Source organism: Pseudomonas sp. S2_E01 (genome assembly GCF_054668365.1).
This window is the reverse complement of sequence record NZ_CP162762.1, coordinates 5,769,167-5,825,429: the sequence shown is the minus strand read 5'-3', so window position 1 is coordinate 5,825,429 and position 56,263 is coordinate 5,769,167. Positions and strand designations below refer to the sequence as shown.

The following is a 56,263-nucleotide window of genomic DNA, read 5'->3' as shown; positions in this document are numbered from 1 at the left end:
AGGTGGCACTGAACTCCTCTACGGCACCGGCCATGCTGGTGATCTCGCCCGACTGCTGCTCCATCCCTTCATAAGCACCGCCGGACAGGCCGGACAACGCCTGGGCACGGCTGTTGACCTCTTGCGAGGACTTGCGAATGTGCTCGACCATGGTCGACAGCGCCTGGCTCATCTGGTTGAACGCACGGGCCAGTTGACCTATTTCGTCATTGCTCGACACATTCAGACGAACGCTCAGGTCACCGGCACCCAGGGCTTCAGCCTGACGTACCAGATCGCTCAGTGGCGCAAGTTTGCTGCGCAGCAGCCAGACTGCCGAACCCACGGCAATCAGCATCGCCAGCAAGCTACCAATGGCCAGCTGAATACCGACGCTCCAGGTCACCGCGCTGATTTCCTCCTGCGGCATGCTGGCGACAACCGACCATGGACCATCCTCGAAGGGCACCGCGACGCTGTAGAAGTCTTCCGAGGTGTCGCTCCAGAAACCGCCATCACTTGGCGTCTTCGCCAGATTTACGATGGCCGGGGCGGCTTTGTCCAGGGCTTGCACACCGGCAATCGGCACCAGCCAATTGTTTTTCTCGTCGAGCAGCGCCAGCGATCCGGTCTGGCCAATACGGAAACGCTTGAGGTTGGCAAACTGGGCGTTCTGCGCGTCGGTGTAGTCAAAACCTACGTACAGCACGGCGATCACCTTCCCGGCGCTGTCGCGCACCGGGGTGTATTGCGACATGTAGTAACGCTCAAACAACAGGGAGCGGCCAACAAAGCTCTGCCCCGACATCAAGCGAGCGTAAGCCGGGTTGGCATGATCGAGGATGGTGCCGATGGCACGGGTACCGTCCTGCTTCGTGACGTTGGTGCTGACGCGAATGAAATCCTCACCGTTGCGCACGAAGACCGTGGCCACGCCGGCGGTCATCTGCTTGAACTCGTCCACTTCCTTGAAGTTGTTGTTGAGCACTTCGTTACCCAGGTGCAGGCCAGGCGTCTGAGTGCCTGCCACGTTGAACTGTTCATCCGGGTGGACGCTCAGGCCGCCCGCGAAGCGCTTCTCGAACAGACCCGCCAGGCGCTGGGTACTTTCACGCAACGTGCTGTGGAAAGTAGTCAACTGATCGGCCAGCAAACGGGCTTCGCTGGCCAGGTGTTCCTCGCGTGTGGCGAGGTTGGCAGTGTCCAGCGAACGCAGGGCGAACAAGGTACTACCGGTGATAACGATTGCCAGGATCACAGCTAGCGCAAGGCCAAGCTGTGAGGCAATTCGAGCACGAGGTTGAGACATGACTGCTCCTGGCCGGGCGCCCTCCTCCTTGATTGGCTGCCCAGCAATTTTTCTAATAATGGGAATTGCGTGAAACCTGCACGAGGGTTCCACAATGATACTTTCGGCCTAAAAACCTAATACTTGAGTGGTTATCTCGGATACCGCGCAAGGCCGTGGTAGAGCAGGCTCTAACGATTCAGCGCAAGCGCTCTACGGCGGGCATTTTCATGGCTCGGACCTCGTTTTGCAGAAAATCGCCGAGCCTGCGCAAACGTTCACCTCCCGGTCGGGTTTTCGGCCAAACGAGGTAATAATTCTCACCACTGGCGACGGCAGTGGGCCACGGCAAACTCAGTCGCCCCTGCGCCACATCCTCAGCCACCATCAGCAGGTCGCCCATCGACACGCCGTAACCCCGGGCAGCGGCAATCATGCCCAGCTCCAACGTATCGAATACCTGGCCGCCCTTGAGCGACACCTGATCGGACAGCCCCATACGGTCCAGCCAACTGCGCCAGTCACGCCGGTCCGGCGTCGGGTGCAGCAGTTCAGCCTGAGCCAGGCGCTCGACATCCCACGGCTGGTCGTTGAGAAGATTCGGCGCGCCCACGGGGATCAGTTCTTCGGCAAACAACAGCCTGGCTTCCCAATCGGGTGGAAATTGCCCGTTACCCAGTATCACCGCGCAGTCGAAGGGCTCATGGTTGAAGTCCACCGAATCGATGTCCATCCACGCGCTGGTCAGTTGCACCTCGTTGCCCGGTTGCAGGTGGCGGAAGCGGCTGAGCCGCGCCAGCAACCAGCGCATGGTCAGGGTGGAAGGGGCTTTCATGCGCAGGATGTCATCTTCGGCCTGCAAGGTCTGACAGGCCCGCTCCAGCGCGGTAAAACCTTCGCGGATACCCGGCAGGATCAACCGCGCCGACTCGGTCAGTTGCAGGTGGCGACCGCTACGATGAAACAACCGGCAGGCAAAATGCTCTTCCAGAGTACGAATGTGTCGGCTGACCGCACTTTGCGTGATCGACAGTTCTTCAGCGGCGCGGGTAAACGAACTGTGACGCGCCGCCGCTTCGAATGCACGAAGGGCATACAACGGGGGAAGGCGACGAGACATGCGTAAAGCTCCTACAACGTAATCCCATAAACTTATCAGAAAGATCCCAAGATGAGTTTAAGTCATGCTACTCATCCTATTTATCCCTTTGTGCAAACCTCGCAAAGCGCCGAAAATCGACCCTTTCCTCTACTACCTGACTGTCGGGCGTGATAACAATGAAACATCCAGTGCGTTCAGAACTCTGGGCCATCCTGCGGCTGGCGGGGCCGTTGATTGCCTCGCAGCTGGCGCACATGCTGATGGTGCTCACCGACACCCTGATGATGGCGCGTATCAGTCCCGAGGCGTTGGCGGGTGGCGGACTCGGTGCGGCCACCTATTCATTTGTTTCGATTTTTTGCATCGGCGTGATTGCAGCGGTGGGCACACTGGTGTCGATCCGTCACGGCGCTGGCGATATCGTCGGCGCGGCGCGGCTGACCCAGGCCGGTTTGTGGCTGGCCTGGCTGATGGCGCTGGTGGCTGGGTTACTGCTATGGAACCTCAAACCCGTTCTGATCCTGTTCGGCCAGACCGAGACCAACGTGCAACTGGCCGGGCAGTTTCTGTTGATCCTGCCTTTCGCCCTGCCCGGCTACCTCAGCTTCATGGCCCTTCGCGGCTTCACCAGCGCCATTGGCCGCGCGACACCGGTGATGGTCATCAGCCTTGCCGGCACCGTTGCCAACTTCGTGCTCAACTACGCGTTGATCACCGGGATGTTTGGTCTGCCGAAAATGGGCCTGGTGGGTATTGGCCTGGTCACGGCGATTGTTGCCAACCTGATGGCTTTGGCGTTGGCGTGGCATATCCGGCGGCACCCGGCCTACGACGCCTATCCATTGCGCCAGGGACTGTCGCGACCCAACCGTCAGTACCTCAAAGAGATGTGGCGCCTGGGTCTGCCGATTGGCGGCACTTACGCGGTGGAGGTCGGGCTGTTTGCGTTCGCGGCGTTGTGCATGGGAACCATGGGCAGCACGCAACTGGCTGCGCACCAGATTGCGTTGCAGATCGTTTCGGTAGCATTCATGGTCCCGGCGGGCATGTCCTACGCCATCACCATGCGCATCGGCCAGCACTACGGGGCCGGGCAATTGCAGCATGCCCGGATGTCCGGACGGGTCGGCATCGCTTTCGGTGCGGTGGCAATGCTGTGCTTTGCCATGGTGTTCTGGCTGTTGCCCAATCCGTTGATCGGTCTGTTCCTGGACCACAACGATCCGGCCTTCCGCCCGGTCATCGAACTGGCCGTCAGCCTGCTGGCTGTGGCGGCCTGGTTCGAGCTGTTCGACGGCACGCAAACCATCGCGATGGGATGCATTCGCGGGCTTAAAGACGCCAAAACCACCTTCCTGGTCGGGCTCGGTTGCTACTGGCTGATCGGCGCGCCTGCCGCGTGGTGGATGGCGTTCCATCTGAACTGGGGCCCGACGGGCGTCTGGTGGGGCTTGGCACTGGGCTTGGCCTGTGCGGCAGTGACGTTGACGCTGGCGTTCGAGTGGAAGATGGAGCGGATGATTCGACGGGAGTCGGCGTCCACAGACGGCTTTGCGAACGCTCAGACTGAGTGAGATTTACTGTTGGATAATATCCCCTGTGGGAGCGAGCAAGCCCGCTCCCACATTCGGTCAGTGTTTAACCCACAATCTCCAACGCCGGCTGCTGACTGCTGCCAAAGCTCAGATAATCCACCAACTCAGCCAACGGGAGCGGCTTGCTGATCAGATATCCCTGCACCTGATCGCAACCAAAGCCACGCAACAATTCCAGTTGCTCCGGCGTTTCCACCCCTTCGGCGACGACTTCCAGATTGAGGTTGTGCGCCAGGTTGATCATCGCGTGGACCAGCTTGCGGTTTTCCTCGCGCTCCTCCATGCCGCCGACAAAGCTCTTGTCGACCTTGAGCAGCGCAATTGGCAGGCTGTTGAGGTGCACGAAGGACGAGAATCCGGTCCCGAAATCGTCGAGCGAAAAACGCACGCCCAGGCGACCCAGGGCATCCATGGTCTGTTGAACAAGGTCGCTGCGACGCATGACCGCTGTTTCAGTCAACTCGAACTCCAGCCACTGCGCTTCGACGCCACGCTCGGCAATCAACCGGCTCAGGGTCGACAGCAACTGACTGTCCTGGAACTGTCGGAACGACAGGTTGATGGCCATGTGCAGGGCTGGCAAGCCACGCTCGCGCAGCACTTGCATGTCACGCAAGGCACGGGAAATCACCCAGTAACCCAGCGGCACGATCAAGCCGCTTTGCTCGGCCAGCGGCACGAACTCACTCGGTGGAAGCAAGCCGCGCTCGGCGTGACGCCAGCGCACGAGGGCTTCGAGGCCGACGATCTGGCCGTCCTCAAGGTTCATGCGTGGCTGGTAATGCAGCTCCAGCTCATCGCGACGCAAGGCCCGGCGCAGCTCGCTTTCAAGGTCGGCCATGCTGCGGGCATTGCGATTGATGCGCTCGTTGAAGATGTGAAAGGTGCAGCCCTGGGTGCTTTTGGCCTGCTGCATGGCGATGTGCGCGTGCCACATCAGCGGGTCCGCGCCAGCCTGGGCGCGAGCGTGGGCAATGCCCAGGCTGGAGCCGATCAACAGGCTTTCGCCGTCGACCCAGTAAGGTTCAGCCAAGGCTTCGGTGATGCGCTCGGCCATCCACTCGGCACGTTGGGGTGCACGGCGGGTGTCGATCAGCAAGGCGAACTCGTCACTGCCCAGGCGTGCCAGTTGATCGCCGGCTTCGAGCTGGCTTTTCAGGCGCGCGACCACTTGCAGGATCAGCCGGTCGCCGGCCTGATGACCCAGCGCGTCGTTGGCATGACGGAAGTTGTCGAGGTCGAGATGCCCCAAGGCCACGCCGCGGCCTTCGTTTTCCGCCAGTCGCGCGGCCAGCAGGGTCTGGAAGCCCTGGCGGTTGGCGATGCCGGTCAAAGGGTCCTGTTCGGCCAGGCGTTGCAGGGTGTTTTCCAGCAAGCCGCGCTCGCGCACATGCCGCAGGCAGCGGCGCAGCATGCCCGAGTCAAGATGGTCGCGCACCAACCAGTCGCTCACGCCATCGGGCGGCAGTTGCGGCTCCTGTTCGAGCAGCAACACCGTCGGCAAATTGCACCGCCCCGGCGCCGGTTGAAGGGCCGGTACCGTCAACAACACCGCACTGCGGTTGTCATCGAACAGCGTGCTGACCGATTCCCAGCTCGGAGCGCTGATGAGCACGGCCGAGCTCCCCATCGGAGCCAGGCACTCGCGCAACAACGCTGCCCACGCTGGCTCTTCGGCCAGTAGCAGCAAACGCAAGGGTTCGACAGGCGTAGACAAGCTTGCTCCCTAGACTCTGCAATGATGTAGGCGGCTGGCATTATGCCGTGCTGACAACCAATGACCAAACGACATCAGTTATCAAACGAGCGCCTTGTATCCGGAATTACGTACATTAGACGCAAATTCTTCGCGCATCCTGCGTGAAAGTATCAAAACCGGCAAATATGAATCGCGTGTTACGTCACAAGTCGGACAGAGCAGCACAATTCTGTGAGCCTGTTAAAATGCCGGCCCATTTTCTGACTGACCCCTGACAGACCTATGTCCCGACTCAATCCCCGGCAGCAAGAAGCCGTGAACTACGTCGGCGGCCCTCTTTTGGTGCTCGCCGGTGCAGGCTCCGGCAAGACCAGTGTAATCACGCGCAAGATCGCCCACCTGATCCAGAACTGCGGCATTCGCGCGCAGTACATCGTCGCCATGACGTTCACCAACAAGGCCGCGCGCGAGATGAAGGAGCGGGTCGGCACCCTGCTACGTGCGGGTGAGGGCCGGGGCCTGACGGTGTGCACGTTCCACAACCTGGGCCTGAACATCATTCGCAAGGAACACGTGCGACTGGGCTACAAGCCCGGGTTTTCGATCTTTGACGAGACTGACGTCAAGGCTCTGATGACCGACATCATGCAGAAGGAATACTCGGGCGACGACGGCGTGGACGAGATCAAGAATATGATCGGCGCCTGGAAAAACGACCTGATCCTGCCGGCCGTGGCCCTGGAAAACGCGCGCAACCCCAAGGAGCAGACCGCTGCGATCGTCTACACCCACTATCAACGCACGCTCAAGGCGTTCAACGCGGTGGACTTCGACGACCTGATCCTGCTGCCGGTGAAGCTGTTCGAAGAGCACGCCGACATTCTGGAAAAGTGGCAGAACAAGGTGCGCTACTTGCTGGTGGACGAATACCAGGACACTAACGCCAGCCAATACCTGCTGGTGAAAATGCTGATTGGCAAGCGCAACCAGTTCACCGTGGTAGGCGACGACGACCAGTCGATCTATGCCTGGCGCGGCGCACGCCCGGAAAACCTGATGTTGCTCAAGGAAGACTACCCGTCCTTGAAAGTGGTGATGCTGGAGCAGAACTACCGCTCCACCAGCCGCATTTTGCGCTGCGCCAACGTGCTGATTTCGAACAACCCGCACGAATTCGAAAAGCAGTTGTGGAGTGAGATGGGCCACGGCGACGAAATCCGCGTGATCCGGTGCCGCAACGAAGACGCCGAAGCCGAGCGCGTGGCCATGGAAATCCTCAGCCTGCACTTGCGCACCGACCGGCCATACAGCGATTTCGCCATTCTGTATCGCGGTAACTATCAGGCCAAGCTGATCGAGTTGAAGTTGCAACATCACCAGGTGCCCTACCGTCTCTCGGGTGGCAACAGCTTCTTCGGCCGTCAGGAAGTCAAAGATCTGATGGCCTATTTCCGCCTGATCGTGAACCCGGACGACGACAACGCCTTCCTGCGGGTCATCAACGTCCCGCGCCGGGAAATCGGTTCGACCACCCTGGAAAAACTCGGCAACTACGCCACCGAACGCAAGATTTCGATGTACGCCGCCACCGATGAAATCGGCCTGGGCGAGCATCTGGACAGCCGCTTCACTGATCGCCTGTCGCGCTTCAAGCGCTTCATGGACAAAGTCCGCGAGCAATGCGCGGGCGAAGACCCGATTTCTGCGCTGCGCAGCATGGTCATGGACATCGACTACGAGAACTGGCTGCGCACCAACAGTTCCAGTGACAAGGCGGCGGACTACCGGATGAGCAACGTCTGGTTTCTGATCGAGGCCTTGAAGAACACCCTGGAAAAAGACGAAGACGGCGAAATGACCGTCGAAGACGCCATCGGCAAGCTCGTCCTGCGTGACATGCTGGAACGCCAGCAGGAAGAGGAAGACGGCGCCGAAGGCGTGCAGATGATGACCTTGCATGCGTCCAAGGGCCTGGAATTCCCCTACGTGTTCATCATGGGCATGGAAGAGGAAATCCTCCCGCACCGCTCCAGCATCGAAGCCGACACCATCGAAGAAGAACGGCGCCTGGCTTACGTGGGGATTACCCGCGCTCGCCAGACACTGGCGTTCACCTTCGCCGCCAAGCGCAAGCAATACGGCGAGATCATCGATTGCGCACCGAGTCGCTTCCTCGATGAGCTGCCGCCGGACGACCTGGCTTGGGAAGGCAACGACGACACCCCGACCGAAGTCAAAGCCGTTCGGGGCAATTCCGCATTGGCAGATATACGCGCGATGTTAAAGCGCTAGAATTGACCATTTTCACTAGACCTTCGGCGCCAATGGCGTCAAATGAGGACAGCTTCATGGAAGCCCTGCACAAGAAAATCCGCGAAGAAGGCATCGTGCTTTCCGACCAGGTCCTGAAAGTCGATGCCTTTCTGAACCACCAGATCGACCCGGCCCTGATGAAGCTGATCGGTGACGAATTCGCCGCATTGTTCAAGGATTCGGGCATCACCAAGATCGTCACCATCGAAGCCTCGGGCATTGCCCCCGCGATCATGACCGGCCTGAACCTTGGCGTTCCGGTGATTTTTGCACGCAAGCACCAGTCCCTGACCCTGACTGAAAACCTGCTGTCGGCGACCGTGTACTCGTTCACCAAGCAGGTCGAGAGCACCGTGGCCATCTCCCCACGCCACCTGACCAGCAGCGACCGCGTGCTGATCATCGACGACTTCCTGGCCAACGGTAAGGCGTCCCAGGCGCTGATCTCGATCATCAAGCAGGCCGGCGCCACCGTGGCAGGCCTGGGGATCGTGATCGAGAAGTCGTTCCAGGGTGGCCGTGCCGAGCTGGATGCCCAGGGTTATCGCGTTGAGTCGCTGGCGCGGGTGAAGTCGCTGGCGGATGGGGTTGTGACCTTCATCGAGTGATGACGGAACCTGTGGGAGCGGGCTTGCTCGCTCCCACAGTTGTTTTGTATTGACCGTTACTGCGCGGTGGCCTTGAGGCCCGTGAGCAACAGCCGCTGAAACAGTTCCTCCTTCAACCCCTCCGGCTGCGTCAGCCCCATGCGCTCCAGATGCTCTGGAAAAGCCCCGGCCTCAGGTGCATCCAGCGCCGCCTTGCCCAACTCCAGAATTTCGGTGAGCTTGAACTTGCTCTTCAGCCAGTTCAGCGCCCGCAGCAGATCGCGCTCCTGCGCAGTGAAATCACAGCCCAGCGGATACTCCGGAAACAGCTGCGGATGCCGCGCAGCAATGGCCTGCAAGCGCTCGGGAGTGTTGTCGGCAAAGCGAGGATCGATGCGGAAAGACTTTGGCAACTTGCCGGCTTTCTGAGCCTGCTCGATAAGCCCGGGCTGGAAGCGGGAATCGCTGATGTTCAGCAAGGCCTCAATCACCGCTGAATCGGTCTGGCCGCGCAGATCGGCGATGCCGTACTCGGTGACCACGATGTCCCGCAAGTGCCTTGGGATGGTGCAATGCCCGTACTCCCAGACGATGTTGGAACTGACGTCACCGCCCGCCTCGCGCCAGCTGCGCAACAGCAGGATCGAGCGCGCGCCTTCCAATGCGTGGCCCTGGGCAACGAAGTTGTATTGCCCGCCCACGCCGCTGAGCACCCGACCGTCCTCGAGCTGATCGGCCACTCCGGCGCCGAGCAGGGTCATGGTGAATACCGTATTGATAAAGCGCGCATCGAGGCGCTGTAAACGCTTGAGTTCTTCCTGACCATAGAGCTCGTTGATGTAACTGATGCGGGTCATGTTGAATTCGCGACGCTTGCTCTGGGGTAACTCACGCAAACGCTCGTAGAAACTGCGCGGGCCGAGGAAGAAACCGCCATGCACCGAGATCCCATCGGGTTGCGCCGCTTCATCGAGGGTGCCGGCATTCGCCCGGAGCTGGGTCGGCACATCAGGGTAGACCTTGCGCCGCACGATACCGGCCTCGGCCAGCACCAGCAGGCCGTTGACGAACATTTCGCTGCAGCCGTAGAGGCCCTTGGCGAAGGGCTCGAGCCCGCCTTCTCGTTTGATCAACTGCGCCCACTGGCTGAGGTTCACATCGTCCAGTAACGCCTTGTAACCCTGGTTATCCGCCTGCCGCGCCAACAATGCGGCCGTCAACGCGTCACCCATGGCGCCGATGCCTATCTGCAACGTCCCGCCGTCACGCACCAGCGTACTGGCGTGCAGGCCAATCAAATGATCCTGGAAACCCACCGGCATGTTGGGCGTAGAGAACAGTGTGGTGTTGTCCTTCTCGTCGATCAGCAGGTCAAATGCATCGATGCCGACTTCCGCGTCACCGGGCATGTAGGGCAAGTCGCCATGCACCTGGCCCACCAGCAGAACGGTCTCCCCGGACGCCCGGCGCTTGTCGATCATCGGCATCAGGTCGAGGGTGATGTCCGGGTTGCAGCTCAGGCTCAGGCGATCCGGGTGGTCAGCATCACTGGCGACCATTTGCGCCACCAGGTTCAAACCGGCGGCATTGATGTCCCGCGCGGCATGGCTGTAGTTGCTGCTGACGTAATCCTGCTGCGCAGTGACGCTGTGCAACAGGCTGCCAGGCTGCATGAAGAATTGCTGGATGTGGATGTTGGACGGCAAATCGTCCTTGCGCAGGCCCACCAGGAAATCCAGCTCCGGGTAGTCACCAAACACACGCTCAATAAAGGGCTCAAGAAAGCGCTTCTGCAACCCATCGCCCAACGCCGGCCGGCCCAGGCAAAGCGCGGTATAGATCGTCAGCCGCCGCTCGGGCAACTGCGCTATCCGCTGGTACAGCGCGTTGACGAATGGATTGGGCTTGCCCAGCCCCAGCGGCAGGCCCATGTGGATATGCGCCGGCAACCGGGCCAACACCTCATCAACCGCTTGCTCGATAGAACACAGCTGCACCATCTGATCCTCCCTTGGCATTTGGGTTGGACCGAGATTGACGGGTCTTTGCTGCATTGAACAGTGTTGAATGGGCAATCACATACCATGGACACCGCCGCCCCTGTGGGAGCGGGCCTGCCCGCGAAAGCGGTGTGCCAGATATGTTGTTGCCGGATGTGCCGACGTCTTCGCGGGCAAGCCCGCTCCCACAGGAACATGAAGGCGGATGGTGAAATTTCGGGCCCAAAAAAGCCGCTCGAAAGCGGCTTTTTGTGCAAGAGACGGGCGTATTACAGGCCGGACATCTCTTTGATTGCGCCCTTGAGCTCATCGTCGGAGCAGTCGGCGCAGGTGCCTTTAGGCGGCATGGCGTTGATGCCTGTGATGGCCTTTGCCAGGATGCCGTCGAGGCCGCCCTGGTGGTCGGCGCGCTCTTTCCAGGCAGCCTTGTCGCCGATTTTCGGCGCGCCCAGCAGGCCGGTACCGTGGCAAGCGTTGCAGTGTTTGGCAATGACGTCTTTGGGTGCCTTGGCACCACCACCGCCAGTCGCCGCAGCGACTTCCATGCCCTTGCATTCCTGACCGGTCACGCAGACCTTGCCGACAGGCTCGATGCGTTTGACGATTTCGTCGTTGGTCGCAGCTTGAGCGCTGGCAGCCCATAGGGCCAATACGGTTGCTGGTACAGCCAGCATTTTCATAATTAGGTTCACGCGTTCACCCTCATGGTGGCTAGTCACGCCTACGGCCACGGTTCGCAGGCGGGCGCAAGTATAACGGTTAGCCCGTCGCACTGAAACAACCCCAAAGTCGAAGGGGTCTTGTTGCACCACGGAAAAACCCTTCGGGTGCCGCTGCCATGCTGGCAGGACGCCTCTTCTGTTAGAAATTCGCCGGTGTAGCTGCGCTGATTAGTCGCGCCGGCGCGTCGAACGGATTGCGGAAACGATGCGGCTTGGTACTCTCAAAGTAGTAGCTATCGCCGGCCTCAAGCACAAAAGTTTCCAGCCCGACCACCAGCTCCAGCCGCCCTTCCACCAGAATTCCGGTTTCCTCGCCCTCATGGGTGAGCATTTCTTCGCCAGTATCAGCGCCCGGTGGGTACACCTCGGTAAGGAATGCGATGGCCCGGCTCGGATGAGCGCGGCCGACCAGTTTCATGGTCACGGCGCCATCGGAGATGTCGATCAGCTCGTTGGCTTTGTAGACGATCTGGGTCGGGACTTCCTGCAGGATCTCTTCGGAAAAGAACTCGACCATGGACATGGGTATCCCGCCCAGGACCTTGCGCAGCGAACTGATCGAGGGGCTCACGCTGTTTTTCTCGATCATCGAAATGGTGCTATTGGTGACGCCCGCGCGTTTGGCGAGTTCACGCTGCGAAAGGCCTTTGAGCTTACGGATGGATTGCAGTCGTTCACCGACGTCCAAGGCAGGAGCCTCCAGGAATCATGTTGTAGGAATATTGAGCGTCATCATGGCGACAGCGTTCAGTATTTACAACACTTGGGGGCCGATCCCGCCCTGGCGGATCGAGAGACGATGTTTCAATCCCCGGAATAGAGCACTGGCACCCGGCGCAGGTTGCAGAAGATCTGGTAGGGAATCGTCTCGGCCGCGGCAGCAACGTCGCTAGCCAGGATGTTCTTGCCCCACAACTCTACGGTCGATCCCAGGCCCGACTGCGCAACATCGGTCAAGTCGATGCACAGCATGTCCATCGACACCCGGCCAATCAACCGGCTGCGCTGCCCCGCCACCAAAACCGGCGTGCCCGTCGGTGCCTGGCGCGGATAACCATCGGCGTAGCCCATGGCAACCACGCCAACGCGCATTGGCTTGTCGGTGATGAATCGGGCGCCGTAACCGATCGGCTCGCCGGCCGGCAGTTCACGCACGCAGATCACTTTCGATTCCAGGGTCATCACCGGCTGCAGGCGCGATGCCACGGCGTTGGATTCCTCGAACGGCGTGGTGCCGTAGAGCATGATCCCCGGACGGACCCAATCGCTGGGGATCTGCGGCCAACCGAGAACCGCCGGTGAGTTGCGCAGGCTGATTTCGGCTGACAAGCCCTGCCGCGCCGCTTCGAACACCGCCACTTGCTCAATGCTGGCCTGGCTGTGGAGTTCATCGGCGCGAGCGAAATGGCTCATCAATACGATCTTTGCCACCTTGCCGCTGGCCAGCAAACGCTGGTATCCGGCCTGATAGTCCCTGGGATGCAGGCCAACCCGGTGCATACCCGAATCGAGCTTGAGCCAGACAGTGATTGGCTTGCTCAGGGTGGCTTTTTCAATGGCTTCGAGCTGCCACAGCGAATGCACCACACACCAGAAATCGTGCTCGACGATCAACGGCAGTTCGTCGGCTTCGAAAAAACCTTCCAGCAACAACACCGGCGCCCGGATGCCCGCGGCTCGAAGCTCCAGCGCTTCTTCGATGCACGCCACGGCAAAACCGTCCGCTTCGGCTTCCAGCGCCTGGGCGCAGCGCACCGCACCATGGCCGTAGGCGTCGGCCTTGATCACCGCGAGCGCGCGGGCGCCAGTGGTTTCACGGGCAATGCGGTAGTTGTGACGCAGGGCTTGGAGGTCGATCAGGGCACGGGCTGGGCGCATGGCGGCAGGCTTCTGGGCGGTCGTGGAAATAAAAACCGGCGCTGGCTGATGGCGTTAGACCACCAACAGCACCGGGAGAGGGATCGTTGTATTGGCGCGAACGTTTACGGCAGCGCGGCGACCACCGACAGTTCCACCAGGATCTGCGGCTCACACAATTTCGCTTCAACGGTGGCACGGGCCGGGGCTACGCCTTTTGGCAGCCAGGTGTCCCACACCGAGTTCATGCCGGCGAAGTGCGCGTCGATGTCCTTCAGGTAAATCGTTACCGACAGCAATCGGCTTTTGTCGGTCCCGGCCAGATCCAGCATGCGCTCGATGTTGGCCAGGGTCTCCCGGGTTTGCTGCTCAATCCCGGCGTTCATGTCGTCGCCTACTTGCCCCGCCAGGTAAACGGTGCCCCCATGGACAACGATCTGGCTCATGCGCTCATTGGTGAGCTGGCGCTGGATTGACATGCTTTGCGGTCTCCTGAATTTTGCTGCCATAACGGGAAATATCGAGGCCTTCGGCACTGATCTGCGGAGTTTTCTTCGCCATCAGATCGGCCAGCAAGCGACCGGAACCGCAAGCCATGGTCCAGCCAAGCGTACCGTGTCCGGTGTTCAGGAACAGGTTACCAAACGGGGTCGCACCCACGATTGGCGTGCCATCCGGCGTGGTCGGACGCAGGCCGGTCCAGAAACTGGCCTCGGCCAGATTGCCGCCCTGAGGATAAAGGTCGTTGACGATCATCTCCAGGGTTTCGCGTCGACGCGGGTTCAGCGACAGGTCAAAACCGGCGATTTCCGCCATGCCGCCCACGCGGATGCGGTTGTCGAAGCGGGTGATCGCGACCTTGTAGGTCTCGTCCAGGATGGTCGAAGTCGGGGCCATCGCCGGATTGGTGATTGGCACGGTCAACGAGTAACCCTTGAGCGGGTACACCGGCGCGCGGATGCCCAATGGCTTGAGCAGTTGCGGCGAGTAGCTGCCGAGCGCCAACACGTAACGATCGGCAGTTTCCAGCTTGCCGTCGATCCAGACGCCGTTGATGCGATCACCGGCGTAATCGAGACGCTGGATGTCCTGGTCGAAACGGAATTCCACGCCGAGTTTCACGGCCATTTCGGCGAGGCGCGTGGTGAACATCTGGCAGTCGCCGGTCTGGTCGTTCGGCAGGCGCAAGGCACCGGCGAGGATGTCCGTGACGTTGGCCAGGGCCGGTTCTACACGGGCAATGCCTTCACGGTCGAGCAATTCGAATGGCACACCCGACTCTTTCAAAACGGCGATGTCTTTTGCGGCGCCATCGAGTTGAGCCTGGGTACGGAACAGTTGGGTAGTCCCCAGGCTGCGGCCTTCGTAGGCAATACCGGTTTCCGCCCGCAATTCGTCCAGGCAGTCGCGGCTGTACTCGGACAGACGGACCATGCGCTCCTTGTTCACCGCATAACGGCTGGCGGTGCAGTTACGCAGCATCTGCGCCATCCACAGGTACTGGTCGATGTCGGCGGTAGCCTTGATGGCCAGCGGGGCGTGGCGCTGCAACAGCCACTTGATGGCCTTGAGCGGCACGCCTGGGGCGGCCCACGGTGAGGCATAACCCGGCGATACCTGGCCGGCGTTGGCAAAACTGGTCTCCATGGCGGCAGCCGGCTGACGATCCACCACCACCACTTCAAACCCGGCACGCGCCAGATAATAAGCACTGGTGGTACCGATGACGCCGCTACCCAAGACCATAACGCGCATGTTGTATCCCTCATCGCGGCACGCCGCTGACGTTTGTTGTTCAGACCGTAGATGTGGGCAGTGTAAAAAAGTTTAGCCAGTGCATTTCACTATATAAGCGCCTATATTTGGCGACAATTCTCGGCAAAAACGCTTTTCACGGAGGCGCATCCCCTATGCGTACCAACACACAGACAAAACGTGAGCTGGACAAGATCGACCGCAACATCCTGCGGATCCTGCAAGCGGACGGACGTATTTCCTTCACTGAGCTTGGGGAAAAGGTCGGGCTGTCCACCACGCCCTGTACCGAGCGGGTTCGGCGCCTGGAGCGCGAAGGAATCATCATGGGCTACAACGCCCGGCTCAACCCGCAGCACCTCAAGGGCAGTCTGCTGGTGTTCGTTGAGATCAGTCTCGACTACAAGTCTGGCGATACTTTCGAAGAATTCCGGCGCGCCGTGCTGAAACTACCTCACGTGCTGGAATGCCATCTGGTGTCAGGGGACTTCGACTACCTGGTGAAGGCGCGGATTTCCGAGATGGCCTCGTACCGCAAATTGCTGGGCGACATCCTGCTCAAGCTGCCGCATGTACGCGAGTCCAAGAGCTATATCGTGATGGAAGAGGTGAAGGAGAGCTTGAGCTTGCCGATTCCGGATTGAGTTTTTGCGGGGCCTGTCAGGACCTCATCGCGGCGGTTCGACGCCTCGACAAGCCCGCTCCCACAGGGTTTGCTGTGAACACAGATCCTGTGACCGACGCAAAATACTGTGGGAGCGGGCTTGCTCCGGGCGGCGTTCCGACGATGCAGGCGACTCGGTCCAAAGGCTAGACCAACACCTGCCGATTCCCCGCCATGTACTCGAACACCTGCGTCTCCACCCGAGGATGAATCAACTCCGCCGGCCGCCGCCCATTCGGGCATGGCAGCGTTTTGGTCGTGCCGAACAACCGACAGATCAGCGGGCGCTCCTCATACACCGTGCAGCCATTTGGCCCCAGGTGCACACAGTTGAGCTCCTCCATCGCCGCGTCCTGCTCGGCGCGGGTCTTGCGCGGCAGGCGGGACATTTCTTCGGGCGAAGTCGTCACCGGTCCGCAACAGTCATGGCAGCCGGGTACGCACTCGAACGAGGGAATTTGCTGACGCAGCTCGCGGATCTTCTGACTGTTGCAACTCATCCAGGTACGGACCCCAAAAACTGTATAGAACCAGGATTTTGCCGCAAACACCCCCACCCCGTCTGCCTTAACCGACCCATGTTGCCCGTATTGGAAGGCGCGGCTTATGCTCCGCCAAATTGATCAGGACCCGAATCAGGATGAAGCCCATGAACGCCGGTGCCCAGCACGCCGCCTCCTATTACGCCGCCAGCAGCGTGTCTCAGCCCGACTATCCAGCGCTGACGGGTGAGGTGGTGGCGGATGTGTGCGTGGTCGGTGGTGGGTTTTCCGGCCTGAACACCGCGCTGGAACTGGCCGAGCGCGGCCTCGATGTGGTGCTGCTCGAGGCCCGCAAGGTGGGCTGGGGCGCCAGCGGGCGCAATGGCGGGCAATTGATCCGCGGCGTCGGCCATGGCCTCGATCAGTTCGCCAACGTGATCGGCTCGGAGGGCGTGCGTGAGATGAAACTCATGGGCCTGGAGGCAGTGGAAATCGTGAGGCAGCGCGTCGAGCGATTTCAGATCCCTTGCGACTTGACCTGGGGTTACTGCGACCTCGCCAACAAACCCCGCGACCTGGAAGGCTTTGCCGAAGACGCCGAAGAACTGCGCAGCCTGGGTTACAGGTATGAAACCCGACTGCTGCAAGCGGGTGAAATGCACACGGTGGTGGGTTCAGATCGTTATGTTGGCGGCCTCATCGACATGGGCTCGGGGCATTTGCATCCGTTGAACCTGGCGCTGGGTGAAGCGGCCGCCGCACAGCAACGGGGCGTGAAGCTGTTCGAGCAGTCAGCCGTGACCGGCATCGATTACGGCCCCGAAGTCAAAGTACGCACCGCCCAGGGCTCGGTACGCGCCAAGACCCTGGTGCTGGGCTGCAACGCCTACCTCAACCAGCTCAACCCTCAACTGAGCGGCAAAGTGCTGCCCGCCGGCAGCTACATCATCGCCACCGAACCCTTGAGCGAGGAGCAGGCTCACGCGCTGCTGCCGCAGAACATGGCGGTCTGTGACCAGCGGGTGGCGCTGGATTACTACCGACTCTCGGCGGATCGGCGCTTGCTGTTCGGGGGCGCCTGCCATTATTCAGGGCGAGATCCGAAGGATATCGCAGCGTACATGCGCCCGAAGATGCTTGAGGTGTTCCCGCAACTGGATGGGGCGAGGATCGACTATCAATGGGGCGGGATGATTGGCATCGGCGCCAATCGCCTGCCACAGATCGGCCGGCTCAAGGATCAACCCAATGTCTATTACGCCCAGGCGTATTCCGGCCATGGGGTGAACGCCACACACCTGGCGGGCAAGTTGCTGGCCGAGGCCATCAGCGGCCACCACAGTGGAGGGTTCGATCTGTTTGCCAAGGTGCCACACATGACGTTTCCTGGTGGCCGGCATTTACGCTCGCCGTTGTTGGCGCTGGGGATGTTGTGGCATCGGCTAAAGGAGTTGGTCTGACAGATTTTTGGTGACTGTATCGGCCCCATCGCGGGCAAGCCCGCTCCCACAATGGTCCGGTGTATACAGATCCACTGTGGGAGCGGGCTTGCCCGCGATGGGGCCGGTACAAACAACATCAAAATCAGATCCGCCAAAAAGGCTTCAACCCCTCCTCCAACGCCTGTTCCCGGCTCAAGCCAATGTCCTTGAGCTGCGCCGGCGTCAGGTCGAGCAATGCCTTGCGCGTGTGCAGACGTTGCCGGAACAGGGCCCAGCGGCTGAGGCCCGACGCGGCGTTGCGCATGGGCACCTCGCGCGCATCGTTTTTCTGCCCTGCCTCCAGTTCCTGACTGCGTAACGTCAGCCGCACATCGCTCAAGCCGTTCATGTTGATTGCTCCTGTTTACTTGGGTAGCCAGAGGTTTCATGATGCGTGGGTGAGCAAAAGCATTACAGATCCAATACACAGGTATTAATTCCATACAGATTTGCCGGTTCCGCCACTGAATCAGCATTTTTGGCTCGATCTGTACTGGTCAGCCGATTCACCCACCTTGAGACTGCGCCATGACCCTGTACGTAAACCTCGCCGAATTGCTCGGCACGCGTATCGAACAAGGCTTCTATCGTCCCGGTGACCGGCTCCCCTCGGTGCGGGCCTTGAGCGTGGAGCACGGGGTCAGCCTGAGCACGGTGCAACAGGCCTATCGGGTACTGGAAGACAGCGGGCTGGCGATGCCCAAACCCAAGTCAGGTTATTTCGTGCCGGTTGGCCGTGAGTTGCCGGAATTGCCGGCGATTGGCCGCCCGGCGCAGCGCCCGGTGGACATTTCGCAGTGGGATCAAGTGCTGGAACTGATCCGCGCCGTACCCCGCAAGGACGTGGTGCAACTGGGTCGCGGCATGCCGGACATCACCACGCCCACCATGAAGCCGCTGCTGCGCAACCTCGCGCGCATCAGTCGCCGACAGGACATGCCGGGGCTGTATTACGACAACATCCACGGTTCCCTGGAGCTGCGCGAACAGATCGCCCGTTTGATGCTCGATTCAGGCTGCCAGTTGACCGCCAACGATCTGGTGGTCACCACCGGTTGCCACGAAGCGCTGTCCACCAGCATCCGCGCGATCTGCGAGCCGGGCGACATCGTTGCCGTCGACTCGCCGAGCTTTCATGGCGCCATGCAGACGCTCAAGGGCTTGAACATGAAAGCCCTGGAAATCCCCACCGACCCACTCACCGGGATCAGCCTCGATGCCCTGGAACTGGCCCTGGAGCAATGGCCGATCAGGGCCATACAGTTGACCCCCAACTGCAATAACCCGCTGGGCTACATCATGCCGGAGTCGCGCAAACGTGCCCTGCTGACCCTGGCACAGCGCTTCGACGTGGCGATTATCGAAGATGATGTGTATGGCGAATTGGCTTACAACTACCCGCGACCGCGCACCATCAAATCCTTCGACGAAGATGGCCGCGTCCTTCTTTGCAGTTCATTTTCCAAGACCCTGGCCCCCGGCCTGCGCATTGGCTGGGTTGCACCGGGCCGCTATCTTGAGCGGGTACTGCACATGAAGTACATCAGCACGGGTTCCACCGCGCCGCAACCGCAGATTGCCATTGCCGAATTTCTCAAGGCCGGTCACTTTGAACCGCATTTAAGGCGGATGCGCACGCAATACCAGCGCAATCGCGACATGATGATTGATTGGGTCAGCCGCTATTTCCCCGCCGGCACTCGGGCAAGCCGTCCCCAGGGCAGCTTCATGCTGTGGGTGGAGCTACCCGATGGCTTCGACACCTTGAAACTCAATCGCGCGCTGCACGACGAAGGCGTACAGATTGCCGTGGGCAGCATCTTTTCCGCCTCGGGCAAGTATCGTAATTGCCTGCGGATGAACTACGCTGCCAAGCCAACACCGCAGATCGAAGAAGCGGTGCGCAAGGTGGGCGCAGCAGCCATCAAACTGCTCGCGGAAAATGACAGCTTCACTGACTGACTTTTTCGCTTTAATCAGCGTCCATATGCCGACACCCGCCGCCATTCGGAACGATCCTACGTGAGAGTCAGACAGCCCCTGCTTGGTCTTTTGCTGCTCGCTTCACTCTTGGGCGGCTGCGCCGGCCTGGATGTGCAACGTCTCCCGAGTCAGGCGCTGCCGGCCAGTGATTCGGCGTTTGGCCGCTCGATCCAGGCCCAGGCCAAGCCCCATGAAGGCAAATCCGGCTTTCGCCTGCTGTCCAACAGCAGCGAGGCCTTCATGGCCCGAGCCGAGCTGATCCGCAACGCCCAAAGCAGCATCGATTTGCAGTACTACATCGTCCACGACGGCATCAGCACGCGCATGCTGGTGGAGGAACTGCTCAAGGCAGCCGACCGTGGCGTACGAGTCCGGATTCTGCTCGACGACACCACCAGCGATGGCCTGGACTGGATCATCGCCACGCTGGCCGCACACCCGCAGATCCAGATCCGCCTGTTCAATCCACTGCACCTGGGTCGTTCCACCGGTGTGACGCGGGCCATGGGTCGACTGTTCAACCTGTCGCTGCAACACCGGCGCATGCACAACAAGTTGTGGCTGGCCGACAACAGCGCGGCCATCGTCGGCGGGCGCAACCTGGGCGATGAATATTTCGATGCCGAACCCAATCTCAATTTTACCGACATCGACTTGTTGAGCGTCGGCCCGGTCGCCGAGCAACTTGGCCACAGTTTCGACCAGTACTGGAACAGCGCGCTGAGCAAGCCGATCGACGAATTCCTGTCGAGCAAGCCTACGCAAAAGGACCTGCAAAACACCCGCACGCGCCTGGAAGAATCATTGGAAGAGACGCGCAAACAGAATCACGCGCTGTATCAACAACTGATGACTTACACCACACAGCCGCGCCTGGAGATCTGGCGCCGAGAGCTGATCTGGGCCTGGAACCAGGCGTTGTGGGACGCGCCGAGCAAAGTCCTGGCAGACGGCGAGCCCGACCCGCTCCTGCTGCTGACCACGCAGTTGGCGCCTGAGCTCAACAGGGTCAGCAAAGAGCTGATCATGATCTCGGCCTACTTCGTCCCAGGACAGCCAGGGCTGGTTTACCTCACAGGCCGCGCAGACGCCGGCGTCTCGGTCAGCCTGTTGACCAATTCGCTGGAGGCTACCGACGTGCCGGCGGTGCATGGCGGTTATGCGCCCTACCGCCGGGCGCTGCTGGAACATGGGGTGAAATTGTACGAATTGCGTCGCCAGCCCGGCGAAGGCGGCGGCAGCGGGCCGCACATCTTCTACAGCAAGTCGTTTCGCGGTTCCGATTCCAGCCTGCACAGCAAGGCGATGATCTTCGACCAGCAGAAATCTTTCATCGGCTCATTCAATTTCGATCCGCGCTCCGTGCTGTGGAACACTGAGGTCGGCGTGCTGGTCGACAGCCCCGAGCTGGCGACCCATGTGCGTAAGGCAGCGCTGGAGGGTATGGCACCGCCGCTAAGCTATGAAGTGAAACTGGAAAATGACCGGATTGTCTGGGTCACCGAGGACGACGGCCAGATGCACACACTGACCCGTGAGCCCGGCAGCTACTGGCGCCGGTTCAATGCGTGGATCAGCAAGGCGGTAGGGTTGGAGAAGATGCTCTAACTCAAACTTCCCCTCCCCCTGTAGGAGCGAGCATGCTCGCTCCTACAGGGGACAGAAGGAAGCAGAAGGGACCAGGCCAGGCTCAGGCCGGTTCGGCCACCGTGCCAAACGCCCCCTGTCGGGTCAGCAGAATCACCAGGCCCAAGGCCCCTGCGGCCATGAACAACGGCAAGGCGTGCCCACTGATCCACTGACTGCCCGCACCAGCCACCAGCGGCCCCACCAGGCATCCCACGCCCCACAGCTGCGCAATGTGCGCATTGGCTCGCACCAGCGCATCGTCGCGATATCGCTCGCCAATCAGGATCAGCGACAACGTGAACAAGCCACCGGCACTGGCGCCGAACAGCACCCACAGCGGCCAGATCAACAACGTATTGAGCAGCAACGGGATGGCGAGGCTCGAAAGCAGCAGCACCACCGCGCAACCGCCAAACAGGGTGCGACGCGACAGACGATCCGCCAACGCACCGATCGGGAGTTGCAGCAAGGCATCTCCCACCACGACGGTGCTGACCATTGCCAGGGCGATGTCCGTGGTAAAGCCCTGTTGCAGGCAGTAGACCGGCAGCAAAGTCAGGATCATTGCTTCGAACGCGGCGAACAATGCCACGCCCCAGGCGATCGCCGGCAACCCCCGGCAAAACACCCACAAGTCGCCAAACGTCACGCTGCACGCTTCGCTGCTGGGCGCGCCGCTGCGACCCAGCAACAGGAACGGTGCGGCCGTGAGCAAGCCGACGCCAACCCAGAATCCGTAATCGTGCTCGGTGCCCAATACGCCCAGCAACACCGGGCCGGCCAACTGGCTCAACGCATAGCTGCTGCCATACAGCGCCACCAGCCGACCGCGCCATTGCTCGACGACCAACTGGTTGATCCAGCTCTCGCCAAGGATGAACACCAAGGTCAGGATGACGCCGATCATCAGGCGCAGCACCAGCCACACCGGGTAACTGGGCAACAGGGCCAACAGACCGATCGATACCGCCCCGGCCCACAGGCACAGGCGCATCAGATTGGCGGTGCCGAGGCGCGCCGCCAGGTGGCTGGAGATTTTCGCACCCAGCAACACGCCAATCGCCGGCATTGCCGCCATCACACCAATGGCAAACGAGCCGTAGCCCCAGCCTTCCAGGCGAAACGACACCAGCGGCATGCTCACACCCAGGGCCAGGCCAACGCTCAAGACAGCGGCCAACACGGCGAAATAAGTCGCCCAACGCATGTTCCACGCTCCTGTGGATAACTATTCTCTGCAGGCATCACAAAGCAAATGTGGGAGCGGGCTTGCTCGCGAATGCGGCGGGTCAGTCAACATCATTGCTGAATGACACACCGAATTCGCGAGCAAGCCCGCTCCCACAAGGGATCTGTGGAGTTCAGAGGCCCCCTGAGGGCCTCGTCACCGGCTTACAACTTGATCCAGGTCGCCTTCAGTTCGGTGTATTTGTCGAATGCGTGCAGCGACTTGTCGCGGCCGTTACCAGACTGCTTGAAGCCACCGAACGGGGCGGTCATGTCGCCACCATCGTATTGGTTCACCCACACGCTACCGGCACGCAAGGCGCGGGCAGTGAGGTGCGCCTTGGAGATGTCCTGGGTCCACACGGCAGCGGCCAGGCCATACGGCGTGTCGTTGGCAATCGCAATGGCTTCCTCGGCGGTATCGAAGGCGATGACCGACAGCACCGGGCCGAAAATTTCTTCCTGGGCGATTTTCATCGCATTACTCACGCCGTCGAAAATCGTCGGCTCAACGTAGGTGCCACCGGTTTCCTGCAGCGTACGCTTGCCGCCAGCGACCAGTTTGGCGCCATCGCTGTGGCCAGACTCGATGTACGACAGCACGGTATTCATCTGCTGGGTATCGACCAGCGCGCCAACGTTGGTCGCCGGATCCAGCGGGTTGCCCGGCTTCCAGGTTTTCAACGCTTCGATCACCAGAGGCAGGAATTTATCCTTGATCGAACGCTCGACCAGCAGCCGCGATCCGGCGGTGCAGACTTCGCCCTGGTTGAAGGCGATGGCACCCGCGGCAGCCTCAGCGGCGGCTTGCAGGTCCGGGGCATCGGCGAACACGATGTTCGGGCTCTTGCCACCGGCTTCGAGCCAGACACGTTTCATGTTCGACTCGCCGGAGTAGACCAGCAGTTGCTTGGCGATCTTGGTCGAACCGGTAAACACCAGGGTGTCGACGTCATTGTGCAGACCCAGGGCCTTGCCGACCGTATGACCGTAACCCGGCAGCACGTTCAGCACACCTTTCGGAATGCCAGCTTCGACTGCCAGCGCCGCGATGCGGATGGCGGTGAGCGGTGATTTTTCCGACGGCTTGAGCACCACCGAGTTACCGGTGGACAGCGCCGGCCCCAGCTTCCAGCAGGCCATCATCAGCGGAAAGTTCCATGGCACGATGGCGCCAACCACGCCCACGGGCTCACGGGTGACCAGGCCCAATTGGTCGTGCGGGGTCGCGGCGACTTCATCGTAGATTTTGTCGATGGCTTCACCGCTCCAGCTCAGGGCTTGCGCCGCGCCGGGAACGTCGATGTACAGGGAGTCGCTGATCGGCTTGCCCATGTCCAGGGTTTCGAGCAGGGCCAGCTCTTCGGCGTGCTGCTTGAGCAGGCCGGCGAAGCGAATCATCGTGGCTTTACGCTTGGTCGGCGCCAGGCGCGACCAGACGCCGGAATTGAATGTGGCACGGGCATTTTCCACCGCACGCTGGGCATCGGCAGCGTCACAGCTGGCGATCTTACCCAGCAGACGGCCATCGACCGGGCTGATGCAGTCAAAAGTCTCGCCGGAGACAGCATCGGTGTATTCGCCATTGATGTACGCGCGGCCTTCGATTTTCAGATCGCGAGCACGTTGCTCCCAATCGGCACGAGTCAGGGTGGTCATTCGAGTGTCCTCCTCTTATTGAATACGAGCGCCGCGCGTTTTTCGCGGGCGTCCCCGGCAATCTGCCCGGCCAGCCTGTTAATCGGCGCAGAGCAACCGCCACCCTAAACCAGTGAGCGGGGTTGTTTCAATATATTTGACATAAGGTCGGCAAACGGCCTTGCGGTGTTCAATTTAATAAACATAGACTTTGGACATTCCAGCCACTCGCGCCGCAATCACGGGGGATTACAACAATGAGCATCCAGAACATCGTCGACTTCAGCCAGGCCACCACCGAGGCAGAACGCTACCGGCCAGACCCGGCGAAAATCCTCAAGGGCGATCCTGAACAGGTGGTGTTCAACCACTACAACAGCCCGTGCGGCCAGTTGAACGCCGGTGTCTGGGAAGGTGCGGTGGGCCAGTGGCACGTGAACTTCACCGAGCACGAGTATTGCGAAATCATCCAGGGCGTTTCGGTGCTGCGCGCCAACGACGGCAACAGCAAGACCGTGCGCGCCGGAGATCGCTTCGTCATCCCGGCCGGGTTCCGGGGCACCTGGGAAGTGCTTGAGCCGTGCCGCAAGATTTATGTGGCGTTTGAGCAGAAGGCCTGAGGACAGGGCTGAACCGGATCTCTGTATGAGGCCAGAACAGACAATACAAATCCATCAGGCACAAAAAAGGCCCGTATCTCGCGATACGGGCCTTTTTCACAAGAGGGGAAAATCAATTACTTGATTTTGCCTTCTTTGTAGATCACGTGCTTGCGAACAACCGGATCAAATTTCTTGATCTCGATTTTGTCCGGAGTAGTGCGCTTGTTCTTGTCGGTAGTGTAGAAGTGACCAGTACCGGCGCTCGAAATCAAACGAATCAATTCACGCATGATTATCTCCCTTAGATCTTGCCAGCTTTGCGGATGTCGGCCAGAACGGCAGTGATGCCGCGCTTGTCGATGATACGCATGCCTTTGGCAGATACGCGCAGACGCACGAAACGTTTCTCTTCTTCAACCCAGAAGCGGTGATGCTGCAGGTTAGGCAGGAAACGACGACGGGTTTTGTTGTTTGCGTGGGAAATGTTATTCCCAGTCACCGGACCCTTACCGGTAACTTGACATACTCTAGACATGCCTCAGCCCTCTAAAACCACATGCCCAACCCGGCATGGGTTGGCCGCTTAATCTCTAGTCATTGTGGCGCCAGGCGCCGCGATTCTTTAGAGGTCTTACCGGCTACACCTACAGTGAAGGAACCGGGCCCCTAGAAAAGAGCGCTGCTTTATACCAGAAAGACTGGGGTGCAACAACATTCGGTGTGCGCTGAATCAACAAAAACCCCAATTTTCCGGCTTCAGGCGCCTTGAACAAAGGCTGCCGACGCTGGCGACCGCTCGTCGCAGAAAACCGCCTTACAGGCGATCCCGACGATTTTCCCGGTCGACGCCTGCAAAAACAAGGGCACCTCGTCCCCTAAAAATGAAAAAGGGGATAGTCATTTGCAAAGGAGCCCACTAGGGTAAGCCTTTTCCAGACTGCACTTGCAGATGGGCCTTCGATCTGTAAAGGAATCCGACCATGCGCCTTGCTGCCCTACCGCTGTTGCTTGCCCCGCTTCTGTTGAGCCCATTGGCCCAGGCCGCCGCCCTGAGCGTGTGCACCGAGGCCAGCCCGGAAGGGTTCGATGTGGTGCAATACAACTCGCTGACCACCACCAATGCCTCGGCCGACGTGCTGATGAACCGCCTGGTGGACTTCGACACTGCCAGCGGCAAAGTGGTCGCCGGGCTGGCCGAGAGCTGGGAAGTCACGCCCGACGGTTTGACCTACGTGTTCAAGCTGCGCCCGCAGGTGAAGTTCCACCGCACCGAGTATTTCAGTCCGAACCGCGACCTCACGGCCGAAGACGTGAAGTTCAGCTTCGATCGCATGCTCGACCCGGCGAATCCCTGGCATAAAGTCGCCCAGAGCGGTTTCCCGCACGCGCAATCGATGCAACTGCCAACGCTGATCAAGAAAATCGACGCGCTGGACCCGCTGACCGTGCGCTTCACGCTGGATCACGCCGACTCGACTTTCCTCGCCACCCTGAGCATGGGTTTCGCCTCGATCTACTCGGCCGAGTACGCCGACAAACTGATGAAGGCTGGCACGCCCGAGAAACTCAACAGTCAGCCGATTGGCACCGGGCCATTCGTCTTCACACGCTTCCAGAAAGACGCCTCGGTTCGTTACAAGGCCAACCCGGACTACTTTGGTGGCAAACCTTCAGTGGACCCCCTGATTTTCGCCATCACGCCGGACGCCAACGTCCGCTTGCAGAAACTGCGGCGTAACGAATGCCAGATCGCCCTGTCGCCTAAACCTCTGGACGTGCAAGCAGCGCTGAAAGAGCCGACCTTGAAAGTCGAAAAGACCGACGCCTTCATGACGGCGTTCGTCGGCATCAACAGCCAGCACCCGCCGCTGGACAAACCTGAGGTGCGGCAGGCGATCAACCTGGCGTTCGACAAGACCAGCTACCTCAAAGCCGTGTTCGAAGACACCGCCGAAGCGGCCAACGGTCCGTACCCGCCAAACACCTGGAGCTACGCGAAGAACCTGCCGGGTTACGCGCACGATGTCGAGAAAGCCAAGGCACTGATGGCCAAGGCCGGACTCAAGGAAGGCTTCCAGACCACCATCTGGACGCGCCCGTCGGGCAGCTTGCTCAACCCCAACCCGAGCCTCGGCGCGCAGATGCTGCAATCGGACCTGGCGGAAATCGGCATCCAGGCCGAAATTCGGGTGATCGAATGGGGCGAACTGATCCGCCGGGCGAAGGCCGGCGAACACGACCTGCTGTTCATGGGCTGGGCGGGCGACAACGGCGACCCGGACAACTTCCTCACGCCGCAGTTTTCCTGCGCTGCGGTCAAGTCCGGCACCAACTTCGCCCGCTACTGCAACCAGGACCTGGACCGGCTGATCAGTGCCGGCAAGACCACGGGCGAACAAGGCGTACGAACCAAGTTGTATGAACAGGCACAAGCGCAGATCCAGCAACAGGCACTCTGGCTGCCACTGGCCCACCCGACGGCCTTCGCCCTGACACGCAAGGACGTCACCGGTTATACGGTGAGCCCGTTTGGGCGGCAGGATTATTCTAAAATCAGCTTCAAGCCATAAGCTTCGAGCTCCAAGTTAAAGCAGTCCTCGCACCGCTTTAGCTTGGAGCTTGGAGCTTGAAGCTTGAAGCTGCTCCCCTACATCCACCCATACTCTGCCATCGACAACGGATCCCCATCGCCGATGATGAAGTGATCCAATACGCGCACATCGATCAGGCTCAGCGCCTCTTGCAGGCGCCTGGTTAATTTTCGATCAGCTTCACTGGGGTCCGAATTGCCCGATGGGTGGTTGTGACACAGAATCAACGCCGCAGCGTTGTGGGCCAGGGCACGCTTGACCACCTGGCGCGGATAAACACTGGTGGTATCGATGGAGCCGCGAAACAGCGACTCGAACGCCAGCACTCGGTGCTTGGAATCAAGGAACAGGCAGCCGAAAACCTCATGGGGCTCATGGCGCAGCATCGACTTGAGGTACTCACGCACCACCACGGGATTCTCCAGTACGGAATCATGCCGAAGCCGCTCCGCCAGATGTCGCCGAGCCATCTCCAACACCGCCTGCAACTGCACGAACTTGGCCGGCCCGAGACCGAGCTGGCCGCTGAAGGTGCGCAAATCTGCCTCCATCAACCGGCGCAGACTGCCAAACTGGCTTAATAGATGGCGCGCCAGATCCACGGCGCTTTTACCGGACACCCCGGTACGGAGGAAGATCGCCAGCAGCTCGGCGTCCGAGAGACTCGTCGAGCCCTGCTCCAACAGTTTCTCCCGCGGCCGCTCCGCCGCCGGCCAATTGCGAATACTCATAACACCTCCCTGGTCTGTGGGCGCCGCTGCTCCATAGCGGTCGCTGTGATATCTTAGCCCATCTTTTTTGTGGGCGATTTCACTCCTGGGGAGGGGGTATCGCCACACAGTCATCAACGAAATGAAAGGCAGACCTATGCAGCGGCTGTATCGGAAACGCATCGTTCTGGGCGTCGGCGGCGGCATTGCGGCCTACAAGAGCGCCGACCTGGTTCGCCGCCTGATCGACCAGGGCGCCGAGGTGCGCGTGGTCATGACCCGTGGTGGCAGCGAGTTCATCACCCCGCTGACCATGCAAGCGTTGTCAGGCCATCCGGTCCACCTGGACCTGCTGGACCCTGCGGCCGAAGCCGCCATGGGCCACATCGAGCTGGCCAAATGGGCCGACATGGTGCTGATCGCCCCGGCCACCGCCGACCTGATCGCCCGCCTGGCCCAAGGCATCGCCGATGACCTGTTGACCACGCTGGTGCTGGCCACCGATGCCGTGGTCGCCATTGCCCCGGCAATGAACCAGGCCATGTGGCGCGATCCGGCGACCCAGGCCAACCTGCAAGTCCTCGAAAGCCGCGACATCAAGGCCTTTGGTCCTGCCTCCGGGAGCCAGGCCTGCGGCGACGTCGGCCTGGGCCGCATGCTCGAAGCCGTCGATCTCGCCCAATGCGCCGCTGACTGCTTCAAACGCCAGGCGCTGACGGGCAAACACGTACTGATCACCGCTGGCCCGACCCAGGAAAACATTGACCCGGTGCGCTACATCACCAACCACAGCTCCGGGAAAATGGGCTTTGCCCTGGCCGAAGCCGCAGTGGAAGCCGGCGCCCGCGTCACCCTGATCACCGGCCCGGTGCATCTGCCGACCCCGGATCGCGTCACGCGAATCGACGTAGTCAGCGCCCGCGACATGCTGGCCGCCTGCGAAGCCGCGATCCCTTGCGACCTGTTCATCGCCTCGGCAGCAGTCGCGGATTACCGCCCGGAAGTGGTCGCCCCACAAAAACTCAAGAAAGACCCTACGAGCGGCGACGGCCTGTTGCTACAGATGGTGCGCAACCCGGACATCCTGGCCACCATTGCCACGCGTCCCGACCGTCCGTTCAGTGTCGGTTTCGCCGCCGAGACCGAACACCTGCTCGACTACGCTGCACGAAAGTTGAAAGACAAGAACCTCGATCTGATCGTCGCCAACGACGTCGCCAACCCGAGCATTGGCTTCAACAGTGAAGAAAACGCCTGCAGCGTGATCGACCGAGAGCTGCACGCCACGCTTTTCGCCCAGACCAGCAAGGGCAAAATCGCTCGCCAACTGATCACTTTTATCGCCGAACGTCTGAACCAGGTTTAATTCAATGCACGCTTTGCAAGCCAAAATCCTCGACCCACGCATCGGCAGCGAATTCCCGCTGCCCCAGTACGCCACGCCAGGCTCCGCCGGCCTCGACCTGCGCGCGATGCTGGACAAGGACACCATCATCCGGCCTGGTGAAACCCTGCTGATCCCGACCGGCCTGTCCGTCTACATCGGTGATCCGGGCCTGGCCGCGCTGATTCTGCCGCGCTCCGGCATGGGGCATAAGCACGGTATCGTGCTGGGTAACCTGGTCGGCCTGATCGACTCCGATTACCAGGGCCCGCTGATGGTGTCGTGCTGGAACCGTGGCCAAAACGACTTCAACATCGTGGTTGGCGAGCGCCTGGCCCAGCTGGTGCTGGTTCCCGTCGTACAGGCCCACTTCGAAATGGTCGAAGAGTTCGTAGAAACCGAGCGTGGCACGGGTGGTTTCGGGCATTCCGGCCGCCATTGATCCAAGTTCAGGCTGGGCGCCCTGCCCGGCCTGATCCGTTTTCGGCATTTTCAGGATGAAAATTGCACCGAGGTGATCTGCAGGGTTTAGCGCTGAAATCAAGGCATTGGTGGCTCGGATGCGAGCCCGCTTGGGTGGCATGGCCTTTTCGCACCACGAACTCTCTGCGCAAAACGCCGTCATACCCTTCAGTTTGAGCCAGCCGGCGAGCTTTTTCCGCGCACAGGTCCAGTCATTTTCGAGATGGAGCATCCCTACAGATGAACACCCCAGCCACCGTCGTACCCAAGTTCCCTGACAGCATTTTCCGCGCCTATGACATTCGTGGCACCGTTCCGGAGTTCCTCAATGCCGAGACCGCCTACTGGCTGGGCCGCGCCATTGGCGCACAGAGCCTGGCCCAAGGTGAACCGAACGTTTGCGTAGGCCGTGATGGCCGCCTGTCGGGTCCGGAACTGGTGGCTCAACTGATCAAGGGCCTGGCCGAAGCGGGCTGCCACGTCAGCGACGTCGGCCTGGTGCCGACGCCTGCCCTGTACTTCGCCGCCAATGTACTGGCGGGCAAGTCCGGTGTGATGCTCACCGGCAGCCACAACCCGTCGAACTACAACGGCTTCAAGATCGTCATCGCCGGCGACACGCTCGCCAACGAGCAGATCCAGGCCCTGCATGACCGCCTCAAGACCAACAACTTGACCCGCGGCAACGGCAGCGTCACTCAAGTCGAAATTCTCGATCGCTACAACACGCAAATCGTCCAGGACATCAAACTGGCGCGCCGCCTGAAAGTCGTGGTCGACTGCGGTAACGGCGCCGCCGGCGTGATCGCCCCGCAACTGATCGAAGCGCTGAACTGCGAAGTCATCCCGCTGTTCTGTGAAGTCGACGGCAACTTCCCCAATCACCATCCGGATCCGGGCAAACCCGAGAATCTCGAAGACCTGATCGCCAAGGTCAAGGAAACCAACGCCGACATCGGCCTGGCCTTCGACGGCGACGGCGATCGTGTCGGCGTGGTGACCAACACCGGCAGCATCGTCTACCCGGACCGCCTGCTGATGCTGTTCGCCCGCGACGTGGTGGCGCGCAACCCGGACGCGGAAATCATTTTCGACGTCAAATGCACCCGTCGACTGACGCCGCTGATCAAGGAATACGGTGGCCGGCCGCTAATGTGGAAGACCGGTCACTCGTTGATCAAAAAGAAAATGAAACAATCCGGCGCCCTGTTGGCCGGCGAAATGAGCGGGCACATCTTCTTCAAGGAGCGCTGGTTCGGTTTCGACGACGGCATTTACAGCGCCGCCCGGCTGCTGGAGATCCTGAGCAAGGAAAAATCCAACGCGGAGGAGCTGTTCGCGACCTTCCCGAACGATATTTCTACGCCGGAAATCAATATCCATGTGACCGAAGAGAGCAAATTCAGCATCATTGATGCATTGCACGACGCGCAGTGGGGCGAAGGCGCCGACCTGACCACCATTGACGGCGTGCGAGTCGACTATGCCAAAGGCTGGGGCCTGGTTCGCGCCTCCAACACCACGCCGGTGCTGGTGCTGCGCTTCGAGGCCGATGACGAGGCAGAACTTTCGCGCATCCAGGACGTTTTCCGCGTCCAGTTGAAGCGTGTTGCACCTGATCTCCAACTACCGTTCTGATTCACCCGGAGCCCTGAATGACCCTCGAACGCGAAGCCGCTGCCAACACCGCCAAGGTCCTGTCCGAAGCGCTGCCTTACATCCGCCGCTATGTCGGCAAGACGCTGGTGATCAAGTACGGCGGCAACGCGATGGAAAGCGAGGAGCTGAAAACCGGCTTCGCTCGCGACATCGTGCTGATGAAGGCCGTGGGCATCAACCCGGTGGTGGTTCACGGCGGCGGCCCGCAAATCGGTGACCTGCTCAAGCGCCTGTCGATCGAAAGCCACTTTGTCGATGGCATGCGCGTCACCGACGCTGCCACCATGGACGTGGTGGAAATGGTCCTCGGCGGCCAGGTGAACAAGGACATCGTCAACCTGATCAACCGTCACGGCGGCAGCGCCATCGGCCTGACCGGTAAAGACGCCGAGCTGATTCGCGCGAAGAAGCTCACCGTGACCCGCCAAACCCCGGAGATGACCCAGCCGGAAATCATCGACATCGGCCATGTAGGCGAAGTGGTCGGCATCAACACCGACCTGCTGAACTTGCTGGTCAAGGGCGACTTCATTCCGGTAATCGCGCCGATCGGTGTGGGTGCCAACGGCGAGTCGTACAACATCAACGCGGACCTGGTGGCCGGTAAAGTTGCGGAGGCACTGAAAGCCGAAAAGCTGATGCTGTTGACCAACATCGCCGGCCTGATGGACAAGGAAGGCAAAGTACTGACCGGCCTGAGCACCCAGCAGGTCGACGCGCTGATCGCCGACGGCACCATCTACGGCGGCATGCTGCCCAAGATCCGTTGCGCGCTGGAAGCGGTCCAGGGCGGCGTAGGCAGCTCGCTGATCATCGACGGTCGCGTACCGAACGCGATCCTGCTGGAGATCTTCACCGATACCGGCGTGGGCACCCTGATCAGCAATCGCAAGCGTCCGTAAGGGCTGACAGATACAAAAAGACCCCGCTCGGCCTGGCCGGGCGGGGTCTTTTTTTGCCTTCGATCCCACACATTACCTGTAGGAGCGAGCTTGCTCGCGATGGCAGTGTGTCAGCCACTATTTAAGTACCTGACTCACCGCCATCGCGAGCAAGCTCGCTCCTACAGGGGATCGGGGATCAGACGCCAAACTGCGCGCGATACGCCTCGACGGCTGGCAGGTGCTGCTTGAGCTGCGGATCGTCCGCCAAAAATTCCAGCACCTGGTTCAGCGAAACGATGCTGATCACCGGGATGCCGAAGTCACGCTCGACTTCCTGAATGGCCGACAACTCACCGTTGCCGCGCTCCTGACGGTTCAGGGCAATCAGCACGCCCTTGGCCTTGGCGCCGTCCTGGGAGGCGATGATCTGCATCACTTCACGGATGGCGGTGCCGGCGGTGATCACGTCGTCGATGATCAGCACATCACCGGTCAACGGCGCGCCGACCAGGCTGCCGCCTTCACCGTGGGCCTTGGCTTCCTTGCGGTTGAAGCACCATGGCAGATCACGATCATGGTGTTCAGCCAGGGCCACTGCGGTAGCGGCTGCCAATGGAATGCCTTTGTACGCCGGGCCAAACAGAACGTCGAACGAAACACCGCTTTCCACGATGGCCGCTGCGTAGAAACGACCCAGTTGAGCCAGGGCGGAACCCGAGTTGAACAGGCCGGCATTGAAGAAATACGGACTGGTGCGCCCGGACTTCAGGGTGAACTCACCGAAGCGCAAAACGCCGCGATCGATGGCAAAACGAATGAAATCGCGCTGATACGCCTGCATGAAAAAAACCCCAAATACCACGGATTTAGCTAAATAGGTTGACGCCGTGTATCATACACGCACGCGATTTTTGGGGCCATTTATGCGGATCATCAGTGTGAACGTCAATGGTATTCAGGCTGCAGTCGAGCGAGGTTTGCTCAGTTGGCTGCAAGCACAGAATGCCGACGTCATCTGCCTGCAGGACACCCGCGCCTCCGCCTTTGAACTGGACGATCCAGCCTTCCAACTGGATGGCTACTTCCTTTATGCCTGCGAAGCTGAAGTTCCTGCCCAAGGTGGCGTGGCTTTGTATTCGCGGTTGCAACCGAAGGCAGTCATCAGCGGTCTCGGCTTCGAGACAGCCGACCGCTACGGGCGCTACCTGCAAGCCGATTTCGACAAGGTCAGCATCGCGACCTTGCTGCTTCCTTCGGGGCAGAACGGCGATGAAGACTTGAACCAGAAGTTCAAGCTAATGGACGACTTCGGCCGTTATCTGGATAAACAGCGGCGCAAACGTCGCGAGTACATATATTGTGGCTCGCTCTACGTGGCGCAACAGAAGCTGGATATCAAGAACTGGCGTGACAGCCAGCAATCCCCGGGCTTCCTGGCACCTGAACGTGCCTGGATGGACGAGATTGTCGGCAACATGGGCTATGTCGATGCCCTGCGTGAAGTCAGCCGTGAAGGCGACCAGTACAGCTGGTGGCCGGACAACGAACAGGCCGAGATGCTCAATCTCGGCTGGCGTTTCGATTACCAGATCCTGACGCCGGGCCTGCGCCGTTTCGTACGAAGCGCACGCTTGCCTCGTCAGCCACGGTTCTCGCAGCACGCGCCGCTGATCGTTGACTACGACTGGACGCTGACCATTTAAGCGTTTGCAGCACGCAAAAAAGCCGACATGACTGTCGGCTTTTTTGTGTGCACTTTTTGCCTTCCTGTAGGAGCGAGCATGCTCGCGATGGACGCCAGAACACCGCGGGGTGCCTGAATCCCCGCGTTATCGTTACAGACCATCGCGAGCATGCTCGCTCCTACAGATGATCAGGTGAATCAGCCGATCATTATTTGACCAACCGCCAGGTAAACGGATACCGGTAAGGCAAGCCCTCATTGGCCTTCACCCCGGCAATGATCGTCAGCACCAGCGCACCGATGGCGATCAAGCCAAACAGGAAGAAGCCGATGATCACCACCATCAGCAGGAAGCAGATGGCGGACGCGATGGCGACGGTGATCTGGAAGTTCAGCGCTTCCTTGCCCTGCGCATCGACAAAAGGATCCATCTCGCGCTTCATCTGCCACAGGATCAATGGGCCAATCAGCGTGCCGAATGGAATCCAGATGCCCAGCAAGGCGGACAGGTGACAGAACATTGCCCACTGCCGGGCCTCTTTGCTGGGGGTCGGTAGCAGCTCTTGTTCGTCATTCATGATGTCCTCCTTGTCTGGAGCGGCTTGATCAGTCGGCCAGTGCGGCCTTTTGCAGTTCGAAAATCTCGGTCATGCCTTTTTTCGCCAGATCAAGCATCGCGTTCAGGTCTTCAGGCTGGAACGGCGCACCTTCAGCAGTGCCCTGAACTTCGATGAAACCGCCCGTGCTGGTCATCACCACGTTGAGGTCGGTCTCGGCGGCCGAATCTTCAAGATAGTCCAGGTCGAGTACGGCTTCACCCTGATACATGCCGACCGAAACGGCACCGATCATTTGCTTGAGCGGGTCGCCGCCTTTCAGGCCGCCGCGCTTCTTGATCACTTTCAGCGCATCGACCAGTGCAACCATGGCGCCGGTGATGGACGCGGTACGGGTGCCGCCATCCGCCTGGATCACATCGCAGTCGACGTACAGGGTGACATCGCCCAGCTTGGACATGTCCAGGGACGCGCGCAGCGAGCGGCCGATCAGACGCTGGATCTCGAGGGTACGTCCACCCTGCTTGCCACGGCTGGCTTCACGCTGGTTACGCTCGCCGGTGGCGCGCGGCAGCATGCCGTATTCGGCGGTCAACCAGCCCTGACCCTGGCCCTTGAGAAACCGTGGCACGCCGTTTTCGACGCTGACGGTGCAGATGACCTTGGTATCACCGAACTCGACCAGTACAGAACCCTCGGCGTGTTTGGTGTAGTTGCGGGTGATGCGGATCGAGCGGAGCTGATCGGCGGCGCGACCACTTGGACGTTTCATAGGGAATACCTGTACGGGGGACGGAAAACTGCGGGCATTATAGAGCCGTGCACCGAGCCTGGGCACTTCTAAAACACCCGCCCGACGATTGAAGGCCCGTGCTTGAGCCTGGAACAGCGCTTAACCGACGGCGTGCAGCCGTTTGTCGCGCCCTGCGTTTGGGCGCATTCACCCCACTGCGCTACAATCCTGCGCCTTTGCTGCCTGTCGGCTTTAATTCACAGATATCGGATTGCGCGAAACCTCTGGTAACGCAAAGCCCAATTGCGAGGTACCCCCATGGTACACAGCATGACCGCCTTCGCCCGCGTCGAAAAAGCCGGCGCCCAAGGCACCCTGAGCTGGGAACTGCGCTCGGTCAACAGCCGCTACCTGGAACCGCACCTGCGCCTGCCCGAGACCTTCCGCGACCTCGAAGGCGCGGCCCGCGAAGCGTTGCGCCAGGCTATCTCGCGGGGCAAGCTCGAATGCACCCTGCGCTTTACCGAAGAAAACACCGGCAAGGCCCTGCAAGTGGATCGCGAGCGCGCCGCGCAACTGGTGGCGGCGGCCGAAACCATTGCCAGCCTGATCAAGAACCCGGCAGCCCTGAACCCCCTGGAAGTGCTGGCGTGGCCAGGCGTGCTGGTCGGCGATGCAACCGACCCGCAAGCACTGAACGCCGAGGCATTGGCGCTGTTCAATGAAGGCCTGAAGGAACTCAAGGCTGGTCGCGAGCGCGAAGGCGCGGAGCTGGCGCGGCTGATCAACGAACGCCTGAGCGCCATCGAACAAGACGTGGTGACCCTGCGCGAGCTGGTCCCGCAGATGCTCGCCACCCAGCGACAGAAAGTCCTCGACCGCTTTGCCGATATGAAAGCCGAGATGGACCCACAGCGCCTGGAACAGGAAATGGTCATGCTCGCTCAGAAGAGCGACGTCGCCGAAGAACTGGATCGCCTGAGCACCCACATCATCGAAGTTCGCCGGGTGCTCAAGTCCGGCGGCGCGGCCGGGCGACGCCTGGACTTCCTGATGCAGGAACTAAACCGCGAAGCCAACACATTGGGCTCCAAAGCCTTCGACCCGCGCAGCACCCAGGCGGCGGTCAACCTCAAGGTGTTGATCGAGCAGATGCGCGAACAAGTGCAGAATATTGAGTAAGGCAACCCCGACATGACCCACAGCACCGGCACCCTGTACATCATTTCCGCCCCTTCGGGCGCAGGCAAGAGCAGCCTGGTCAAGGCCCTGACCGACGCCGACCAGGAGATCCGCGTCTCGGTTTCGCACACCACCCGCGCCATGCGCCCCGGTGAAGTGAATGGCGTGAACTACCACTTCGTCGAGCGCAGCGACTTCGTGAAGATGATCGAGCACGGCGATTTCCTTGAGCGCGCCGAAGTGTTCGGCAATCTCTACGGCACTTCGCAAAGCCACCTGCAGCAGACCCTGGACGAAGGCCACGACCTGATCCTGGAAATCGACTGGCAGGGCGCGGAACAAGTGCGCAAGTTGATGCCCCAGGCCCGTTCGATCTTCATCCTGCCGCCGTCGTTGCAGGCCTTGCATCAGCGCCTGACCAATCGCGGCCAGGACAGCGACGAGATCATCGATGGCCGCATGCGCGAAGCCGTCAGCGAAATGAGTCATTACGTCGACTACGACTACCTGATCATCAACGACGATTTCGCCCACGCGTTGCGCGATTTGCAGGCGATTTTCCGCGCCAACCAGCTCAACCAGAAGCGCCAACAGCAGCGACACGGCAAACTTTTGGCCCAATTGCTCGACTAAAGACCTCTTCCCAAAACCGCTGCAAGCGCTTTACATTGGCACTTGCAGCGCGTCGAAGGGCCTGGTCAAAAAAACAGCGCTTCCCTAATCGCTGGTGATTTTTTAAACTGTTGAGTCCGCTCGCCCAACCGGGCAGCGCGCATCTTGCATTCGCTCCGAGGAATACCATGGCCCGCGTAACCGTTGAAGACTGCCTAGAACACGTGGATAACCGCTTTGAGCTGGTCATGCTCTCTACCAAGCGTGCCCGTCAACTGGCCACCGGCGGCAAAGAGCCGAAGGTAGCATGGGAAAACGACAAGCCTACCGTTGTCGCCCTGCGTGAAATCGCTGAAGGCCTGATCGACTACGCCGCTATCGCCGAAGCCGAAATCGTTGAAGATGAACCGCTTTTCGCTGCGTTCGAGGACGAGTCCAACGAGGTCGTCTAAGCCTATGCCTGGTCGACGTAGCACGGCGCGGGATCACAGCCTGTGGCAGGAGTCATCATGCCGAGCATAGACGCCCTCGCCGATCGCTTATCGACCTACCTCGGCACGGACCAGGTCAACCTGGTCCGCCGAGCGTACTTCTACGCCGAACAAGCCCACGACGGCCAACGCCGCCGCAGTGGCGAGGCGTACGTCACGCATCCTCTTGCCGTGGCCAATATTCTTGCCGACATGCACATGGACCATCAGAGCCTGATGGCTGCGATGCTGCATGACGTGATCGAAGACACCGGTATTGCCAAGGAAGCGCTGCAGGCGCAGTTCGGCGAAACCGTGGCCGAACTGGTCGACGGGGTCAGCAAACTGACCCAGATGAACTTCGAGACCAAGGCCGAAGCGCAAGCCGAAAACTTCCAGAAAATGGCCATGGCCATGGCCCGCGACATTCGCGTGATCCTGGTCAAGCTGGCCGACCGCCTGCACAACATGCGCACGCTGGAAGTGCTGTCCGGCGAAAAACGCCGGCGCATCGCCAAGGAGACCCTGGAAATCTATGCTCCCATCGCCAACCGGCTGGGGATGCACGCCATCCGCATAGAATTCGAAGACCTCGGTTTCAAGGCCATGCACCCGATGCGTTCCGCGCGGATCAACCAGGCGGTCAAACGCGCCCGGGGCAACCGCAAGGAAATCGTCAACAAGATCGAAGAATCCCTCAGCCACTGCCTGGCCATCGACGGCATCCAGGGCGAGGTCAGCGGTCGCCAGAAACACCTCTACGGCATCTACAAGAAAATGCGCGGCAAACGTCGGGCCTTCAACGAAATCATGGACGTCTACGCGTTCCGGATCATCGTCGACAAGGTCGATACCTGTTACCGCGTGCTGGGTGCTGTGCATAATTTGTACAAACCGTTGCCGGGTCGCTTCAAGGACTACATCGCCATCCCCAAGGCCAACGGCTACCAGTCGCTGCACACCACGCTGTTCGGCATGCACGGTGTGCCGATCGAGATCCAGATCCGCACCCGCGAAATGGAAGAGATGGCCAACAACGGCATCGCTGCCCACTGGCTCTACAAGTCCAGCGGCGACGAACAGCCAAAAGGCACTCACGCCCGCGCCCGCCAGTGGGTCAAGGGTGTGCTGGAAATGCAGCAACGTGCCGGCAACTCGCTGGAATTCATCGAGAGCGTGAAGATCGACCTGTTTCCGGACGAGGTCTATGTGTTCACGCCCAAGGGCCGGATCATGGAGCTGCCCAAAGGCTCCACGGCGGTCGACTTCGCCTATGCGGTGCACACCGACGTGGGCAACAGTTGCATCGCCTGTCGGATCAATCGTCGCCTCGCACCGCTGTCCGAACCGCTGCAAAGCGGCTCCACGGTCGAGATCGTCAGTGCTCCGGGGGCCCGGCCAAATCCGGCCTGGCTCAACTTCGTGGTCACCGGCAAGGCGCGCACACACATCCGTCACGCCCTGAAACTGCAACGTCGCTCCGAATCCATTGCCCTCGGCGAACGCCTGCTGAACAAGGTTCTCAACGGTTTCGACAGCGCGCTGGACCAGATTTCGGCCGAGCGCATCAAGGCGATGCTCACCGAATATCGCCTGGAACTGATCGAAGACCTGCTCGAAGACATCGGCCTGGGCAATCGCATGGCCTACGTGGTGGCGCGCCGCCTGCTCGGCGAAGGCGAGCAATTGCCAAGCCCCGAAGGCCCGCTGGCGATTCGCGGCACCGAGGGCCTGGTGCTCAGCTACGCCAAGTGCTGTACGCCGATTCCGGGCGACCCGATTGTTGGACACCTGTCGGCGGGCAAAGGCATGGTCGTGCACCTGGACAACTGCCGCAACATCAGCGAAATCCGCCACAACCCGGAAAAATGCATCCAGCTCTCGTGGGCCAAGGATGTCACCGGCGAATTCAATGTCGAACTGCGCGTCGAGCTCGAACACCAGCGCGGCCTGATCGCACTGCTGGCCAGCAGCGTCAACGCGGCCGACGGCAACATCGAAAAAATCAGCATGGACGAACGTGATGGTCGCATCAGCGTGGTCCAACTGGTGGTCAGCGTGCACGACCGCGTGCACCTGGCTCGCGTGATCAAGAAACTGCGTGCGTTGACCGGTGTGATCCGCATCACCCGGATGCGTGCCTGACCCACTTATTACAAGGAGTCATTCATGACCAAGACCGTAATCACCAGCGACAAGGCCCCGGCCGCCATCGGTACTTACTCCCAGGCAATCAAGGCGGGCAACACCGTCTACATGTCGGGCCAGATTCCACTGGACCCAAAAACCATGGAACTGGTCGAAGGCTTCGAAGCCCAGACCGTCCAGGTGTTCGAAAACCTGAAGGCCGTGGCTGAAGCGGCTGGCGGTTCGTTCAAGGACATCGTCAAGCTGAACATCTTCCTCACTGACCTGAGCCACTTCGCCAAGGTCAACGAGATCATGGGCAAGTACTTCGACCAGCCTTACCCCGCCCGCGCCGCCATCGGCGTAGCCGCCCTGCCGAAGGGTTCGCAGGTTGAAATGGATGCCATCCTGGTCATCGAGTAATGCCTGTGGCGCAGCCTTCGCGGGCTGCGCCGCTACCCTCCGTATCAAAGCGTTTTGAAAGGATTCCACCATGCGCAAAGCGCTAGCCCTCCCGCTGCTCGCCCTGATTCTGGGCGGTTGTGCCAGCAACCCTGCCGACCGTGACATCAGCGGCACCTGGATCAACCAGGTGGCGATCGATGCGGCCGCCAAAGGCGTTCCCCTGAGAGAAGCACTCCAGGCCAATGGTCCGAACCTAGAGTGGGACGTCAACACGAAGGCCGGTCAGGCACGTTACACCAACGGTTTTGAGAACGTCGACGGCACGCTGTCGGTCGAAGAGTCCGGCGCCTGGAAGGTCGACTTTTATGGCAGCTCCGGCAGTCAATTGAAACGCGACGGCAAGCAATTAAGCCAGGCAGGTTTCGATAACGAGCCAGCCCAAGTCTTCGATCGCGCGGTGATCACAGTACCCGAGGGCGCCCCGATGGGCGCAAGCTTCGAACGCGCGCTGTACTCCGCCTACATGGGCGGCGACTGGAAGATCGTCAGCGGCCCAGGCGAAGGCAACTCCGTCCAATTCCTGGCTGACGGCCAGGTGACTGGCCTGCCGAGCACCGATCGCTATGCGTTGTGCCTGGCTGGCGACTGCGCGTCGATGAGCGGCGGCAACGACAACATGTGGCTGCAACTGAACGGCCAGGGCAACACCTGGATCTTCAACCGCAACGGCAAGGAACTGGAGATCTTCCAGGCGGTGAACACCGCCCAGGCGGACGAAATGCCGCAGTTCATGCCAGGGAACCGCAAGTGGCTGCTGGAAAAGCAGTAAGCGGAATTTGAAGCAACTCAACCCTGTGGGAGCGGGCTTGCTCCCACATTTGGTCTGCGGTGCTTCTAGCGACTCAGCACTGCCCTTCCAGAATCGCCGCATACCCCTCGCGGAAACTCGGGTACTTCGGCGTCCAGCCCAAGGCCTTCGCCCGCGCATTGCTGCAACGCTTGCTGCCGGTGCGACGCACGCTGGCATCGTCGGCCCACTCGGTGACGCCCAGATACTCGCGCAGCCAGCCGACGACGTCCGCCAGGGGTGCAGGTGCGTCGTCCACGCCGATGTAGACGTCATCCAGCGCCACGCCGCGGTGATCCGCTTCCAGCAGAAAGGCAATCAATCCGGCCGCGTCATCCACGTGAATCCGATTGCCGTACAACGGCGGCTCAGTCACCACGCGATAACCGCGACGCACCTGGGTCAGCAACCATTCGCGGCCCGGGCCATAGATGCCGGTCAGGCGCACGATACTGGCCGGGAATCCGCTGGACAGGGCCACTTGCTCGGCTTCGAGCATGACCTGCCCGGAATAACCGGTCGCCACCGCAGGCGACGTTTCGTCGACCCATTCGCCATTCTGCTGCCCGAACACGCTGCTGCTGGAAACGAACACCAGGCGCTTGGGCGCCTGCCCGTAGTCGTTCAACCACTCCAGCACATGCTGCAAACCCTGAATGTAGGCGGCGCGATAGCCCGCTTCGTCGTGATCGGTGGCGGCCGCGCAGTACACCAGGTAATCGACGGCGCCGATTGGCCAGGTTGCCGGGCATTCCTTGTTGAACAGGTCGCCGGCGACGCCAATCACACCTTCAGGCAGGCGTGCGACGTTACGCCGCAAGCCGTGGACTTCCCAGCCAAACTTCAGTAACCGGGAAGCCAGACGACTGCCGACATCACCGCAACCGGCAATCAATACAGAGGGCGCGGACATTAAAAAACTCCTATTTCAAAGGCACAGACTATCGCCGGCAATGGACGAGCGGCTAGCACTGAAGGAAAAAAAGATACTCTATTACTTTTGTTAACAAGAATTACTTGCAATAATGCCCACCACTTTTGTTCTCGGCCTTCGAGGCCTGGAAGAACATTTACCGTCTTTTTCCCTTAGGTCCGGCCAGCATGACACGCAATCAATTCTTCGCCTCGCCAACCAAACGACCTCGCGCCTGGAGCGCAGTGGCCGCCCTGTTGCTAAGCCTGATGCTGGCGCCTGTCGCCGCATTCGCTGACGCCCAGGCACCTGCCTCCCCAGCCGCCTCCGCGGCACCGGCGCCAGCCGATCACGCTGCGCAACATGGCACCGATCAAGCGGCACCAGCGGCCACCGATCCAGCCGTCGCCGCAGACGCTCCCACCGAAGACCTGCCCGAAGTCCTCGAAGCCGACAACACCTTGGGCATGGCCCATGACCTGTCGCCGTGGGGCATGTACCAGAACGCTGACATCATCGTGAAAATCGTGATGATCGGCCTGGCTATTGCCTCGATCATCACCTGGACCATCTGGATCGCCAAGGGCTTCGAGCTGTTGGGCGCCAAACGCCGTCTGCGCGCTGAAATCGTCCAGCTGAAAAAGGCGACCACCCTTAAAGATGCCAGCGCCACCGCGACCAAGCCGGGGACCCTCGCCAATCTGCTGGTGCACGATGCGTTGGAAGAAATGCACCTGTCGACCAACACCCGTGAAAAAGAAGGCATCAAGGAACGTGTTGCCTTCCGACTGGAACGTCTGGTTGCAGCCGCTGGCCGCAACATGAGCAGCGGTACAGGCGTGCTCGCCACCATCGGTTCGACCGCGCCGTTTGTCGGCCTGTTCGGTACCGTGTGGGGCATCATGAACAGCTTCATCGGCATCGCCAAAACCCAGACCACCAACCTGGCCGTGGTAGCTCCCGGTATCGCCGAGGCGTTGCTGGCCACCGCACTGGGTCTGGTTGCCGCGATCCCTGCCGTTGTGATCTACAACGTCTTCGCCCGCTCCATCGCCGGTTACAAGGCGCAAGTGTCCGACGCATCGGCAGAAGTCCTGTTGCTGGTCAGCCGCGACCTCGACCACCAGCCTGAGCGCAGCTCGCAACCGCACATGGTGAAAGTGGGGTAATCGGCCATGGGCCTGCATTTGAAAGAAGGCGCAGACGACGATCTGGCCGAGAACCACGAAATCAACGTCACCCCGTTCATCGACGTGATGCTGGTGCTGTTGATCATCTTTATGGTGGCCGCTCCGTTGGCCACCGTGGACATCAAGGTTGACCTGCCGGCCTCGACCGCCAAACCGGCGCCGCGGCCAGAGAAACCGGTGTTCCTCAGCGTCAAGGCTGACCAACGCCTGTTCCTGGGCGAAGACGAAGTGAAACCCGAAACACTGGGTGCCACACTCGACGCCAGGACACACGGCAAGAAAGACACGACGATCTTCTTCCAGGCCGATAAGGGCGTGGATTACGGTGACCTCATGAGCGTGATGGACAACCTGCGCTCGGCCGGTTACCTGAAGGTCGGACTGGTCGGTCTCGAGACGGCAGTGAAAAAATGATCACGACGCGCCAAAAGCTGACGCGTTACAGCGGTAGCCTGGCGGTGGTGCTCGGTGTCCATGCGCTGGCCATTGCGCTCGCGCTGAACTGGACCACGCGCCCACCTATCGAGCTGCCGCCGCAGGCGATGATGGTCGAGTTGGCGCCGGTTCCGGCCCCGCCACCACCGGCACCGCCAAAGGTGATAACGCCACCACAACCACCGGCACCGGTGGAAGAGCTGCCGATTCCGAAGCTGGCTGAAGCGCCGAAGGCCGAGATTGCCGTGCCAAAACCGGCCAAGCCAAAGCCCAAGCCACAGCCGCCCAAGCCCGTTGAGAAAAAGCCGGAACCGCCGAAGGAAAAACCTTCGGAGGAAAAACCGGCCGACACGCAACCGACTCAGGCACCGACGGAGAAATCCGCGCAACCGGCACCCGGCCCTTCCCCTGCCCAGATGGCAGCCAAGGCAAGCTGGCAGGGCACCCTGCTCGCTCACCTGGCCAAGTACAAAAAGTACCCGGCCAGTGCTCAGGCACGGGGCAAGGAAGGCCTGAACCGCCTGCGTTTTGTGGTGGATGCCGAAGGCAACGTGTTGTCGTTCGAGCTGGTGGGCCGCTCCGGCAACGCCGATCTGGACCGGGCTACCCTGGAAATGATCCGCCGCGCACAACCGCTGCCCAAGCCTCCGGCCGGCATGCTGACCAACGGCTCGATTGAAATCGTTGCACCGTTTGTTTACTCGCTGGAACGCCGGCGCTAAACACGCAGCTGTAGTGTAGGAGCGAGCTTGCTCGCGATGGTCTTCAACGCTGACGCTGGGTCCCTGACACCCCGCAGCGTTCTCAAGTCCATCGCGAGCAAGCTCGCTCCTACAGGGTTGGGTTCGACGGAACACGCCAAAGGCACCGCAAACACGCATTACAAGGTGTCACTCGACACCCGCACTCTGATAACGTGCGTCTATCGATTGCAGTCGGTATGCTTGGCTCGCAACTTCATGGACGCTCGCTATGACTCTCACAGAATTACGCTACATCGTTACCCTCGCCCAAGAGCAGCACTTCGGCCATGCGGCCGAGCGTTGCCACGTCAGCCAACCGACCCTGTCGGTGGGCGTGAAGAAGCTTGAAGACGAACTCGGTGTGCTGATTTTCGAGCGCAGCAAGAGCGCCGTGCGCCTGACGCCCGTTGGCGAAGGCATCGTGGCCCAGGCGCAGAAAGTCCTGGAGCAGGCACAAGGCATCCGCGAACTGGCCCAGGCCGGCAAGAACCAGCTGACCGCCCCGCTGAAAGTCGGCGCGATCTACACCGTCGGCCCGTACCTGTTCCCCCACCTGATTCCACAACTGCACCGGGTTGCCCCGCAGATGCCGTTGTACATCGAAGAGAACTTCACCCACGTGTTGCGCGACAAACTGCGCAATGGCGAACTCGACGCGATCATCATCGCCCTGCCGTTCGCCGAAGCCGACGTGCTGACCCTGCAACTCTACGATGAGCCGTTCTATGTCCTGATGCCGGCCCAGCACCCGTGGACGCAGAAAGAAACCATCGACGCCGGCCTGCTCAACGACAAGAGCCTGCTGTTGCTTGGCGAAGGCCATTGCTTCCGCGACCAGGTGCTCGAAGCCTGCCCGACCCTGACCAAGGGCGGTGACGGCGCCAAGCACACCACGGTGGAGTCCAGCTCGCTGGAAACCATCCGCCACATGGTCGCCTCGGGGCTGGGCATCTCGGTCCTGCCGTTGTCGGCCGTGGACAGCCACCATTACGCCCCTGGGGTGATCGAAGTGCGCCCGCTGACGCCACCTGTTCCTTTCCGCACCGTGGCCATCGCCTGGCGCGCCAGCTTCCCACGGCCCAAAGCGATTGAAATCCTCGCTGACTCCATTCGCCTGTGCTCGGTGGCCAAGCCATCAGCGCCGGTGGTTGCAGCTTAAGTCGCACGCATGACCGAGTTGTCGCAGGTATCGGTGACGGCACTCAAGGGTGTTGGCGAGGCCATGGCCGAGAAACTGGCCAAGGTCGGCCTGGAGAATCTTCAGGACGTGCTGTTTCACCTGCCGCTGCGTTATCAGGACCGCACGCGCGTGGTCCCGATTGGCCACTTGCGACCCGGGCAGGACGCCGTGGTCGAAGGCACCGTCAGCGGTGCCGACGTGGTCATGGGACGTCGTCGCAGCCTGGTGGTGCGCATGCAGGACGGCACCGGCGGGCTCAGCCTGCGCTTCTACCATTTCAGCAACGCGCAAAAAGAAAGCCTCAAGCGTGGCACGCGGATTCGCTGCTACGGCGAAGTGCGGCCCGGCGCGTCGGGGCTGGAAATTTACCACCCGGAATACCGCGCCATCACCGGTGACGAACCCCCGCCCGTGGATGAAACCCTGACGCCGGTCTATCCGTTGACCGAAGGCCTCACGCAACAGCGCCTGCGCCAGTTGTGCATGCAAACGCTGACGATGCTTGGCCCGACCAGCCTGCCCGACTGGCTGCCGACCGAACTCGCCCGGGACTACCAACTGGCGCCGCTGGCGGATGCAATCCGCTACTTGCACAACCCGCCGGCCGATGCCGATGTGGATGAACTCGCCCTGGGACATCACTGGGCGCAGCACCGTCTGGCCTTTGAAGAACTGTTGACTCACCAGTTGTCCCAGCAGCGATTGCGCGAAAGCATGCGCTCGCTGCGTGCGCCAGCGATGCCCAAAGCCACCCGGTTACCGGTGAAGTACCTGGCCAACCTCGGCTTCAGCCCAACCGGCGCGCAACAGCGGGTGGGCAACGAGATCGCCTACGACCTCAGCCAGCATGAACCGATGCTGCGCCTGATCCAGGGTGACGTGGGCGCCGGCAAAACCGTGGTGGCGGCCCTCGCCGCACTGCAGGCGCTGGAGGCCGGTTATCAGGTCGCGTTGATGGCGCCCACCGAGATCCTTGCGGAACAGCATTTCATCACGTTCAAACGCTGGCTCGAACCCCTGGGCATCGAAGTGGCGTGGCTGGCCGGCAAGCTCAAGGGCAAGAACCGAACCGCCGCGCTGGAACAGATTGCCAGCGGCGCACCGATGGTGGTCGGCACCCATGCGCTGTTCCAGGATGAAGTCCAGTTCAAGAACCTGGCGCTGGTCATCATCGACGAGCAACACCGCTTCGGCGTGCAGCAACGCCTGGCGCTGCGCCAGAAAGGCGTGGGCGGCCGCATGTGCCCACACCAATTGATCATGACCGCCACACCGATCCCGCGCACGCTGGCCATGAGCGCCTACGCCGACCTCGACACCTCGATCCTCGACGAACTGCCGCCCGGCCGGACTCCGGTGAACACCGTACTGGTCACTGACACACGCCGCGTCGAAGTCATCGAACGGGTGCGCAGCGCCTGCGCTGAGGGGCGGCAAGCGTACTGGGTGTGCACGCTGATCGAAGAGTCCGAAGAGCTGACCTGCCAGGCCGCTGAAACCACCTTTGAGGACCTCACCGCCGCGCTGGGCGAACTGAAAGTCGGGTTGATCCACGGCCGCATGAAGCCGGTTGAAAAGGCTGCGGTCATGGCCGAGTTCAAAGCCGGTCACCTGCAACTGCTGGTGGCCACCACCGTGATCGAAGTGGGTGTGGACGTGCCGAACGCGAGCCTGATGATCATTGAAAACCCCGAACGCCTGGGCCTGGCGCAACTGCACCAGCTGCGCGGTCGCGTGGGTCGCGGCAGCGCCGCCAGCCATTGCGTGCTGCTCTACCATCCGCCGCTGTCGCAGATCGGTCGGCAGCGCCTGGGTATCATGCGTGAAACCAATGACGGGTTTGTCATCGCCGAAAAGGACCTGGAACTGCGTGGTCCCGGCGAAATGCTCGGCACGCGGCAAACCGGTCTGCTTCAATTCAAGGTCGCGGACCTGATGCGTGATGCCGACTTGCTGCCGGCGGTGCGCGATGCCGCGCAAGCCCTGCTGGAACGCTGGCCCAACCACGTCAGCCCGCTGCTCGACCGCTGGCTGCGCCACGGGCAGCAATACGGCCAAGTGTGAGCACCGTCGCAGTTTGTGGACGATGCTTTTAACCAAGCTGGTTATACTCCTGCCACTGTTTGAATACGGATACACACCATGACTGAAGCTGCCCTCGTCCCAGAAACCCCGCACGCTCCGTCTGTGATTCGGCTGCTGCTCAACAAATTGGGCATCGCGTACGAAGAAGTTCTCGACCATCACGGCTTGAACGCCTCGCGCAAAGTGCAGGCCGTGCTGCTCGACGACGCGGTGGGCGCTCTCATGGTGCTGTTCCCACAGAGCCAACTGCTCGACCTCAATCGCCTCGCCGAACTGACCGGCCGCCGCCTCACCGCCGTGTCCACCGAACGCCTGGAAAAAATGCTCGGCAAGCACAGCCTGAGCCTGTTGCCCGGCCTGCCGGCGCTGACCAGCTCGCCGTGCCTGTACGAAGAAAGCCTGCTGCGTGAACCCAAGTTGCTGATCAACTCGGGCGAGCCCGGCCTGCTGCTGGAAATCACCAGCGAAGCGTTCAAGTCGATGCTCACCAAGGCCAGCGCCGCCAACTTCGGTGAAAACGTCAGCAGCATCCGCCCCAACCTTGACCGCCCCGACGACGATCGGGAGGAAATCACCCAGGCCGTTCAGGCGTTCACGGCGCGACGCATCCAGCAACGGCTGGAAGCGACCATTGAAATTCCGCCGCTGGCCGAGACGGCGCAAAAGATCATCAAGCTACGCGTTGACCCCAACGCCACCATCGACGACATCACCGGCGTGGTAGAAACCGACCCGGCCCTGGCCGCGCAAGTGGTGAGCTGGGCCGCGTCGCCGTACTACGCTTCGCCGGGCAAGATTCGTTCAGTGGAAGATGCGATCGTGCGGGTGCTGGGTTTCGACCTGGTGATCAACCTCGCGCTGGGCTTGGCCCTGGGCAAAACCCTGAGCCTGCCCAAGGACCATCCGCAACACACCACGCCGTACTGGCAGCAGTCGATCTACACCGCCGCCGTCATCGAAGGCCTGACCCGCGCCATGCCGCGCGCCCAGCGCCCGGAATCCGGCCTGACCTACCTCGCCGGCCTGCTGCACAACTTTGGCTACCTGCTGCTGGCCCACGTGTTCCCGCCGCACTTCTCGCTGATCTGCCGCCACCTGGAGGTCAACCCGCACCTGTGCCACAGCTACATCGAGCAACACCTGCTGGGCATCAGCCGCGAACAGATCGGCGGCTGGCTGATGCGCTACTGGGACATGCCCGACGAACTGTCCACCGCCCTGCGCTTCCAGCACGACCCCCACTACGACGGCGCCTACGCCGAGTACCCGAACCTGGTTTGCCTGTCGGTGCGCCTGCTGCGCGCCCGCGGCATCGGCTCCGGCCCGGACGAAGACATCCCCGACGCCCTGCTGGAACGCGTCGGCCTGACCCGCGACAAAGCCAACGACGTGGTCAGCAAGGTGCTTGAAGCCGAAGTGCTGCTGCGCGAACTGGCTTCGCAGTTCTCACAGGCCTGAAACCACTCCGCAGCAAGCTCGCTCCTACAGTTGACCTCATTCTCCCTGTGGGAGCGGGCTTGCCCGCGATGGTCGTCAACGATGACGAGGGCCGTCTGGCACCCAGCGGTGTCTGGGCCACCATCGCGAGCAAGCTCGCTCCTACAGTTGATCCCTTGAAATGCTCACCCCGACCTCAAACCTTGGGCACCGCCTTGGCCTTCCTCGGCTTCAAATACTTGGTCAACCCCTGGAACCAGATCACCAGCGCCGGGTTGCCCTTGATCTGGATCGACTTGTCCTGAATCCCCGTCATGAACGCCAGTTGCTTGTTCTTGGCTTGCATCGTGGCGAATCCATAAGCGGCGTCCTTGAACGCAATGGCAAACGCAGGCTCGGCGTAGACGCCCGAATGGCTGGTGATGCGCTGATCCTTGACGCGGAAATGCCGCGAGACCTTGCCGTCCAACGTCTGTAGTTGAAACACCAAGTCCTTGTCACCCAACTGCTGCTGAAACGCAGGATTGGTCCTACTGGCCTTGCCCATCAGCAAACCCAGCATCCACAAAAGAAAACGAAATTTCATGCGCACAGCCTCAGTGGGGAAATGAACGGCTGGCGCAGTTTAGCGACTTGGTGAAATAACGCCACTATCTGAATACGTTTGAAGAAGATGAGTGTGTTTTTGGCGCCAATGACTACCAAGTCATCAACTAAACGCTGTTGTTTAAACACGACCGGGTTTTAGTCTTCATACGCTCGAGACTCGGTGATTTTTCCTTCAATACGTAGCGCCCTGCGTGAACTAGGCAGGCTTAACATCCCCCTATAGCCTGTTCTCGTCGCCGCAAAAAACGGTGACACGGACGTGCAAGTCCGTCCCCAGGAGCACATTTGTTTATGGCTATTCAGCGAGCGTTTTCCTATGCTCGCGAATCGTTATGGCGGCTGTGCGTCGGAGACCCTCGGGTCTGCCGATTCCTGGATCGGTCTTGCACACCAGCGCACAGCTGCCACCTCTTTCGAAGCGCAAGCGAAACGGTGTCAGTCCCTAAATCCCAGGAGCGACACCATGATCAAACCCACTCCCAACCCACCAGACGACTTCACAACTTCCCCGTACGAATCACCCGGTTCGAAGAAGCTTCACGACGCCGTTCAGCGCGCCCTTGATCATCACTTTCCCCCCAGCGAACCGGAGTCGCCAAACGACAAGGAATCGCTGTTCAGCGTGAGCCCTGGCGTCCACACCGAAACCCTGCTCGCCAATGCTTCCGAGGACTTGCTCGCCATTAGCGCCATCGCCGTGGACCTCGCCGATACCGTGGACGGTTCGCGCCGTTCCGTAGCCTTGGCAATCAGCCGGATCGCCGACGGTGTTCACTTGTTGGTGGAGCGTGCATTGGATCATTTGGATGACCCCGGCATGGCGGCCATTGTCGCGAAGCAAGAAAGGAGAGCGGCTGACGTTTAGGTGAGTGCTACAAAAAATGGGCACTCAACCCTCGGTTGGCGTGCCCATTTTTTATCCCACTGACCCGTCAGGCGGGTAGTCGGTACGTGTTACGGATTGACGCTGTCTTTCAACGATTTGCCTGGCTTGAACGCGACGGTATTGCTGGCCTTGATTTTGACGGGCTCACCGGTTTGCGGGTTTTTGCCGGTGCGGGCGCCGCGGTGGCGTTGCAGGAAGGTCCCGAAGCCGACCAGCGTTACGGTGTCCTTGCGGTGCAGGGCGCCGGTGATTTCTTCGAGAACGGCGTTAAGAACGCGACTGGCCTGTTCTTTGGTGAGATCTGCTTTCTCCGCGATGGCTGCGGCGAGTTCTGGTTTACGCATAAGTGAAGCCCCTTTGACGGTTTTTTGTTGTTATGTCCGTGCTGCTCTCGTTGGAACAGCGCCCAAAGCGCCGCAGGTGCTCTACTCTGCGGCAGACCGGAGTGAGAATGGCACGCGCCGAGTGGCGGCGCCAGCCTGCGCACGACGTTTGTAACAACAAAAGAGGGGTTATTGCGACAGAACGCCCGCCATTTACGCCAGCAATGGTGGAAGTTCTTTGTTCAGCGCCAGTTTGTCCATCACCGCCGCACCGGTCAGGGCGTAACCCAGCAGCTTGCCACCTGCGTCGCGGCACAGCACCTTGATGTCAGCGCCCTGCCCTTCGACCGTCCAAACACCTTCCGTCCCCCGTGGCGGCGGGGACACAACCAACGGGCAGACCGGCGTTTTGACGGTGATCGGCATCGCGCCGTAGCTCACGGCCGTGGGATTGCCGGCCAGGGTTTGGGCCAGCGCTCTCGCACAGCTCATTAGGGGCATGACGTACAGCAGATTCAGCCCGTCGACCTCGGCGCAGTCGCCCAGGGCGTAGATGTTGGCGTGGGAAGTCTTGAGGTGGCGGTCGGCGACCACGCCGCGATTGACCTGCACGCCGGCAGCCGCCGCCAGATCAATGCGCGGACGCAGGCCGATGGCCGAGACCACCACGTCGCAGGCAATCACCTGACCGTCCGACAGGTGCGCTTCAAGGCCATCCGCCACGCGCTGCAAGCGGTTCAGAACCGGCCCCAGGTGGAAGCGCGCGCCGAGGCTTTCCAGCCCGGCTTGCACTGCCGCAGCGGCCGCTGGGTGCAGCAGCATCGGCATGACTTGCTCGCACGGTGCCACCAGTTGCACCTCGAAACCGCCGAGGATCAGGTCGTTGGCGAATTCACAGCCAATCAGGCCCACGCCCAGCATCAACACCCGACGCTTGCCGGCGGCGAAGGCGCGAAAGCGTGCGTAATCTTCCAGGTCGTTGATCGGGAACACCGCGTCGCCGGCATCGCCTTCGATGGGCACACGCACGGTCTCGGCGCCCCAGGCCAGGATCAGGTCGCGGTAGATGACCGCCTCTTCACCGATCCACAGGCGCTTGTGGCCGGGGTCGATGCCGCTGATGCGGGTGTGGGTGCGTATTTCGGCCTTCAACTGTTCGGCCATGGCGCCGGGTTCGGCCATGCTCAGGCCGTCGGCGTCCTTGTTCTTGCCAAAACCGGTGGACAGCATCGGCTTGGAGTAAGAGCGCCCGTCATCGGCCGTGATCAGCAGCAGCGGGGTTTCGCCATCGAGTTTGCGAAACTCGCGGGCCAGGTTGTAGCCCGCCAGGCCAGTGCCTACGATTACGACCGGTGCGTTCATGCCTTACTCCTTGATAGGTCTCAGTTGATTTCGATCATTTCGAAATCCATCTTGCCCACGCCACAATCCGGGCACAGCCAGTCTTCCGGTACGTCTTGCCACAGGGTACCCGGCGCAATGCCGTCATCCGGCCAACCGTCGGCTTCGTTGTAGATCAGGCCACAGACCACACATTGCCACTTTTTCATTGCGCTACTTCCTCAGGTTCAGGCTCATCGCCGGCGCGGACGGTCGATGGTTGCAGCGTTGCCGTCCGGCTCAGGGCGTTTTTGTACTGGGGGTGCCCGGCAGATGCAAGCCTGTTCGATGCACCGGCCCGCCTCATCACTCAATATGATGGGCTGACATGGTAAGCTCGCCGCCTCATTTGCTGCCAATAACGACTCACTGTGCCGCACTCTACTTCCCTCCGCACGGCCCCGCTCTGGCTCGCTCGCAGCCAGCTCGCTCCTCTCCCCGACGCCGCGACCCTGGACTGGCTCTTCGACGAAGGTTCGCTGACCCGTCGGCTGACGCGCCTGTCGAACGACGGTTTCAGCGTGACGCCGTTGTTCGAAGGCTGGCAGACGCTGCGCGCCGATGAGTGCGCGGCGCTGGACCTGGCCGAAGGCAGCGACGGCTGGGTGCGCGAGGTGTACCTGCGCGGTCACGGTCAAGCCTGGGTGTTCGCTCGCAGTGTGGCGGCGCGCAGCGCGTTGCAGGGCGACGGGCTGCACATGGATGAGTTGGGCAGCCGTTCGCTGGGCGAGTTGCTGTTTTCCGACAAGGCGTTCACCCGGCGCGCCATCGAGGTTTGCCATTATCCTCAGCAATGGCTGCCACCTGAGTCCAGCGCGCCTGAATTGTGGGGCCGGCGCTCGCGTTTCGACCGTGGCGCCTTGAGCGTGCTGGTGGCCGAAATTTTCCTGCCGACCTTGTGGCTCGCCACCCGCGCCCACCCGGAGAACTGCTGATGTATCAGAGCCTGCTCAAGTCCCTGAATCGTTTGAACCCCCGGGCCTGGGATTTCATTCAGCTGACGCGCATGGACAAGCCCATCGGCATTTACCTGCTTCTGTGGCCAACGCTGTGGGCGCTGTGGATTGCTGGCAAGGGCAGCCCGTCGCTGGCCAACATCGTGATTTTCGTGCTCGGTGTGGTGCTGACCCGCGCTGGCGGTTGCGTGATCAACGACTGGGCGGATCGCAAGGTCGACGGCCATGTGAAGCGCACCGAGCAACGGCCACTGGTCAGCGGCAAGATCAGCTCGCGCGAAGCCCTGGTGTTCTTTGCGCTGTTGATGGGCGTGAGTTTCCTGCTGGTGTTGTGCACCAACGCGACCACGGTGTGGTTATCGTTCGGCGGCCTGGCGCTGGCGTTCAGTTACCCGTTCATGAAGCGCTACACCTATTACCCGCAAGTGGTGCTGGGCGCGGCGTTTTCCTGGGGCATGCCGATGGCGTTCACCGCCGAGACCGGTGAACTACCGGCAGCGGCGTGGTTGCTGTGGATTGCCAACCTGCTGTGGACGGTGGGCTACGACACCTATTACGCCATGACCGACCGCGATGACGATTTGAAGATCGGGGTCAAATCCACGGCGATTCTGTTTGGCGAGGCGGACCGGGTGATCATCGTGAGCCTGCAAGCGTTGGCGTTGGGTTGCCTGTTGCTGGCGGGGTCGAAATTTGAGCTGGGTGTGTGGTTCCACCTGGGGTTGCTGGTGGCGGCGGGCTGTTTTGCCTGGGAGTTCTGGTACACCCGTGGCAAGGACCGGATGCGTTGCTTCAAGGCGTTCTTGCACAACCACTGGGCGGGACTGGCGATTTTTGTCGGGATCGTGCTGGATTACGCGTTGCGTTGAGGGCCCCTGTAGGAGCGAGCTTGCTCGCGATGGTCGAAAGGACGCCGCGGGGTGTCAGGTTTCCAGCGTAATCGTTGGCGACCATCGCGAGCAAGCTCGCTCCTACAGTGACAGGGGATTGCTTACTTGTGCTCGTGCAGCACGTGCCACACGTCTTTCATGCCGTCACCTTTCATTTCGCCCGGTTTTTCATCCTTGACGAAGGTGTACAACGGTTTGCCGTCGTAGGCGTACTGCATCATGCCGTCATCGCGCTTGATGACCGACCATTTACCTTCAGCCTTGGCTCCCGCCGGCGCCATCATCGGTGGCCAGTTCTTGGCGCAATCGGCGTTGCACATCGACTTGCCGCCGGCGTCCTTGTCGAACGTGTAAAGCGTCATCCCTTTGTGATCGACCATCATCCCGTCCTTCATCATCGCAGGCTCGGCCGCGAAGGCCATAGCGGGCACGCAAAGGGCGGCTGCCAGCATCAGGGCTTTAAGGGATTGCGAGTAGTGAGTCATGGAAACCTTCTCTTGTGGTTGTCAGGATTCGGACTTAGAGAATAGTTCAGGATCGCTCCAATCGCCGGCCAGCTAAAATGTTGTCACACGACTGCAATAATTCCGTTATCTAATGCGGCGCAAGACAGTTAAATGACAAGAGGATTAATGGCATGGTTGGCAGGAGCATTCTGATCGTCGACGACGAAGCGCCCATCCGCGAGATGATCGCCGTTGCGCTGGAAATGGCCGGCTATGACTGCCTCGAGGCCGAGAACTCGCAGCAGGCGCACGCGGTCATCGTCGACCGCAAGCCGGACCTTATCCTGCTCGACTGGATGCTGCCCGGCACGTCCGGCATCGAGTTGGCCCGCCGCCTCAAGCGTGATGAACTGACCGGGGACATCCCGATCATCATGCTCACTGCCAAGGGCGAAGAGGACAACAAGATCCAGGGCCTGGAAGTCGGCGCCGACGATTACATCACCAAACCCTTCTCCCCCCGCGAGCTGGTGGCCCGCCTCAAGGCCGTGCTGCGCCGTGCCGGACCGACCGATGGCGAGGCCCCCATCGAAGTGGGCGGCCTGCTGCTGGACCCGATCAGCCACCGCGTAACCATCGACGGCAAACCGGCCGAGATGGGCCCGACGGAATACCGCTTGCTGCAATTTTTCATGACCCACCAGGAACGCGCCTACACACGCGGCCAGTTGCTGGATCAGGTCTGGGGCGGCAACGTCTATGTCGAAGAGCGTACCGTCGACGTGCATATTCGTCGCCTGCGCAAAGCCCTCGGCGATGCCTACGAAAATCTGGTACAAACCGTGCGCGGCACAGGTTATCGGTTCTCGACCAAAGCCTGATCCGGACCGCCCGACAAGCTGACAAGGACGCGCGTTAACGTGAACCAAAACTGGCATGGCATCCTCATTCGCCACATGCTGCTACTGGTCACCGCCTGCCTGGTGATCGGCTTGATTACCGGCTATTACGGCTGGAGCCTTGTCGCAGGCCTGGGCCTTTACCTGGCCTGGACCCTCAAGCAATTGCTGCGTCTGCACGAGTGGCTGCGCTTGCACAAACCCGATGAAGCACCGCCCGATGGCTACGGCCTGTGGGGTGAGGTATTCGACAGCATTTATCACCTGCAACGGCGCGACCAACGGGTACGCGGGCGCCTGCAAGCGGTGATCGATCGTGTCCAGGAGTCCACCGCCGCGCTCAAGGACGCGGTGATCATGCTCGACACCGACGGCAACCTGGAATGGTGGAACCGCGCCGCCGAAACCCTGCTGGGCCTCAAGACGCCGCAGGACAGCGGACAGCCAGTGACCAATCTGGTGCGTCATCCGCGTTTCAAGGAATATTTCGAGCAGGACAACTACGCCGAACCGCTTGAAATCCCTTCACCGACCAACGACCGCGTGCGTATTCAGCTTTACATCACCCGCTACGGCAATAACGAACACCTGATGCTGGTGCGCGACGTGACGCGCATCCATCAGCTGGAGCAGATGCGCAAGGACTTCATCGCCAACGTCTCCCACGAACTGCGCACACCATTGACGGTGATCTGCGGCTACCTGGAAACGCTGCTCGACAACGTCGAGGAAGTGAACCCGCGCTGGAGCCGCGCCCTGCAGCAAATGCAGCAGCAAGGTGGGCGCATGCAGACGCTGCTCAACGATTTGTTGTTGTTGGCCAAGCTGGAAGCCACCGATTACCCGTCCGACAACCACCCGGTGGCCATCGACGGCTTGCTGCAATCGATCAAGAGCGATGCGCAGCAATTGTCCGGGCAGAAGAACCAGCGCATTACCCTGGAAGTGGACCCGACGATCCATCTCAAGGGCAGCGAAGCC

General features: G+C 60.8%; 55 protein-coding genes and 1 pseudogene (2 of these 56 cut by a window edge). 31 read left to right on the top strand and 25 right to left on the bottom strand.

From position 1 onward, the window contains the following. Window positions 1–1,288, bottom strand: the 5' portion of a protein-coding gene (locus AB4O36_RS26855; RefSeq protein WP_460140666.1) for a methyl-accepting chemotaxis protein. The gene continues 689 nt to the left of window position 1, outside the view; the window shows 1,288 of its 1,977 coding nt (coding positions 1–1,288); its start codon is at window positions 1,286–1,288; its stop codon lies off the left edge, out of view. Between the two features lie 178 nt (window positions 1,289–1,466). Then, complete coding sequence (locus AB4O36_RS26850; protein WP_460119722.1) at window positions 1,467–2,387, bottom strand: LysR substrate-binding domain-containing protein; 921 nt, start codon at window positions 2,385–2,387, stop codon at window positions 1,467–1,469. 158 nt (window positions 2,388–2,545) lie between these two features. Here AB4O36_RS26850 and AB4O36_RS26845 point away from each other — a divergent pair, with 158 nt between their 5' ends. Further along, window positions 2,546–3,943: a NorM family multidrug efflux MATE transporter gene (locus AB4O36_RS26845; protein ID WP_460119721.1), complete on the top strand. Its 1,398-nt coding sequence runs from the start codon at window positions 2,546–2,548 to the stop codon at window positions 3,941–3,943. Window positions 3,944–4,007: 64 nt separating this feature from the next. On the opposite strand, the gene AB4O36_RS26840 is transcribed toward AB4O36_RS26845, so the two are convergent. After that, window positions 4,008–5,681: a putative bifunctional diguanylate cyclase/phosphodiesterase gene (locus tag AB4O36_RS26840; protein ID WP_460119719.1), complete on the bottom strand. Its 1,674-nt coding sequence runs from the start codon at window positions 5,679–5,681 to the stop codon at window positions 4,008–4,010. A gap of 264 nt (window positions 5,682–5,945) precedes the next feature. Between AB4O36_RS26840 and rep the strand changes: the two genes are divergently transcribed. Both rep and AB4O36_RS26830 read left to right on the top strand, forming a co-directional pair. Continuing rightward, a complete protein-coding gene (gene rep / locus AB4O36_RS26835) occupies window positions 5,946–7,955 on the top strand; it encodes a DNA helicase Rep (RefSeq protein WP_460140665.1) in 2,010 nt (669 codons plus the stop codon). A gap of 56 nt (window positions 7,956–8,011) precedes the next feature. After that, window positions 8,012–8,584, top strand: coding sequence for a xanthine phosphoribosyltransferase (locus tag AB4O36_RS26830; protein ID WP_460119715.1), 573 nt, complete (start codon window positions 8,012–8,014; stop codon window positions 8,582–8,584). A 56-nt stretch (window positions 8,585–8,640) separates the two neighbouring features. Here the strand turns inward: AB4O36_RS26830 and AB4O36_RS26825 are convergent, their stop codons facing one another. The 6 genes from AB4O36_RS26825 to dadA form a co-directional block, all read right to left on the bottom strand. Then, window positions 8,641–10,563 carry an acetyl-CoA hydrolase/transferase C-terminal domain-containing protein gene (locus AB4O36_RS26825; RefSeq protein ID WP_460119713.1) on the bottom strand — a complete coding sequence of 641 codons (1,923 nt, stop codon included), beginning with the start codon at window positions 10,561–10,563 and terminating at the stop codon, window positions 8,641–8,643. A 269-nt stretch (window positions 10,564–10,832) separates the two neighbouring features. Continuing rightward, complete coding sequence (locus tag AB4O36_RS26820; RefSeq protein ID WP_460142180.1) at window positions 10,833–11,243, bottom strand: c-type cytochrome; 411 nt, start codon at window positions 11,241–11,243, stop codon at window positions 10,833–10,835. A 181-nt stretch (window positions 11,244–11,424) separates the two neighbouring features. Further along, window positions 11,425–11,973, bottom strand: coding sequence for a cupin domain-containing protein (locus AB4O36_RS26815; RefSeq protein WP_460119711.1), 549 nt, complete (start codon window positions 11,971–11,973; stop codon window positions 11,425–11,427). Between the two features lie 116 nt (window positions 11,974–12,089). Then, window positions 12,090–13,163: an alanine racemase gene (gene alr, locus AB4O36_RS26810; protein WP_460140664.1), complete on the bottom strand. Its 1,074-nt coding sequence runs from the start codon at window positions 13,161–13,163 to the stop codon at window positions 12,090–12,092. Window positions 13,164–13,267: 104 nt separating this feature from the next. Continuing rightward, window positions 13,268–13,621, bottom strand: coding sequence for a RidA family protein (locus AB4O36_RS26805; protein ID WP_460119707.1), 354 nt, complete (start codon window positions 13,619–13,621; stop codon window positions 13,268–13,270). After that, window positions 13,593–14,897 (bottom strand): D-amino acid dehydrogenase, encoded by a 1,305-nt coding sequence (gene dadA / locus AB4O36_RS26800; protein ID WP_460119705.1) that lies wholly within the window; start codon window positions 14,895–14,897, stop codon window positions 13,593–13,595. The genes AB4O36_RS26805 and dadA overlap by 29 nt, the downstream gene beginning before the upstream one ends. 155 nt (window positions 14,898–15,052) lie before the next feature. Between dadA and AB4O36_RS26795 the strand changes: the two genes are divergently transcribed. Further along, complete coding sequence (locus tag AB4O36_RS26795; RefSeq protein ID WP_003177284.1) at window positions 15,053–15,541, top strand: Lrp/AsnC ligand binding domain-containing protein; 489 nt, start codon at window positions 15,053–15,055, stop codon at window positions 15,539–15,541. Between the two features lie 166 nt (window positions 15,542–15,707). Here the strand turns inward: AB4O36_RS26795 and AB4O36_RS26790 are convergent, their stop codons facing one another. Continuing rightward, window positions 15,708–16,061, bottom strand: coding sequence for a YkgJ family cysteine cluster protein (locus AB4O36_RS26790; protein ID WP_460140663.1), 354 nt, complete (start codon window positions 16,059–16,061; stop codon window positions 15,708–15,710). A 149-nt stretch (window positions 16,062–16,210) separates the two neighbouring features. On the opposite strand from AB4O36_RS26790, the gene AB4O36_RS26785 reads away from it, so the two are divergent. Continuing rightward, window positions 16,211–17,503: an NAD(P)/FAD-dependent oxidoreductase gene (locus AB4O36_RS26785; RefSeq protein WP_460140662.1), complete on the top strand. Its 1,293-nt coding sequence runs from the start codon at window positions 16,211–16,213 to the stop codon at window positions 17,501–17,503. Window positions 17,504–17,627: 124 nt separating this feature from the next. Here the strand turns inward: AB4O36_RS26785 and AB4O36_RS26780 are convergent, their stop codons facing one another. Then, window positions 17,628–17,873, bottom strand: a complete 246-nt coding sequence (locus tag AB4O36_RS26780) for a DUF1127 domain-containing protein (protein ID WP_460140661.1) — start codon at window positions 17,871–17,873, stop codon at window positions 17,628–17,630. Window positions 17,874–18,052: 179 nt separating this feature from the next. Here AB4O36_RS26780 and AB4O36_RS26775 point away from each other — a divergent pair, with 179 nt between their 5' ends. After that, a complete protein-coding gene (locus tag AB4O36_RS26775) occupies window positions 18,053–19,486 on the top strand; it encodes an aminotransferase-like domain-containing protein (RefSeq protein WP_460119697.1) in 1,434 nt (477 codons plus the stop codon). A 60-nt stretch (window positions 19,487–19,546) separates the two neighbouring features. Continuing rightward, entirely contained in the window at window positions 19,547–21,115 is a 1,569-nt protein-coding gene (locus AB4O36_RS26770; RefSeq protein ID WP_460140660.1) for a phospholipase D family protein, read from the top strand. An 82-nt stretch (window positions 21,116–21,197) separates the two neighbouring features. Here the strand turns inward: AB4O36_RS26770 and AB4O36_RS26765 are convergent, their stop codons facing one another. Both AB4O36_RS26765 and AB4O36_RS26760 read right to left on the bottom strand, forming a co-directional pair. Beyond that, on the bottom strand, window positions 21,198–22,343 hold the full coding sequence (locus AB4O36_RS26765) for an MFS transporter (RefSeq protein ID WP_460119694.1): 1,146 nt from the start codon (window positions 22,341–22,343) through the stop codon (window positions 21,198–21,200). Window positions 22,344–22,528: 185 nt separating this feature from the next. Next, on the bottom strand, window positions 22,529–24,022 hold the full coding sequence (locus AB4O36_RS26760) for an aldehyde dehydrogenase (RefSeq protein WP_460119692.1): 1,494 nt from the start codon (window positions 24,020–24,022) through the stop codon (window positions 22,529–22,531). A gap of 236 nt (window positions 24,023–24,258) precedes the next feature. Between AB4O36_RS26760 and AB4O36_RS26755 the strand changes: the two genes are divergently transcribed. Beyond that, entirely contained in the window at window positions 24,259–24,621 is a 363-nt protein-coding gene (locus tag AB4O36_RS26755) for a cupin domain-containing protein (protein ID WP_460140659.1), read from the top strand. Window positions 24,622–24,737: 116 nt separating this feature from the next. On the opposite strand, the gene rpmG is transcribed toward AB4O36_RS26755, so the two are convergent. Together rpmG and rpmB are read right to left on the bottom strand one after the other, a co-directional pair. Further along, window positions 24,738–24,893: a 50S ribosomal protein L33 gene (gene rpmG, locus AB4O36_RS26750; RefSeq protein WP_007894709.1), complete on the bottom strand. Its 156-nt coding sequence runs from the start codon at window positions 24,891–24,893 to the stop codon at window positions 24,738–24,740. Between the two features lie 11 nt (window positions 24,894–24,904). Further along, window positions 24,905–25,138 (bottom strand): 50S ribosomal protein L28, encoded by a 234-nt coding sequence (rpmB, locus tag AB4O36_RS26745; RefSeq protein WP_077044789.1) that lies wholly within the window; start codon window positions 25,136–25,138, stop codon window positions 24,905–24,907. A 445-nt stretch (window positions 25,139–25,583) separates the two neighbouring features. On the opposite strand from rpmB, the gene AB4O36_RS26740 reads away from it, so the two are divergent. Beyond that, entirely contained in the window at window positions 25,584–27,173 is a 1,590-nt protein-coding gene (locus AB4O36_RS26740; protein WP_460119686.1) for an ABC transporter substrate-binding protein, read from the top strand. A 77-nt stretch (window positions 27,174–27,250) separates the two neighbouring features. Here the strand turns inward: AB4O36_RS26740 and radC are convergent, their stop codons facing one another. Continuing rightward, on the bottom strand, window positions 27,251–27,925 hold the full coding sequence (gene radC / locus AB4O36_RS26735) for a RadC family protein (RefSeq protein WP_460119684.1): 675 nt from the start codon (window positions 27,923–27,925) through the stop codon (window positions 27,251–27,253). Window positions 27,926–28,061: 136 nt separating this feature from the next. Between radC and coaBC the strand changes: the two genes are divergently transcribed. The 4 genes and pseudogenes from coaBC (at window position 28,062) to argB (ending at window position 32,311) form a co-directional block, all read left to right on the top strand. Beyond that, window positions 28,062–29,270 (top strand): bifunctional phosphopantothenoylcysteine decarboxylase/phosphopantothenate--cysteine ligase CoaBC, encoded by a 1,209-nt coding sequence (gene coaBC / locus AB4O36_RS26730; protein ID WP_460126866.1) that lies wholly within the window; start codon window positions 28,062–28,064, stop codon window positions 29,268–29,270. 4 nt (window positions 29,271–29,274) lie between these two features. Next, window positions 29,275–29,730, top strand: a complete 456-nt coding sequence (dut, locus tag AB4O36_RS26725) for a dUTP diphosphatase (protein ID WP_460119682.1) — start codon at window positions 29,275–29,277, stop codon at window positions 29,728–29,730. Between the two features lie 284 nt (window positions 29,731–30,014). Further along, a pseudogene (locus tag AB4O36_RS26720) lies at window positions 30,015–31,388 on the top strand (phosphomannomutase/phosphoglucomutase); the annotation flags it as partial. Between the two features lie 17 nt (window positions 31,389–31,405). Beyond that, window positions 31,406–32,311, top strand: coding sequence for an acetylglutamate kinase (gene argB / locus AB4O36_RS26715; protein ID WP_192307119.1), 906 nt, complete (start codon window positions 31,406–31,408; stop codon window positions 32,309–32,311). A gap of 178 nt (window positions 32,312–32,489) precedes the next feature. Here argB and pyrE read toward each other — a convergent pair whose 3' ends face one another. After that, window positions 32,490–33,134, bottom strand: a complete 645-nt coding sequence (gene pyrE, locus AB4O36_RS26710) for an orotate phosphoribosyltransferase (RefSeq protein WP_460119680.1) — start codon at window positions 33,132–33,134, stop codon at window positions 32,490–32,492. 82 nt (window positions 33,135–33,216) lie between these two features. Here pyrE and AB4O36_RS26705 point away from each other — a divergent pair, with 82 nt between their 5' ends. Continuing rightward, window positions 33,217–33,996, top strand: coding sequence for an exodeoxyribonuclease III (locus AB4O36_RS26705; protein ID WP_192307121.1), 780 nt, complete (start codon window positions 33,217–33,219; stop codon window positions 33,994–33,996). A 190-nt stretch (window positions 33,997–34,186) separates the two neighbouring features. Here the strand turns inward: AB4O36_RS26705 and AB4O36_RS26700 are convergent, their stop codons facing one another. Both AB4O36_RS26700 and rph read right to left on the bottom strand, forming a co-directional pair. Then, window positions 34,187–34,555, bottom strand: coding sequence for a DUF4870 domain-containing protein (locus AB4O36_RS26700; protein ID WP_460119678.1), 369 nt, complete (start codon window positions 34,553–34,555; stop codon window positions 34,187–34,189). A 28-nt stretch (window positions 34,556–34,583) separates the two neighbouring features. Continuing rightward, window positions 34,584–35,306: a ribonuclease PH gene (gene rph / locus AB4O36_RS26695; RefSeq protein WP_460140658.1), complete on the bottom strand. Its 723-nt coding sequence runs from the start codon at window positions 35,304–35,306 to the stop codon at window positions 34,584–34,586. A 279-nt stretch (window positions 35,307–35,585) separates the two neighbouring features. Between rph and AB4O36_RS26690 the strand changes: the two genes are divergently transcribed. From AB4O36_RS26690 to AB4O36_RS26665, 6 genes are all read left to right on the top strand, one after another. After that, window positions 35,586–36,449: a YicC/YloC family endoribonuclease gene (locus AB4O36_RS26690; protein ID WP_460119675.1), complete on the top strand. Its 864-nt coding sequence runs from the start codon at window positions 35,586–35,588 to the stop codon at window positions 36,447–36,449. Between the two features lie 12 nt (window positions 36,450–36,461). After that, window positions 36,462–37,082 (top strand): guanylate kinase, encoded by a 621-nt coding sequence (gene gmk / locus AB4O36_RS26685; protein ID WP_460119673.1) that lies wholly within the window; start codon window positions 36,462–36,464, stop codon window positions 37,080–37,082. A gap of 167 nt (window positions 37,083–37,249) precedes the next feature. After that, on the top strand, window positions 37,250–37,513 hold the full coding sequence (gene rpoZ, locus AB4O36_RS26680) for a DNA-directed RNA polymerase subunit omega (RefSeq protein WP_460140657.1): 264 nt from the start codon (window positions 37,250–37,252) through the stop codon (window positions 37,511–37,513). A gap of 57 nt (window positions 37,514–37,570) precedes the next feature. Continuing rightward, window positions 37,571–39,676 carry a bifunctional GTP diphosphokinase/guanosine-3',5'-bis pyrophosphate 3'-pyrophosphohydrolase gene (gene spoT / locus AB4O36_RS26675; RefSeq protein ID WP_460140656.1) on the top strand — a complete coding sequence of 702 codons (2,106 nt, stop codon included), beginning with the start codon at window positions 37,571–37,573 and terminating at the stop codon, window positions 39,674–39,676. Between the two features lie 24 nt (window positions 39,677–39,700). Next, a complete protein-coding gene (locus tag AB4O36_RS26670; RefSeq protein WP_003229509.1) occupies window positions 39,701–40,081 on the top strand; it encodes a RidA family protein in 381 nt (126 codons plus the stop codon). Between the two features lie 70 nt (window positions 40,082–40,151). Continuing rightward, a complete protein-coding gene (locus tag AB4O36_RS26665) occupies window positions 40,152–40,892 on the top strand; it encodes a hypothetical protein (protein WP_460140655.1) in 741 nt (246 codons plus the stop codon). A gap of 73 nt (window positions 40,893–40,965) precedes the next feature. Here the strand turns inward: AB4O36_RS26665 and AB4O36_RS26660 are convergent, their stop codons facing one another. Further along, window positions 40,966–41,823: an SDR family oxidoreductase gene (locus AB4O36_RS26660; protein WP_460140654.1), complete on the bottom strand. Its 858-nt coding sequence runs from the start codon at window positions 41,821–41,823 to the stop codon at window positions 40,966–40,968. Between the two features lie 188 nt (window positions 41,824–42,011). Here AB4O36_RS26660 and exbB point away from each other — a divergent pair, with 188 nt between their 5' ends. The 6 genes from exbB (at window position 42,012) to AB4O36_RS26630 (ending at window position 48,914) form a co-directional block, all read left to right on the top strand. Continuing rightward, window positions 42,012–42,992 carry a tonB-system energizer ExbB gene (exbB, locus tag AB4O36_RS26655; protein ID WP_460140653.1) on the top strand — a complete coding sequence of 327 codons (981 nt, stop codon included), beginning with the start codon at window positions 42,012–42,014 and terminating at the stop codon, window positions 42,990–42,992. Window positions 42,993–42,998: 6 nt separating this feature from the next. Next, on the top strand, window positions 42,999–43,427 hold the full coding sequence (gene exbD / locus AB4O36_RS26650; protein ID WP_460119666.1) for a TonB system transport protein ExbD: 429 nt from the start codon (window positions 42,999–43,001) through the stop codon (window positions 43,425–43,427). After that, a complete protein-coding gene (locus tag AB4O36_RS26645) occupies window positions 43,424–44,170 on the top strand; it encodes an energy transducer TonB family protein (protein ID WP_460140652.1) in 747 nt (248 codons plus the stop codon). Before exbD ends, AB4O36_RS26645 begins: the two co-directional genes overlap by 4 nt. Before the next feature lie 250 nt (window positions 44,171–44,420). Beyond that, window positions 44,421–45,350: a LysR substrate-binding domain-containing protein gene (locus tag AB4O36_RS26640; RefSeq protein WP_460119662.1), complete on the top strand. Its 930-nt coding sequence runs from the start codon at window positions 44,421–44,423 to the stop codon at window positions 45,348–45,350. Window positions 45,351–45,359: 9 nt separating this feature from the next. Further along, window positions 45,360–47,435 (top strand): ATP-dependent DNA helicase RecG, encoded by a 2,076-nt coding sequence (recG, locus tag AB4O36_RS26635; RefSeq protein WP_460119661.1) that lies wholly within the window; start codon window positions 45,360–45,362, stop codon window positions 47,433–47,435. A 78-nt stretch (window positions 47,436–47,513) separates the two neighbouring features. Further along, a complete protein-coding gene (locus AB4O36_RS26630) occupies window positions 47,514–48,914 on the top strand; it encodes an aminoacyl-tRNA deacylase and HDOD domain-containing protein (RefSeq protein ID WP_460119659.1) in 1,401 nt (466 codons plus the stop codon). Window positions 48,915–49,089: 175 nt separating this feature from the next. Here the strand turns inward: AB4O36_RS26630 and AB4O36_RS26625 are convergent, their stop codons facing one another. After that, complete coding sequence (locus AB4O36_RS26625; protein ID WP_460140651.1) at window positions 49,090–49,479, bottom strand: helicase; 390 nt, start codon at window positions 49,477–49,479, stop codon at window positions 49,090–49,092. A 486-nt stretch (window positions 49,480–49,965) separates the two neighbouring features. Between AB4O36_RS26625 and AB4O36_RS26620 the strand changes: the two genes are divergently transcribed. Next, window positions 49,966–50,367, top strand: coding sequence for a DUF6124 family protein (locus tag AB4O36_RS26620; RefSeq protein WP_460140650.1), 402 nt, complete (start codon window positions 49,966–49,968; stop codon window positions 50,365–50,367). Window positions 50,368–50,456: 89 nt separating this feature from the next. Here the strand turns inward: AB4O36_RS26620 and AB4O36_RS26615 are convergent, their stop codons facing one another. The 3 genes from AB4O36_RS26615 to AB4O36_RS26605 all read right to left on the bottom strand — a co-directional run bounded on the left by AB4O36_RS26615 (window position 50,457) and on the right by AB4O36_RS26605 (window position 52,261). Further along, the gene (locus tag AB4O36_RS26615) at window positions 50,457–50,732 is read right to left on the bottom strand and encodes an HU family DNA-binding protein (RefSeq protein WP_460140649.1); all 276 of its coding nucleotides are present in this window, start codon (window positions 50,730–50,732) and stop codon (window positions 50,457–50,459) included. Between the two features lie 192 nt (window positions 50,733–50,924). Further along, window positions 50,925–52,073, bottom strand: a complete 1,149-nt coding sequence (locus AB4O36_RS26610) for an NAD(P)/FAD-dependent oxidoreductase (RefSeq protein ID WP_460140648.1) — start codon at window positions 52,071–52,073, stop codon at window positions 50,925–50,927. Between the two features lie 20 nt (window positions 52,074–52,093). Next, window positions 52,094–52,261: a rubredoxin gene (locus tag AB4O36_RS26605; RefSeq protein WP_007954349.1), complete on the bottom strand. Its 168-nt coding sequence runs from the start codon at window positions 52,259–52,261 to the stop codon at window positions 52,094–52,096. 201 nt (window positions 52,262–52,462) lie between these two features. Between AB4O36_RS26605 and AB4O36_RS26600 the strand changes: the two genes are divergently transcribed. Further along, complete coding sequence (locus AB4O36_RS26600) at window positions 52,463–53,026, top strand: chorismate--pyruvate lyase family protein (protein WP_460119648.1); 564 nt, start codon at window positions 52,463–52,465, stop codon at window positions 53,024–53,026. Continuing rightward, the gene (ubiA, locus tag AB4O36_RS26595) at window positions 53,026–53,916 is read left to right on the top strand and encodes a 4-hydroxybenzoate octaprenyltransferase (RefSeq protein ID WP_460119646.1); all 891 of its coding nucleotides are present in this window, start codon (window positions 53,026–53,028) and stop codon (window positions 53,914–53,916) included. The genes AB4O36_RS26600 and ubiA overlap by 1 nt, the downstream gene beginning before the upstream one ends. Window positions 53,917–54,038: 122 nt before the next feature. On the opposite strand, the gene AB4O36_RS26590 is transcribed toward ubiA, so the two are convergent. Further along, window positions 54,039–54,422, bottom strand: a complete 384-nt coding sequence (locus AB4O36_RS26590; protein WP_460140647.1) for a COG4315 family predicted lipoprotein — start codon at window positions 54,420–54,422, stop codon at window positions 54,039–54,041. A gap of 152 nt (window positions 54,423–54,574) precedes the next feature. Between AB4O36_RS26590 and phoB the strand changes: the two genes are divergently transcribed. Together phoB and phoR are read left to right on the top strand one after the other, a co-directional pair. Then, the gene (phoB, locus tag AB4O36_RS26585; RefSeq protein WP_460119642.1) at window positions 54,575–55,264 is read left to right on the top strand and encodes a phosphate regulon transcriptional regulator PhoB; all 690 of its coding nucleotides are present in this window, start codon (window positions 54,575–54,577) and stop codon (window positions 55,262–55,264) included. 75 nt (window positions 55,265–55,339) lie between these two features. Further along, window positions 55,340–56,263, top strand: partial view of a phosphate regulon sensor histidine kinase PhoR gene (gene phoR / locus AB4O36_RS26580; RefSeq protein ID WP_460142179.1) — the 5' portion only. Its footprint extends 363 nt past the window's final position; only the first 924 of its 1,287 coding nucleotides appear in the window; its start codon is at window positions 55,340–55,342; its stop codon lies beyond the right edge, outside the window.

Coding starts and splice junctions, on each gene's coding strand:
- AB4O36_RS26850 (WP_460119722.1), bottom strand. CDS start 2,387: ATGTCTCGTCGCCTTCCCCCGTTGTATGCCCTTCGTGCATTCGAAGCG.
- AB4O36_RS26845 (WP_460119721.1), top strand. CDS start 2,546: ATGAAACATCCAGTGCGTTCAGAACTCTGGGCCATCCTGCGGCTGGCG.
- rep (WP_460140665.1), top strand. CDS start 5,946: ATGTCCCGACTCAATCCCCGGCAGCAAGAAGCCGTGAACTACGTCGGC.
- AB4O36_RS26830 (WP_460119715.1), top strand. CDS start 8,012: ATGGAAGCCCTGCACAAGAAAATCCGCGAAGAAGGCATCGTGCTTTCC.
- AB4O36_RS26825 (WP_460119713.1), bottom strand. CDS start 10,563: ATGGTGCAGCTGTGTTCTATCGAGCAAGCGGTTGATGAGGTGTTGGCC.
- AB4O36_RS26820 (WP_460142180.1), bottom strand. CDS start 11,243: ATGAAAATGCTGGCTGTACCAGCAACCGTATTGGCCCTATGGGCTGCC.
- alr (WP_460140664.1), bottom strand. CDS start 13,163: ATGCGCCCAGCCCGTGCCCTGATCGACCTCCAAGCCCTGCGTCACAAC.
- AB4O36_RS26805 (WP_460119707.1), bottom strand. CDS start 13,621: ATGTCAATCCAGCGCCAGCTCACCAATGAGCGCATGAGCCAGATCGTT.
- dadA (WP_460119705.1), bottom strand. CDS start 14,897: ATGCGCGTTATGGTCTTGGGTAGCGGCGTCATCGGTACCACCAGTGCT.
- AB4O36_RS26795 (WP_003177284.1), top strand. CDS start 15,053: ATGCGTACCAACACACAGACAAAACGTGAGCTGGACAAGATCGACCGC.
- AB4O36_RS26790 (WP_460140663.1), bottom strand. CDS start 16,061: ATGAGTTGCAACAGTCAGAAGATCCGCGAGCTGCGTCAGCAAATTCCC.
- AB4O36_RS26785 (WP_460140662.1), top strand. CDS start 16,211: ATGAACGCCGGTGCCCAGCACGCCGCCTCCTATTACGCCGCCAGCAGC.
- AB4O36_RS26780 (WP_460140661.1), bottom strand. CDS start 17,873: ATGAACGGCTTGAGCGATGTGCGGCTGACGTTACGCAGTCAGGAACTG.
- AB4O36_RS26775 (WP_460119697.1), top strand. CDS start 18,053: ATGACCCTGTACGTAAACCTCGCCGAATTGCTCGGCACGCGTATCGAA.
- AB4O36_RS26765 (WP_460119694.1), bottom strand. CDS start 22,343: ATGCGTTGGGCGACTTATTTCGCCGTGTTGGCCGCTGTCTTGAGCGTT.
- AB4O36_RS26760 (WP_460119692.1), bottom strand. CDS start 24,022: ATGACCACCCTGACTCGTGCCGATTGGGAGCAACGTGCTCGCGATCTG.
- AB4O36_RS26755 (WP_460140659.1), top strand. CDS start 24,259: ATGAGCATCCAGAACATCGTCGACTTCAGCCAGGCCACCACCGAGGCA.
- rpmG (WP_007894709.1), bottom strand. CDS start 24,893: ATGCGTGAATTGATTCGTTTGATTTCGAGCGCCGGTACTGGTCACTTC.
- rpmB (WP_077044789.1), bottom strand. CDS start 25,138: ATGTCTAGAGTATGTCAAGTTACCGGTAAGGGTCCGGTGACTGGGAAT.
- AB4O36_RS26740 (WP_460119686.1), top strand. CDS start 25,584: ATGCGCCTTGCTGCCCTACCGCTGTTGCTTGCCCCGCTTCTGTTGAGC.
- radC (WP_460119684.1), bottom strand. CDS start 27,925: ATGAGTATTCGCAATTGGCCGGCGGCGGAGCGGCCGCGGGAGAAACTG.
- coaBC (WP_460126866.1), top strand. CDS start 28,062: ATGCAGCGGCTGTATCGGAAACGCATCGTTCTGGGCGTCGGCGGCGGC.
- dut (WP_460119682.1), top strand. CDS start 29,275: ATGCACGCTTTGCAAGCCAAAATCCTCGACCCACGCATCGGCAGCGAA.
- argB (WP_192307119.1), top strand. CDS start 31,406: ATGACCCTCGAACGCGAAGCCGCTGCCAACACCGCCAAGGTCCTGTCC.
- pyrE (WP_460119680.1), bottom strand. CDS start 33,134: ATGCAGGCGTATCAGCGCGATTTCATTCGTTTTGCCATCGATCGCGGC.
- AB4O36_RS26705 (WP_192307121.1), top strand. CDS start 33,217: ATGCGGATCATCAGTGTGAACGTCAATGGTATTCAGGCTGCAGTCGAG.
- AB4O36_RS26700 (WP_460119678.1), bottom strand. CDS start 34,555: ATGAATGACGAACAAGAGCTGCTACCGACCCCCAGCAAAGAGGCCCGG.
- rph (WP_460140658.1), bottom strand. CDS start 35,306: ATGAAACGTCCAAGTGGTCGCGCCGCCGATCAGCTCCGCTCGATCCGC.
- AB4O36_RS26690 (WP_460119675.1), top strand. CDS start 35,586: ATGGTACACAGCATGACCGCCTTCGCCCGCGTCGAAAAAGCCGGCGCC.
- gmk (WP_460119673.1), top strand. CDS start 36,462: ATGACCCACAGCACCGGCACCCTGTACATCATTTCCGCCCCTTCGGGC.
- rpoZ (WP_460140657.1), top strand. CDS start 37,250: ATGGCCCGCGTAACCGTTGAAGACTGCCTAGAACACGTGGATAACCGC.
- spoT (WP_460140656.1), top strand. CDS start 37,571: ATGCCGAGCATAGACGCCCTCGCCGATCGCTTATCGACCTACCTCGGC.
- AB4O36_RS26670 (WP_003229509.1), top strand. CDS start 39,701: ATGACCAAGACCGTAATCACCAGCGACAAGGCCCCGGCCGCCATCGGT.
- AB4O36_RS26665 (WP_460140655.1), top strand. CDS start 40,152: ATGCGCAAAGCGCTAGCCCTCCCGCTGCTCGCCCTGATTCTGGGCGGT.
- AB4O36_RS26660 (WP_460140654.1), bottom strand. CDS start 41,823: ATGTCCGCGCCCTCTGTATTGATTGCCGGTTGCGGTGATGTCGGCAGT.
- exbB (WP_460140653.1), top strand. CDS start 42,012: ATGACACGCAATCAATTCTTCGCCTCGCCAACCAAACGACCTCGCGCC.
- exbD (WP_460119666.1), top strand. CDS start 42,999: ATGGGCCTGCATTTGAAAGAAGGCGCAGACGACGATCTGGCCGAGAAC.
- AB4O36_RS26645 (WP_460140652.1), top strand. CDS start 43,424: ATGATCACGACGCGCCAAAAGCTGACGCGTTACAGCGGTAGCCTGGCG.
- AB4O36_RS26640 (WP_460119662.1), top strand. CDS start 44,421: ATGACTCTCACAGAATTACGCTACATCGTTACCCTCGCCCAAGAGCAG.
- recG (WP_460119661.1), top strand. CDS start 45,360: ATGACCGAGTTGTCGCAGGTATCGGTGACGGCACTCAAGGGTGTTGGC.
- AB4O36_RS26630 (WP_460119659.1), top strand. CDS start 47,514: ATGACTGAAGCTGCCCTCGTCCCAGAAACCCCGCACGCTCCGTCTGTG.
- AB4O36_RS26625 (WP_460140651.1), bottom strand. CDS start 49,479: ATGAAATTTCGTTTTCTTTTGTGGATGCTGGGTTTGCTGATGGGCAAG.
- AB4O36_RS26620 (WP_460140650.1), top strand. CDS start 49,966: ATGATCAAACCCACTCCCAACCCACCAGACGACTTCACAACTTCCCCG.
- AB4O36_RS26615 (WP_460140649.1), bottom strand. CDS start 50,732: ATGCGTAAACCAGAACTCGCCGCAGCCATCGCGGAGAAAGCAGATCTC.
- AB4O36_RS26610 (WP_460140648.1), bottom strand. CDS start 52,073: ATGAACGCACCGGTCGTAATCGTAGGCACTGGCCTGGCGGGCTACAAC.
- AB4O36_RS26605 (WP_007954349.1), bottom strand. CDS start 52,261: ATGAAAAAGTGGCAATGTGTGGTCTGTGGCCTGATCTACAACGAAGCC.
- ubiA (WP_460119646.1), top strand. CDS start 53,026: ATGTATCAGAGCCTGCTCAAGTCCCTGAATCGTTTGAACCCCCGGGCC.
- AB4O36_RS26590 (WP_460140647.1), bottom strand. CDS start 54,422: ATGACTCACTACTCGCAATCCCTTAAAGCCCTGATGCTGGCAGCCGCC.
- phoB (WP_460119642.1), top strand. CDS start 54,575: ATGGTTGGCAGGAGCATTCTGATCGTCGACGACGAAGCGCCCATCCGC.